The following is a 57,671-nucleotide window of genomic DNA, read 5'->3' as shown; positions in this document are numbered from 1 at the left end:
GACCGCGCTGCGCTGCACGCCCCGGTTGATGAAGCTCGCGGCGAAGGTCGTGAAGTCGTCGTCGGCCGCGAGCTTGCGGCCACGTACGCTGCCGTCGCCCAGCTCGGTGCCGATCAGCGACATCACCAGGGAGACGATGGAGCGGCGCAGGTCGTCCGCGCGGATGCCGGCGGTCGGGCTGAACAGGAACGCCGTGGGCAGGATGCCGGTGCGCAGCCGGATCGGGGTCATGCCCGGGTAGCGGACGCCGAGCCCGAGCTCCTGGTCGAGATCGCCGATCTCGTGGCCCTCCGACGGCGCGTTCTGCGTGTCGACGAGGCGGAACAGGTCGACCAGCGCCCGGGCCGCGTTGAGCTCCGCCTCGCGCCCGCCGCCGGTCGCGGCGGAGAACGACGACGGCATGACGACCAGCGGGTAGATCTTCACGCCGTCGAAGCGGCGCAGCTGGAAGGCGTGGTTGATGAGGTGCAGATAGTCGAGGAAGATCCCGGCGCCGGTGCCGCCGGCCACCGAGAAGGCGACGAACACGTCACAGCCGTTGACCTTGCCGCCGCCGAGCTCGCTCAGCTCGCCGCCCGCCTTGGCGATCGCGTCGATCGACTGGAGCAGCGGCTCGAGCACCGGGGCGAGGCCGTGCCGGAGCGTGGCGAACAGGGCGGCCCGGCCCACGGTGGGCAGCTGTCCGGCGCCGGCGTGCAGCGGGGTGACCTTCGGCTCGTCGACGCGCGGCGGCAGCCAGTCGGCGACCTCGTCGCGCAGGACCGCCCGGAGCATCTTGGTCACTTCCGGGGAGGCGTCGAAGTTCGGCAGCAGGTTGTGGGTGGCCCGGGAGGTACGGGCGTACGCCGCCCGCAGGGACGGGTCCACGTTGAACTGCGGCAGCCGCTGCAGATCGCTCTCGCTGTAGTCCGCGTACACGAACTGCAGGCAGTCGGGCAGCTGGAACGGGGCGTGGCCGCTGTGCCGGCTGAGTGCCATGCCGTCCGGGCCGCACAGTTCGGCACGCAGTCTGCGTTCCAGCTCGGCACCGACCAGGCCTCCGGTGCCGCCCAGGCCGACGAAGAGCATCGGCTGGAAGATCTTCATGGGTTCCTCCCCGCTTCACGGCCGGCGCGGCCGCAGGTGTGTGCTGGGTACGTCCGTGGTGCCGCGCGGCGGGAGGGCCGCGCGGCGGTGGGATGCGGTGCGGTGGGATGCGGTGTTGTGTGCCGCGCGCGGGCGGGCCGGGTGGTGATGTGTCCGGCCCGCCCTCGCGCGTCACAGGAACTCGTCGTAGGCGCCGCCCGGACTCGGGTTCCGCGGGCCGGTGCCACCCGCGAAGGCGTCCTGCGGCGGCCGGGGGCCCGAGCCGGGGGCACCGCCGAGGGCGAGGGCGATCGTGTCGGTCAGCTGGACCTGGCCGCGGGTGGTCAGCGGGAACCGGCTGCCGCCCTTGCGCACCACCGCTCCGCCTTCGCGGCTGCGCCGGACGGCGTACGGGCCGTGCGCGCGCTTCTCGATCCGCGGGCTGCGATGAGCCTCGGCGACGGCGAACTCGTACCACTGCTTGTTGTTGCCGTGCCCGGCCTTGTGCTCGTTGAGGACGGTGCCGTCCTCGGAGACCAGCTGCAGCACCAGCCCGAACGGGTCCCGCCGGCGCCTGCGCAGCCGTAGCCACGCGACGACGGCCGCGGCGCCCAGCGCGAGCGCGACGGCGCCGGACACGAACGCCCACCAGTACTTCTCCCAGATCCCGGGCTCCGGTGTGACGCGCACCGAGATCGGCTCACGGGTGAGCACCCGGTCGTCGTCGGTGGTGTCGACGACGGTGAAGGTGCCGGAGAGGTCGAGGCCGTCGCCGAGGCGGTCGCCGAAGGAGCTCGCGGGGGAGACCCCGACCGTGACCTTCCGGGTGCCCTGCTCACCGGGCTTGAGGGTGATCTCGTCCGGCTCGACGGAGAGCAGCCCGTCCTTCACGTCGGTGACGGACAGCCGCAGGGTGTGCGGGGTGTCGGTGGTGTTGCTGACGTCCAGGGTGCCGGTGACCGTGCCGCCGGGGTGGGTGCTGCCGGCGGGCAGTTCCAGCGGTGCCTTGACGGGCAGGTCGCCGGGCGCGACCACGCTCTCCTCGTCGCGGGTGTCGGCGCGCAGCCCCGAGGCGGTCAGCGTGGCGCTCGCCTTCAGCGCCCCGTCGGCGTCCTGCGGGACCGTCACGGTGCCGGTGAAGGAGCCGTCACTGGCCTTGGGGTCGGCGCCCTTGCCGCCGTCGGTGAGGTCGATCGCCAGCGGGGAGAAGCCGTCACCGCTCAGTTCACCGCGGACGCGCAGCCCTTCGTAGTCGCGCGGGTCCTTGATCTCGTAGCCCTCGCGCGTCTGCAGCCGCATGGTCACCGTGACCTTCTCGCCGGCCTGCGGCGAGGGCGGGTCCATGGTGATGGCGCCGCGCAGTTCGCCCTGCCACAGCACGCTGACGGCGACGGGCAGCGAACGGTGGCCCTCCGGGGCCTCCGCCTTCACCTTCCAGACGCCGGGCAGCGGATCGACGATCTTCAGTGCCTCGACGGTGCCACTGCCGCCCGCCAGCTCGAACCGGGACTTCTTGTACGTCCCGGAGGTGTTGGTGACCTTGTCGCCCGCCGGGTCGATGTAGCTGATCTTCACCTCGGGGTCGCCCTTGTCGACGACGATGCTCCCGACGGTGGCGAGCGGGGAGATGCCGATCTCCTGCGTGGACGGCGGCCGTTGGGGGTCGGGGCCCGGCTCGTGGCGCAGACAGTGGGCGGCGGCGAAGATCTTCTCCAGCGTGGTGCCGACGTCCTTCGCCCCGGAGACCTTGTGAGCCTTGGGAGTCGCGGAGGGCAGTGCGACGCAGCCCTTCTGGTAGCCGCCGGCGGCGATCTGGTCGAGCTGCTTCTTGTCCGGGTCGGGACCGAAGCCCAACGGCCAGATCTGCACGTTCTGGGCGGCGGCGTCCTTCAGCGCCTCCTTCAGCTGCCGTTCGCCCTCGGCCTCACGGTGTGCCGGATCCCCGTACTTGGGGCTGTCCTTTACGTCCATCTTCCCGTCGGTCAGCAGGAACAGCACCCGGGGCGTGGAGGCGTCCGAGCCGTCCGTCAGGTCGTGCACGCCCTGGCGGATGGCGCTGGGGAGGTCGGTGCCGGTGCCCTCGCTCTTCTTGCGGCTGCGCAGCTTGTCCACGCACTTGCCGATCGTCTCGCGGCCCGCCGCGTCCAGTGTGGTGCGCGGGCACACGGGGTCCACCGCGCGCTGGTCGGCGGTCTCGGCGGCGGCGAAGCCGAAGACCGTGACCTGCGAGGACGAGGACACGTCGCCCAGTGCGATCCGCTGGGCGGCGGCCTTCTCGGCCTTCATGTCCTCGGGCGCGAGGCTGGCCGACTCGTCCACGGCCACCGCGTAGTCGACCGCCGGGAACGCCGGCTCGGAGTCCGCCGCCGGCACCGGATCCTGACCGGCCGGTGCCAACAGCGACACGAACACCGCGGTGCCGCTGAGCACCGAGACCGCGGCGTGGCGCACCCGGGCCCTTCCTGTCTGCCGTCTTCCCGTGACTCTTCCCACGGCCGTCCCCTTGGTCTTCGAATTCGTGCGCGAGGTTGGTGCTTGAGGTTCTGGTTCGTCTTGCTGAGGTGCTGGGTGCTTGGTGCCTGTGCGTCGTGCTGGCTGGGTGCTTGGTGCGTCGTGTCGAGGTGCTCGGTTCGTCGTGCGACGTGTACGTGGTGACGCGTCTGTGTCGTGCCTGGTGCGCGAAGGTGCCGGGTGCGGTGGTGCGTTGGCGTGTGCGCGGTGGTACGCCGGTGTCGCGTGCGCCGTCGGGGATCAGCCGGCTGTCAGCCCCCAGACCACGGCCAGCGCCGCGGAGGGGGCGAGCGAGCCCACGCCCCAGCGGATGGCCCGGTACTTGGCGGACAGGATCGAGCTGACGTCCACGGCCTGGACGAGCAGCCACCGGGCGGGATCCCGCCCCGCCTCGACAACCCGGGCGGTCAGCCCCGCGAGGTCGTGGGGAGCCACCAGATCGCCGAAGTACGTCACCCCGTCCCCGGCGCGGACCGTGCCGGTGCGCGGCATCAGCGCGGCGACCAGCGCGCCACCGCGACGCCCCAGAGCACCCCGGCGAGGACCAGCGTCACGTCGGCGACCCCGTCCCAGCCGGGCGTGCCACGCCACCCGGCCAGGAACGCGGGCAGCGCGAGCGTCCCCGAGAGCAGGACGGCCGCCTTGGAGTCGGCCCGGCCGAGGTCCTCCCGGACGGTGGCCAGCAGCCGCTCGGCGATGCGCTCCCCCGCCCGGTCGTGGCAGTGCCGACCCCCGTCCGGCACAGGCCCGACCGGGTCGGGGGAGGTCCGTGCCGCACCGTCGGCGGTCATCGGTCCTCTTCCGCCCAGGACCATCCGTCGTCCGCGGCACGTCTGCGGCGGCGCGGCCGTTCCCGGTCGAGGTCGTCGTCCGGGTGGTACGGCTCGGGCCGGTAGGTGCGGGGACGGTCGTCGCGGGCACGCGGGTCGTCGTAGTCGGGGTCCGGGCCCGGGGGGAGCTCCGGCCGCGAGAGCCGACGCCGGGCCCGGCTGCCGGGATCGCCGTAGTCGCCGTGGTCGCCGTCGTCGTCCCGGTGGTACGGCTCGGACCGGTAGGTGCGGGGGCGGTCGTCGCGGGTGCGTGGGTCGTCGTGGTCGTGGTCCGGCCCCGAGGGGTACGGCTCCGTCCGGTAGGTGCGGGGGCGGTCGTCGCGGGTGCGTGGGTCGTCGTGGTCGTGGTCCGGGCCCGAGGGGTACGGCTCCGTCCGGTAGGTCTGTCGGCGTGTGCGGGAGCGCGGTTCGCCGTCCTCGGGGTCCGCTCCCGGGTAGGGCTCCGGGCGGTAGGTGCGCTGCCGGGAGGCGGCGCGCGGGTCGTCGTACTCGGTGTCGTCGCGCGGGTAGGAGGGTTCGGGCCGGTGGGCCCGGCCCCGGGTGGGGGCGCGCCGGTCGTCGTGGTCGCGGTCGTCGTCCGCCGGGTAGGGGTCCGGACGGTGGCCGCGGCGCCGGGTGCGGGTGCCCGGGTCGTCGTAGTCGGTCCGGTCTCCTGGGTACGGCTCGTGACGGTCGGGGTCGTCTCCGGCGTACGGCTCGCGCCGGCCGGGCCCCGCTCGGTCGGGCTCGGGGCGGTGGGAGCGGCGTCGGGGCGGTTCGTCCGACACCCAGTCCGGGGTGAACGGCCCCTCCGGGGACGGCTCCAGCTGCCGGGGCTCCCGGCGGGGCGGGAGCGATCCGATGGGGCCCTGGATGGGGCGGCGCCCCTTCGGGTTGAGGAGGTTCAGGATCTGTGTCTGGACGTCGACGGTCGAGAGCTCGCCGCTGATCGCCATGGCGTAGAGCCGGTCGACCCGCTCCCTCTCGTCCTCCCTCCCCTCCTGGCGGATCTTCTCCAGGAAGTCCTTGGCCCCCTCGGGGTCGGCCGCCAGTATGAAGCTGAGCTGCTCCAGGTCCCCGCCCTGCAACATGCGCCGGTACTCCGCCTGACGCTGCCGGGTCACCTCGGCCTCGGCCGCCACGTCCCGCTTCTTCTTGGCGTACGCGATGGCGTCGTCGTCCACGCCCAGGCGGACGTAGAGCCGTACCCGCAGGCCGAGTTCGGTCCCCAGGTCGCTCCAGCGACCGCCGGCGCACTCGCGTGTGATGACCCGGTTGGCCTGTTCGGCGTCGGTCACCCGATAGGACAGGGTGACCTCGCGCAGCCGCTCCAGGATCGGTGCGGTGAGCCGCTTGGCGACGTCCTTCACGGCCTGGACGGCGACCATGTGCGGATCGGTCACCTCCCACTCGATGTCCACCTCGGCCTTGAAGAAGGCGGTGCCGCCGGCGGCCGGGAGCTCGATGCGCAGGGGCGTCACGAGGGTGCCGACCGCGATCTCGCAGACGGTGTACGGCCGTGCCAGCATCGGCTTGTCGACGTGCCGGACGCCGAAGGCGGTGACCACGCTGTAGCCGCCGTTCCGGTAGAACACCACCGAGGTCTTCTGAGCGCTCACCGGGGGCAGCCCGCCCGTCGGCGCGTACTCCCGCAGGAACGGACCCTTGGGGCCGGTGTCGGCGGTGGCCCGTTTCGCCTGGAGCCGCTGCTTCGCCTGCGCCCTCGCGTCTTCGTTGTCAGCCATGCCTCTCCTCCTGGCGGGTCCGCTCCGACGCGGGGACGGCGAGGAACCACAGGTCGCGCGCCTTGGGTTCCGGGAGCGGCTTCTCGGGGTCGTTCATCATCCGGCGCAGCAGCCAGTCCAGCCGCCGCCGGTCGTTCTCGTCGGTCGCCAGCGCGGGCAGCAGTGCCGCCAGCCCCGGCCGGGTCCACTCGCTGCCGTCCTTGCGCACGGCCGACCGCAGCAGCTCCTCCAGCGCGTCCATCGCGACGTCCTTCGACCGCGCCGTGTTCAGCGCGGTCCACATCAAGTCGGCCATCGGCTCGACGAGTTCGGGCCGGATCGCGGCGAGGGCGAGCGACAGCGGCCAGTCACCGCGGTCCGACCACGCGGAGCCGCAGTCGTCCAGCAGGGAGTCGGGGTCCATCAGCAGCTCGTCCACCGTCGTCAGGGCGAGCCGCACGGTGGCCGCCAGACCCAGGTCCTGGTACGGCTCGCGCTTGTGGTGCGTCCACTCCGTCATCCGCGCCAGCACCTCGGCGGCGTCCGGCAGCACCAGCAGCCGTACGACGTTGTGGGAGGCGACCGAGACCAGTTCCCCCTCGTCCCGGACCCCGATCCGGGCCAGGGCGTCGAGGGTGGCGTCCATCGTGGCCGCGGCGTTGCCGTAGCCCAGCGCCCACGCCGCCGCCCAGCGCTGCGACGGGGTGCCCCGCTTGACCCAGTCACCGATCAGCCTGTGCACCGCCTTGCGGTGCGAGGCGTGAGAGGCCGCCTGGTCCAGCGTGGTGGCCGCGAAGATCAGCCGGCGGTTCGAGGTGGACTCGGCGAGCGGCCGCACCAGCTCGGTGTAGCCGTGGTCGAAGTCCCGTACGCACAGCTCACCGGCGGCGACCGCGGCGCGCATCCACACCTGGGAGCGCGGATCGTCCGCCAGCAGCCGCAGCCAGCGCACCACCGGCGCCCGGACCGGGAAGTGCCGGTCCCACAGCTCGGTCAGCACCGCCGACGGCAGGGCGGAACCCCGGTACCAGATCAGCCGCGCCGGGACGTCGTGCCCGGCCACCTCGACCTTGCCGTCGGTGAGTTCGGCGCGGGAGAGCGCCAGATCGGCCTTCGGGTCGTCGCAGAACAGCGGGCGGGCCGGGGTGTGGTCCGGGTCGGACTGGACCGACAGTTCCCAGGTCAGCAGGTGGGCGGCGGAGGCCACGGCGCTGTGCGAGGCGCCGCCCAGCACGGCGAGCGCGATCCGGAACGCCACCGGGTGGAACAGCGTCGCCGTCCCCGACCGTGCCGCGCCGCGGTCCGGCCGCTCCGCCTCGGCCGGGGGCGCGGTCAGCGCCCGGTCCACACCGGCGAACCACTCCTGGGCCTGCTCGGCGGCGATGCTGCGGCAGCCGGACAGCAACTCCTCGTAGGAGACGTCCCCCAGCACATGCCCGGCCAGCAGCGACGCCAGCAACTCGGCCTCGGCGGGGCGCAGATCCTTCAGTCCGACGGCGTCGTCGACCTCCGCCCGGGCCGCGAGATCCTCCGCGCGGGCCAGCAGGTCGTCCAGGGGGGTGTCGACTCCCGGGGCCTCGGCGGCCCGCTCCTCCAGCCGCTCGCGCAGCCGGGTGGCGAGCAGTTCGTCGGTGGGCGCGGGCGGGCAGAGCATGCCGTACCGCCCGGCCAGCAGCGGGTTCGCGGCCGACCCGACGGCGACGACGACCACCGCGAAGGCCTCGCGGCGGGCCAGCGCCGCGGCGAGCTCGTCGAGGTCCATCTCGTCCGGGGGCAGGGCACCGGGCCGGGTGAGGGACAGCTCCAGCAGATGCCCCGTGCCGCGCCAGGCGTCCCCGCCCTCGCTGTCCAGCGTCTCGGCCAACTGCCGTATCCCGCCGTCCGAGTCCACCCGCCGGACGCGGGCGACGGGCTCGGTGTCCGTGTCGTCCGCCGTGGAGGCCGTGACCTCGTCGAGGAGTGAGAGCGCGGTACTCGTACGGCCGGTGCCGGGCGCGGCACCGAGCACGAGCAGTCGCCGGGCGCGCAGCGCGTTGCGCAGCCGTACGTACCCCTCCGGCTCCACATGCACGCGGCGGAGCCTGCGCAGCTCCTCCTCGGGCACGGGGCCGCTGCGCATACCGGCGCCGGGCCGCTGGGAGCCGAGCAGCAGGTTGAAGTTGTCGCCGATGTGGGCGCTCTGGAGCCGTGAGTGGGCGAAGCTGATCAGGTCCCGGCGGACGTCGAACAGCTGTCGGGTGGCCCGGCGGGTCCGCGCGGCGGCGGCGAGATCGGTGGGCCCCTCCTCGCCCTGGTCGTCGGCGAGGGGGTCGCGGGTGCGCTCCTTGAACCGCCCGGCGGCGCGCTCCCGTTCCTTCTCCCGCTCCTTCTCCTTCTCCGCCTCCTCGTCCTCCGCGGACTTCTCGTCGTCGGACCGGCCGTCGTCCTGGGACCGGCCGTCCCGGTCCTGCTTCCTGTCGCTGCCGCCCCGCTTGTCGTCGCCGGCCTTCCTGTCGTCCCCGGCCTTCTTGCCGTCGTCGGACGACCGTCCCGCGCCGGGCTGCTCGGGGGCGTCGTCGGCCGCGCCGCCCGCCTGCTCGTCGTCGCTCACCCGCCTCAGCCCTTCTGCTGCTCGGTGCCGGGGTTGTCGGTACCGCGGTTGCTGGTGCCGTGGTTGGTGGTGCCGCCGCCCATCTGCACGTTTCCGTGGAAGACGGAGCCGTCGTTATGGAACAGGTCGCGGCTGACGTTTTGATGAATGCTGACGCCGCCGGGCCGATGGCCGGACATGTCCACGACCTCGAACTCGTCCTCGTCGGTGTCGTCGGTGCCGTCGAGCTCGTCGCCGACGGCGGGCAGGGGAGCGGCGGCAGGGGACGGCGCCGGCGCCGGCGCACCCGGCACCGCCGATGCCGGTGCGGCACCCGCGGGGATCTCCGGCGCGGGCCGCCCGGGCAGGTGGAACCAGGCGGTGACCTCGCCCTCCTTGAGCCGCAGCCGGGCCGGCGCGTAGCGCGCGGGCTCGATGAACTTGCCGCCGGCGCCGACCACGTCCTCGTACAGGGACTGGGAGGTCACCAGCACGAGGTCGGCCTTCTCGGCGTCGAGGAGCTGCCGGGCGACGGGGGAGTCGGCCAGCCGGCAGGCGAGGTCGACGGCGCGTCCGCTGATGCCCCGGTCGTCGTGCCGGACCGGGCCGACGTGCATGCCGATGCGCAGCCCGAGGGGGACCGCCAGGTCACGGTTCTCGTCCCGCAGCTTCTCGTGCACCTCGACCATCCACAGGCCGAGCAGCCGGCTCACCGCGATCCGGCCCGCGACCGAGAGCAGCACGCCGTCGCCGCGGTCCTCCATGTGTACGGCGTCACGGGCCACCTTGGCGTGGGTGAAGGCCGTCTCCAGCACCCGGTAGATCCGGGCGCGCATGCGCGGCTTGTCGACGTCGTCGTACTCGCCGGAACGTCTGGCGTCGACGCTGATCACCAACTCGTAGTGCGCCTCGGTGAGTTCCAGAGCGTCGTGGTTCACCCGTGCCCCCTGCGTGTTCTGTTCGCTTGCCGAAGAGGTGGTTCGTGCTGCTCGAAGAGGTGGTTGTCGTGCCCGAAGAGCTGGTCCGCGAAGGTGGCCCCGGCAGTGTCCGTGGCGGTCCTCGGGAGGGGTCCCGTCCGTTCCCTCAGAGTCGGGCCCGGGACGGGAGGCGTCTGTAGCCGTTTACACACGGCCGGGCGTGGGTTTGCTCCTGGGGCTACTCCTCATGACCGTCCGCGAGGAGGGCGAGCAACGCGGGGTCGAGGATCTCCACCATCCGGTTGCCGGTGCGCACGATGTTCTGGGTGCGCAGCAGCCGCAGGGCCTTGGCGACGGCTTCGCGGGTGGCCCCGATCGTGGCGGCCAGTTCGTCCTGGGCCAGGTGGACGACGGGACCGGAGGCGGCGGGGCCGTTCGAGGGGCCCGCCGCGGAGGGGGCGTAGGGGCCGGAGGGCTCGGCTCCCGACAGTTCGGTGAGCCGGCCGGCCAGGCGCTGCAGCACGGTGAGCGAGGCGAGCGCGGACCGCTCCTGGTCGGCGCTGCGCAGCCGGGAAGTGAGCTGACGTATCACCAGACCGCTGACGCGGGGGTGCAGGGCGAGAAAACGACGAAACGCATCCCCGGATATGACCTGGGCCTCTATGGGACCGAGGGCGCGCACGGTGGCGCTGCGGGGATGCGGATCCAGCGCGGCCATCTCACCGAGCAGTTCGCCCGGGCCGCGCAGGCCGAGTATCAGCCGGGTGGCCCCACGATCCGTCGCCACGGACACGGTCACCCACCCCCGAATGATGATCACGACGTGACTGGACCGGTCGCCCTCTGTGAGGAGATGGGCGTCGGCCGGGTAGCTCTTCCGGTTGCCGAGGGCCATGACGCTCTCGTGCTCCTGGGGAGTCAGCGTGTGCGCGAACGCCCGCTCATTTCCGAGCAGCCCCATGGCCGGCCCCCCGCCGCATTCCGGACGCCTGGATTTTCGATGGAGGTCGATGGTGGCAGGGCGAAGTTCCAGGCCGAGCGGATTGCGCCATACCAGGGGTACTGGCCGGTAGTTGCGGAATGCCAGGTTGGTCGCCCTGTCGCCGCGCACCCCCACCGCACCCCGGCCACCGGCCCCCACCACGGGCCGTGCCCGCCCCACCCGCGCCCGAAGGACGACCGTGAGGTCAGAACCGGCACTCGAACAAGGGGCCGTATGGACGCCGGAATTCGGTCAGACGATGGGGAGTTGGCGAAAACTCGGGTTTGGGCTGTGACCTCGGTGAGGAAGGGGTGGCGGCGACGTGAGAGGACGGTGCGTCCGGCGGGAGCGGTGGGGCGGGGCGAATGCGGGACCTTCAGGGCTGCCCTGCGGCGATCGCGATCGATCCGGTTGGCTTCGGTTCGCAATGTGATCTACGGCTGTGTCGTCCGGTTGAAGACCGCACTGCGGCAGGCGGACACGGCGGCCACGGGCGTACGGCTGGACCGGACCAGGGCGGCTACACGCTGCGGACGCCCGCCGAGCGGGTCGACCTGTACCGGTTCCGCGACCTGGTCGGCCGGGCCCGCGCACAGGAGACCGTAAGAGAGGCCGACGGAGACGGCCGTGCCGCCGAACTTCTTGAGCAGGCAGTGGAGTTGTGGCGCGGCGATCCCCTGACGGGCGCGGGGGCGCAGGCGACGCGGGACAGGCTGGCGAGCGAGCTGGTCGTGATCCTGCTGCAGTACCACGAGGTGCAGTTGCGCAGGGGCCGCCACGCGCAGATCCACCCCCGGTTGCGCCGACTGCACCCTGGGCCTAGGAACCCACGCCACAGCTGGCACCCTCACGGACGTCGGCGTGCCGCCGAAGGCCGGTCAGTGACCGTAGGGCGGCTCGAAGCACCCCGTCTCGGGGTACGGGCCGTTGGTCCGCACCTCGAAGTTGGACTTCTGCACGAACGCCGAGACGCAGGCGTCGGCATGGACGCGCAGGGCGACCAGCGCGCCCTCGGGTGTGACGTAACCGTCGCCCTCGTAGCGCGAGAACATCTCCCGGACGGTGAGCGTCCCGCCGAGCCGCTTGCCGTCCTGCGTGACGCGTTCCTCCTCGTAGCCGAGCCGAAGCAGGGCCGCGCGCACCTCCGAGGGGTCCCACTTGTGCTGCTTCCACAGCCGTTCGAGCACCGGCCTGATGCGCGCGGCCTCCCGCTCGGCGTCCCTCGCATGCGCGGGGGACATGTCGCCGGACTGCCGGTAGGCGTTGTTCTCGTTGTAGTGCGGGGCGCCATCACCGGCTCCCGGCTCCACGTACGGGGAGGCCCCGGCAGCGCTGGGGCTGTCACTCGCGCCGGCATCTGCGCCGGCCCTGGCATCCGGGCCGGCACTGGCCGAAGCGCTCGGCGTGGCTCCGGCCACCGAACCCGGCGCGCTCACCTCACCGCAGGCGGTGAGGGTCAGGCCGACGACCAGGACGAGGGCGGCGCCGACAACAGACCTGTGGCGTACGGAGGTTGAGGGGGACATGGGGCGAGTCTCTCATCCGTCCTTCGGCTTGTCGGGGTAGATCAGCCCGACGCCGAGGTGGATCGCCCCGTAACAGCTCAGCAGGAGGGAGAAGCGGGCAAGCCTCGCACCGCCCTCCCAGTCGGCCGTGGGCCCGAAGAACAACCAGGTCGCGAGAGCTATCGCCGCGATCACCATCGTCAGGCCCGTCAGCCGACGCACCCCGTACCCCATTTCCCTGTATCCAACGATCTCCGCACCAACCGCCGTTCACCCTGCGGGTTCAGAAACGGCTGACCATCCCCGGGACGCCCTGTGCCGTCGGAAGCGGCAGCGGGTCGCCGCTGCGCTCGCCCGCCGTCGGCGGGGCCTGGCAGGTCACGTCCGTGGCCGGCAGCCTGCCGGTGGTCAGGTAGGCCGTGGCCGTCTTGTCCGCGCAGGACTTGGAGCCGTAGATGCCGTGTCCGACGCCGCCGAGGACGGTGACCATCTTCGAGCCCTTCATGACCCGGTGCAGGCCCTGGCCGCTGGTCAACGGCGTCTGGGGGTCCCACTCGTTCTGCAGGATCAGCGCGCCGACCTTGTTGTCGACCTTCGTGGCGGGCTCGCCGCCGTTCTTCTTCCAGAACGCGCACGGCTTGATGTTGGACGCGAAGTCGCCGTACAGCGGGTACCTGCCCTTGTCCCGGATCGCGTCGGCGCGGTACTGCTCGGGATCGCGCGGCCAGTTGCGGGTGTCGGCGCAGACGACGGTCCAGAAGGCGGCGTCGCCGTTGTCCTCGGGCGGCGCGACGCGGCCGAACGACGGCGGAACGGGCGTGGGCGTCTTCGCCGGCCCGTCACCGGAACGGGACCTGCCCTCGGCGGCCCGCTTCAGCTGGACGACCCACTCGGCGGCGTCGCGCACGCTGAAGAAGATGCCACGGCCGTTGGAGCGGATGTCATCACCGGTCAGCTTGGCCCCGTCGAGGTCGATCGGCTTGCGCTCGGCCCGGGCGACCAGGTCGTAGAAGGTCTTGCGGACCGCGTCAGGGGTCTGCCCCAGCTTGTACGTGGCGTTGCGCTCGGCGGCCCACTCGGTCCACCTGGTGAAGGCGGGCTCGCCGCCCTCCGCCCAGACCTGGATCATGCCGCGCCAGACCCGGGCCGGGTCGACGGCGCTGTCCAGCACGAAGCGGTCGGTGCGCTGGGGGAACATCTGCGTGTAGACGGCGCCGAGGTAGGTGCCGTACGAGTAGCCCAGGTAGGAGATCTTCCTCTCGCCGAGCACGGCACGGACGACGTCCATGTCCCGGGCGGTGTTGCGGGTGGTGATGTGGCGCAGCTTGTCGCCCTGCTTGGCGTAGCACTTGTCGGCGACGGTCCGGGCCCACTTCACGTCCTTGGCGAACGTCTCGGGCTTGTACGGCCGTTCCCAGTTCTGTTCCCCGGCCGTCATGCCGCAGCCGACGGGAGAGCTCTGGCCGACGCCTCGCGGGTCGAAGCCCACGAGGTCGTACTTCCGCTTCACGGACTTCGGCAGTTCGCCCGCCAGAAACTGCGGCAGGTCGACGCCCGTACCGCCCGGACCGCCCGGGTTGAGCAGGAGCACTCCGCGGCGCTCGCTCGGGACGCTCGTCCTGTACCTCGATATCGCCAGGTCGATCTTCTTGCCGTCCGGGCGGCTGTAGTTGAGCGGCACCTTGATCGTGGCGCACTGGAAGGCCGCCGGCGTCTCTCTGTCACAGCGGTGCCAGGACGGCCTCTGCTGAAGGTACTGGCTCAGGGGATTCTCCGCGGCGGAGGACGAGGCCGGTGCGAGCGCGGGAACCAGGGTGGCGAGGACGCCGGCCGTCAGGAAGGGGGCTATTCGACACTTGCGCACGTGGGGGAGGTCCTTGAGGTCGGTGCGTACGGGACGCACCAACCCTTTCGTGCACAGGAGTTGAGCGAATCCACCGGAGAGACAAGATCTGTTCCGACCGCGGATGGACGGACGGGCGTGCCGATGGTCCCGGAGTCGGACAACCACGACCGGCTCTTCGCCGTCTTACTCGAACCCGGCTCTTTACCACGCCGAACCATGGGCCGGTTGTGCGTACGGCCCTTGGTTCGTTAATTCCCGGAGAACTCTTCTACAACCTTCCGTCTCATGCGTCTGTCTGGCTATCGCAGGGATGTCCCAGGGGTTGGTGAAGAGGAGCTCAGAACGTGACCGTGCGTTCCTTTGCGCGGCGGATGCGACCGCGAGTCGAGCGGAAGGCCGCCGAACGGGTGTGGCAGCTGCGGACCATGCGGCGGCGCCGCAGGGCAGCGGTCACGGACCCGGTGCTCCGCCCGGTCGCGGTGCGGGGCCAGCAGCTCTACGGACGGGTCGTGACCCGGTTCAGCGCCGCCGAGGCGGCCGCCGCCAACCTCGGCCTGGTCGTGGCCGCCCTGGAGCAGGAGGGCATCCCCTACTTCCTGGTTCCGGCCGCGCGTACGCGCCACACGGTCGGCGTGAACGCCGTCGACCGGGAGCGTTTCCTCACCGCCCTGGAGACGCAGAACGAGGGCAAGGCGGTGTTCATCGGCAGACCGCTGCCCGGTGGACAGCTCAAGAACCCCGCCCTCTTCATGGACGGTGTCCTGCCGACCGCCCTGCGCACGGCCCCTGTTCTGCGCGTCGGCGAGAACCACCTCGGCCCCTCGGGCCAGCTGCTCGCCGGGCCGGAGCTCGCCTGCGACGTCGAGTTCTGGGAGGACGGGGCCCAGCTCCTCGCCTCCCACGACGGGCCCCGGCGACTGGCCAAGGTGCAGCCGCAGGCCTCCGAGGACATCTTCGCCGAGTCCCTCGTCGCGCCCCGCAACAACGGCATCACGGACGTACTTCCGGCGGCCGAGCAGAAGCCTGCCACGGTACGGATCGGCGACCGGGAGCTGCCGACCTTCGCCCCGCTCACCCTGCCCACCGTGAACGACGTGACCTTCCCCGTCGACGTCGTCTACACCTGGGTGGACGGCGAGCAGCCGGAGATGCGGGCCAAGCGGGCCCGGTACCAGGGGCAGGGCATCGCCGAGATCCTGGACAAGGAGACCAACGCCTCCCGCTACACCAGCCATGACGAGCTGAAGTACTCGCTGCGCTCGCTCGCGATGTACGCCGACTTCGTCCGGCACATCTACATCGTGACCGACGGCCAGAAGCCGCACTGGCTCGACGACAGCGCACCCGGCATCACGGTCGTCGACCACCGCGACATCTTCCCGTCCGACGTCCTGCCCGTCTTCAACTCGCACGCGATCGAGACCCGGCTGCACCACATCCCCGGCCTGTCGGACCACTACCTCTACTTCAACGACGACGTGTTCGTGGGCCGCCGGGTCACCCCGGAGCACTTCTTCCACGGCAGCGGCCTGATGAAGATCCCGGTGTCCCCGCTGAAGATAGGCGTCGGCAAGCCGCACGCCGAGGAGACGGCCACCAACTCCGCCAGCAAGAACGTCCGCCGCCTGCTGCTGGAGAAGTTCGGCCGGATGACGACGAACAACTTCATGCACACCCCGCTGCCGCAGCAGCGCGAGACGTTGCGGGCGCTGGAGGAGCTCTTCCCCGAGGACGTACGCCGCACCACGGCGTCCCGCTTCCGCTCGCCGCAGGACATCGCCATGACGGCGCCGCTGCTCTACCAGTACGCGCTGATGACCGGCCGAGGCGTGCCAGGGAAGTACAGCTTCCGCTACGTCAACATCAGCCGCCCGGACGCCGAGGCCCGCCTGCGCGATCTGCGCCGCAACCGCCGCTTCGACTTCTTCTGCCTCAACGACGTCGACGTACCACCCGAGGAGCGCGAGCAGGTCGGCGTCCGCATGAACGAGTTCCTGGAGGACTACTTCCCCTTCCCGAGCCCCTTCGAGAAGCAGAAGTAACGGGCTGGGGGGCATGGACATGGGGGGCATGGACATGTGGGGCAGGAGCAACCGTCACCGCTTCGGACTGCCGGGGGGCGTCGGGACGACGGCCCGGGACGTTCTGGTGTACCTGAGGCACCTCCTGCCGCGCCTGCGGCTCTGGCTGACGGCCCGCCTCTGGGCGCTGCGCGCGACCCGGTCCCGCCGGCGCCTGCGGACCACCGTCCCCGCCCTGCGCCGGATCACCTTCGGACCGGTGCGTCTCTACGGCCGTACGGTCGCCGCCTACACCGCCACCGACGCCGCCGAAGCCGATCTCGAGCGGGTGTGCACCCTGCTGGAGGGGCTCGGCGTCCCGTACTTCCTGGTCCCCACCGACCACGGCCACGGTGTGCCGCGGACTGCGCCACGGAAGGTCGTCGGCGTCGAGGAGACGTACCGCGACGCGGTCCTGGCCCGCGCCGCCCAGCGCTTCGCCGGCACCGTCGGCTACGTCGGCGCCGTGGGCCCGGACGGCGCCGTGACCACCGCGGCACTGTGGGCCGACGGAAAGCTGCCACGGGCGCTGCGACAGGCCACCGTACTGCGCACCGGCGTGGTGCGCCTCGGCCCGGAAGGGCAGGTCCTCACCGGCCTGGAGACAGGCTGCGACATCGAGTTCTGGCGCCACGGCCGGGACCAGGGCACCGCCCCGGACCCCGCATGGCTCACCGTGCCCGGCAGCCGCCTGTCACCGGACGTCTTCGGCCCGGCCCTCGTCGCCCCGCGCCACAACCCCGTGTCGGAAGTGCTCCCGGTGACGGCCCGGCAGCCGGCCGCGGTCGCGGGCCGCCGCCGCAGCGTGCCGACGTTCGCCCCGTTCGCCGAGCCGGGCATCGACGAGGTCCGCTTCCCCGTGGACGCCGTATACACCTGGGTCGACGGCGACGACCCGGCGATGGCCGTCAAGCGCCGCACCTATCAGGTGCTGTCCGACAACGTCATCGCCCCGCGCGAGACCGGCGCGTCCCGCTACACCAGCCACGACGAACTGAAGTACGCCCTGCGCTCCCTGGAGATGTACGCCGGTTTCGTCCGGCACGTCTACCTGGTGACCGACTCCCAGCTCCCCGGCTGGCTGGACCCCGACGCGGAGGGCCTGACGGTGGTGGACCACCGGGACATCCTCCCGCCCGACGCCCTCCCCGTCTTCAACTCCCACGCGATAGAGAGCCGCCTGCACCACATCCCGGGCCTGTCGGAGCACTACCTCTACTTCAACGACGACGTCTTCATCAACCGCCCGGTACAGGCCGAGCACTTCTTCCACGGCAACGGCATAGCCCGCATCCCCCTGTCCCCCCTGAAACTCGGAGTCGGCGCCCCGCACCCCCTCGAACCGGCCCCGAACTCCGCCGGCAAGAACGCCCGCGAGGTGATCAGCCGCTTCCACGGCAGACAGATCACGCACAAGTCACTGCACACCCCGCACCCCCAACTCCTGTCGGTCATGCGGGAGATGGAAGCCCTTGAGATCGAGGAGCTGAAGCGGACCACCTACTCCCGCTTCCGCTCCACATCCGACGTCGCCCCGGCCTCCACACTCCACCACCACTGGGCGATCGCCACCGGCCGAGCCGTCCCGTCACCCGACTACCGCTTCCGCTACGTCCAACTCGGCACCCCGGACATGCACCGCCGCCTGTCCCGCCTGGCCTCCGGCGACGACGTCGACTTCTTCTGCCTCAACGACGTGGACACGTCTCCCGAGGCCAGACCGGCGGCCGAGGCCGCGATCCGGGCCTTCCTGGAACGCAAGTACCCGTTCCCGAGCCGCTTCGAGGGCGCGGCCAGGGACACCTCGCGGCCGGTGACGCGGCTTACCGCGAAGGTACCGGCGCAGCCTGCCGGCCATGAGCGGAGCAGAGGGTGACAGATTGCATCCGCAACTGGCATGCTCACGGTCGCGATCACAGTCGACATCGGGGGAACGATGGCTGCAGGCGCCGGAGGCTTCTCGGCAGACACCACGTCCATGGACGGCAGTTCGCATCTCCTGAACGAGCTGGCCGGACTGCTGTACGCAGGGCGCATGGACGCGGAGAACGCCACGCAGTGCCGCGTACCACGCGCGCATCCCGAAGTAGCCGAAGCCGTTGAGGACTTCGCGCGGTTCGCACAGGACCAGTACGGCGACCTGGTGACGCTGCTGTCGGCTCTGTCGACCAAGCTGCAGTCGACGGGAAACGCTTACGTCAAGGCCGACGCCGACGCCCGGCGCGCGATGGACGACCTGCTCGACAAGGGGCGTTACGTCGCGCCCGAGGACCGGTGAGCGCCATGGCCTACCGCGCGGACGTGGAGTTCCTCGACACGTCGAACCCCCAGCTGATCGAACGCACCGCAGCCGAGTACGGCCGCCTGCACACCCTCCTGGCCTCGTGCGACGACGACTTCCGCAAGGCCGGGAAGGTCGAGTGGGAGAGCGAACACCGGGAGCGCTACACCAGGCGGCTGAAGGAAGCACTCGACCTGGCGGAGCACCTCTCAGCGGCCTTCAGCCGCGTACGCAAGGCGCTGGACGCCTATGCCACCGCTGTGGAGAAGGCGAGAACCCACTTCAAGAGCGGGCAGACCACGGAAGACCGCCTGGCCGAGGTGATGTCCCGTGAAGCCGACGCGATCACGCCCGCAGCACGTGCCGCGGAACCACTGCGTCGCTGGGAAGACCTACGAGCCACGACCGGCTTCCTCGACTGGGCGGCAGAACTCACCGTCGACGTGGACGCGATCCGCGAAGAGGCCGAGCACTACTACAACGCCACCAAGAACCACTACGGCGACGCCAGGCGTGTGGAGTCCGCGGCCCGAGAGGAGTGCGTGCACGAGATACGGGCAGCCCTGCGCTCCCTGCCGGACTTCCGCGGCGGACACGCCGAATACCCCACCCTGCTGACAGCCACGGTGGACGCGTTGCGCCGAGAGGTGAGCGACGCGACCAGGAACCCGCTCACGCAGCTCGCGGGCACCGGCATGAAGACCGACGCGCTCTCCGGGGTACCGAACGACACCCCGGTCTCACCGTCGCTGCAGCGCATACGGGACCGACTCGCCCACCTGCCGACCGCACAGGACCACTACCTCTACCTGCCCTCCAACAACGATGCCGGCCGCCGCACGTACATCTCGGGCAACAAGACGCTGATCAAGGATGCCGCGCACGTCTCCGGACTGCCCCCGGAGATGCTGGCGGGCATCGCATGGCGGGAAGTCGAAGGCGACCCTTCCTGGATCGACGACGCGGCCTACGGCGTCCGCCGCCACCTGCCCGGCCTGGGAGAGGCGGACCAGACCTCCATGGGCCCGCTCGCCATCCAGATACGCCGCTCCGCCGAAGTCCTCGGCTACGACCCGCAGAACCTCACCGACGCCCAGCGCGAAGAGGTCGTCAACGCGACCAAGGATCCGGGCCAGAACATCTACATCGCAGCGGAGTACCTCGCCCAACTGAAGGCCGAGAGCGAGTTCGCCGACGTTCCGCCGGAGCAGATGACCAGAGAACAGATGCAGGAGCTTGCGGCACGCTACAACGGCGGCCCGTACTACCGGAGCGATGACGCCCAGGCCTACGGCCGCGTATTCGCCCAGAACGTCGACGAGGCGAAGCGGGCGCTGGAATCATGACGCCACCACAGGCACCACAGGCAACCCAGGGATCAAAGATCAGGGGCGTGGCATCCGCAGCCCTCCTCGTCATCGGCTGCCTGCCGGCGGCAGCCGCAACAGGCATCGCCTACCTGTCGAACCCACTCGGCCCCTGGGACCACCAGGCTTTCGACCACATCCGCCTTTTCGCCGAGCTCGGCCTCACCACCGCCCTGCTCACCGCCCCGGTCGCCGCCCTGGCCGTCACCCGCCGCTGGCTACGCCCATGGTGGATCGTGCCGTGCGCACTGATCACGACGGCTGCTTGGGCCCGCCTGACGGTGCTCTTTCCAGCGCACTGACCTGGGCCCTACACCAAGGGGTGGGTTGCCCCACTGTGCTGGGGGGGCGATGACGCCCGGGCGGGACCGTTCACCTGTGTCCACGGGTGGTCCGCAACCAGGTGGGCAGCCTCCGGGCAGCTGTCGCCCCCTCCGCTAAGCGGCCTTGGGTCGCGTCGCGCGCCTGCCCGACTCGGGTCCCTGTGCGTCCTCGAGCAGGAAGATCTCGTCTTCCCCGAAGTCCGGGGCCTGGAAGGGATTGGTCGTCGGAGGCGGCGATGCCGCGGTGGAAGCGCGGGGTTGCTCTTCCAGAGCGGAGAACAGCGATGTCGGGTTGATGAGAGAGGTCTGCCTTTCGTTACAGGTCCCTGAAGGGGCCTGGCGTGCCATGACCGGGCACAGCGGTCCTACAGCTTGGTCATCTTGGCGTAGGGGCTCAAGATCCGCTTCTGCGCCGAGCCGAAGTCCACGAGCGCCGCGATTCCGTCCTCGATGCCGATCACTCGGCCGAGGCCGTACATGTCGTGGGTGACCTGGTCGCCCACGGCGAAGTGCTTGGGGGTCGGTATGACCGGGGCCTTGAAGGGGCTGGTGGGCAAGTGACGCTTCGGTGCAGCAGGCTTTGTCATTGCCCAACAGTATGCGCCCACGCGTATCCCGTCCGCTGTGTTCGTGCACACACGCACAACGCCTGGCGGTTTGTTCACAGCCTGTGCGACCACGACGAAGGCCCCGACCGGCGAACGGTCGGGGCCTCGTCTGCCCTGCTGGGCGGCTGCGGAGGATACGAGATTCGAACTCGTGAGGGGTTGCCCCCAACACGCTTTCCAAGCGTGCGCCCTAGGCCTCTAGGCGAATCCTCCGCCGGAAACATTACATGACCGAGAGGAGTGCTCGCGAACTCGTTCCCGCCCCCTGCCATCGGGTACTGTTTGGGCAGCCCCTCACGCGGCGCTATCTGACTGAACTCCCCCAGGGCCGGAAGGCAGCAAGGGTAGGTCGGCTCTGGCGGGTGCGTGGGGGGCGCTTGCGTTCCGGGGGCGGGGTCCGTTGTCAGTGGGCGCCTATAACCTCGTAGGCGTGTCGTCTCTCGCGCTGTACCGCCGCTATCGCCCGGAGTCGTTCGCCGAGGTCATCGGGCAGGAGCATGTCACCGACCCGCTGCAGCAGGCGCTGCGGAACAACCGGGTCAATCACGCGTACCTGTTCAGCGGGCCGCGTGGGTGCGGGAAGACCACCAGCGCGCGGATTCTCGCCAGGTGCCTGAACTGCGAGCAGGGGCCCACGCCCACCCCGTGCGGGGAGTGCCAGTCCTGCCAGGACCTCGCGCGCAACGGCCCCGGATCCATCGACGTGATCGAGATCGACGCCGCGTCGCACGGCGGTGTGGACGACGCCCGTGAGCTGCGGGAGAAGGCCTTCTTCGGGCCTGCCTCCAGCCGCTACAAGATCTACATCATCGACGAGGCCCACATGGTCACGTCGGCCGGCTTCAACGCGCTGCTGAAGGTCGTCGAGGAGCCGCCCGAGCATCTGAAGTTCATCTTCGCCACGACCGAGCCCGAGAAGGTCATCGGGACCATCCGGTCGCGGACCCACCACTACCCCTTCCGCCTCGTCCCGCCGGGCACCCTGCGGGACTACCTCGCCGACGTGTGCGGCAGGGAGAACATCCCCGTCGAGGAGGGCGTACTGCCCCTCGTCGTGCGTGCGGGCCAGGGCTCCGTGCGTGACTCCATGTCCGTCATGGACCAGCTGCTCGCCGGCGCGCGGGAGGAGGGTGTGACGTATGCCATGGCCACCTCCCTCCTCGGGTACACCGACGGCTCGCTGCTCGACTCCGTCGTGGAGGCCTTCGCCACCGGTGACGGGGCCGCCGCCTTCGAGGTCGTGGACCGTGTCATCGAAGGGGGCAACGATCCCCGCCGCTTCGTCGCCGACCTGCTGGAGCGGCTGCGGGACCTGGTGATCCTGGCCGCCGTGCCGGATGCCACCGAGAAGGGGCTCATCGACGCCCCCGCCGATGTCCTGGAGCGCATGCAGGCCCAGGCAGGCACCTTCGGCGCCGCAGAGTTGAGCCGTGCCGCCGACCTCGTCAACGAGGGGCTGACCGAGATGCGAGGGGCCACCTCGCCGCGGCTCCAGCTCGAGCTGATCTGCGCGCGCGTGCTGCTGCCCGCGGCGTACGGGGACGAGCGTTCCGTGATGGCCCGGCTCGACCGGCTGGAGCGGGGCGTCAACTTCTCCGCGGGCGCCGGCATGCCTGCGATGGGCTACGTCCCGGGGCCCGACGTCCATGGTGGAGCGCCCGCAGCGCCCGTCCCGCCGGGTGGTGGCCCTGCCGCGGCCCGGGCGGCCGTGCGGGCCTCCGGCGCCCCTTCGACCGGGGCCGGTGCGCCGACCGCGGGCGTGGGCGGCGGTACGGGCGGTGGCGGTACGGCCGCTGCGGCTCCGGCGGGGCCGGGCGCACGCATGAGCCAGCCCTCCTCAACGCCCTCCGCTCCGGGCGGTTCACCGCAGAGCGACCGGCAGCAGCCGCCACCTCAGACTGCGCCCGCACCCACGCCCACTTCCGCACCCGCACCCGCATCCACGCCCACCCCGGCACCCACGCCCGCTCCCGCCGCCGCGAGCCCCTCGGCGCCCCCGGCCTCGACCCCGGGCGCCTGGCCCACCGCCGCGTCCGCAGGCGGCGGCCGACGCCCCGGCGGCTGGCCCACGGCCACCCCGGCAGGCGGCGGCGCACAGCCCCCGGCCGGGCCCAGCAACACCCCCGCACCGCAGCCCTCAGTGCCTGCTTCCGCACCCGCCCCCACCGCAGGAGCCGCACCCGCCTACGCACCCCCGAGCGGCGGCCTCGACCCCCGCATGCTCTGGCCGAACATCCTGGAGGCGGTCAAGAACCGTCGCCGCTTCACCTGGATCCTGCTCAGCCAGAACGCCCAGGTGGCCGGCTTCGACGGCACCACCCTCCAGCTCGGCTTCGTGAACGCCGGCGCGCGCGACAACTTCGCGAGCAGCGGCAGCGAGGACGTCCTGCGGCAGGCGCTGGCCGAGCAGTTCAACGTCCAGTGGAAGATCGAGGCGATCGTCGACCCGTCGGGCGGGGGCTCGGCTCCCCCGCCGACCAGCGGCTCCTCCGGCTTCGGCGGTGGCTACGGCGGCGGCTACGGCGGCGGTACGACGGCCCAGCGCCCGGCCCCTCCCCAGCCGGCTCCCACGGCACCCACCTCACCCCCGTCGGCCTCACCGGGCCCGGCCCCGACCGCTGCCCCCACACCGGCCCCCCAGCCTTCCTCCGCCCCGGAGCCACCGCCCCCGGTCGCCCCCGAGGACGACATCCCCGAGGACGACGACCCCGACCTCAACGAATCGGCCCTCTCCGGCCACGACCTGATCGTGCGGGAGCTGGGGGCGACGGTCGTGGAGGAGTTCATGAACGAGTAGCCGGAACTGACCGACGCCGGCCAGGTGATCTCAGCCCGTCCGGCGTTCGAGGACGAGGCCCCTCAAGGGCCGGAGCGGGGGTCCGGGGGCGGCAGCCCCCAGTCGACGGCAACGACAACGCCGGGGCCGCTTTGGAGGAACGTACAGGTCACCCACCCCCCGGCTCTGAGCACCTCGCACAAAAACCCCGTTAGGCTGACCCCCGTGAAGGTCCTCGTCATCGGTAGCGGCGCCCGCGAACACGCCCTGTGCCGTTCCCTGTCCCTCGACCCCGACGTCACCGCGCTGCACTGCGCCCCCGGCAACGCCGGCATCGCCGAGGTCGCCGAGCTGCACCAGGTCGACGCCCTGGACGGCAAGGCCGTATCCGCGCTGGCCGAGCAGCTCGGCGCCGACCTCGTGGTCGTAGGGCCGGAGGCACCGCTCGTCGCCGGAGTCGCCGACGCCGTGCGCGAGGCGGGCATCCCGGTCTTCGGGCCCTCCAAGGATGCCGCGCAACTCGAGGGCTCCAAGGCTTTCGCGAAGGACGTCATGGCGGCGGCCGGTGTCCCGACGGCCCGCTCCTACGTCTGCACGACCCCCGAAGAGGTCGACGAGGCCCTCGACGCCTTCGGCGCCCCGTACGTCGTCAAGGACGACGGTCTCGCCGCCGGCAAGGGCGTCGTCGTGACCGCCGATCTGGAGGCGGCCAGGGCGCACGCCAACTCCTGCGAGCGCGTCGTCATCGAGGAGTACCTGGACGGCCCCGAGGTCTCCCTGTTCGCCATCACCGACGGCGAGACGGTCGTCCCGCTCCAGCCCGCCCAGGACTTCAAGCGGGCGCTGGACGGGGACGAGGGCCCGAACACCGGCGGCATGGGCGCGTACTCGCCGCTCCCGTGGGCCGATCCGAAGCTGGTCGAGGAGGTCATGCAGACGGTCCTGCAGCCGACCGTCGACGAGCTGCGCCGCCGCGGCACCCCCTTCTCCGGCCTTCTCTACGCCGGTCTGGCGATCACCTCCCGCGGTGTACGGGTCATCGAGTTCAACGCCCGCTTCGGCGACCCGGAGACCCAGGTCGTCCTGGCCCGCCTGAAGACCCCGCTGGCCGGCGTCCTGCTGGCCGCCGCCAAGGGCGACCTCGCCGACCTGCCGCCCCTGCGCTGGAGCGAGGACGCCGCGGTCACCGTGGTGGTCGCCTCGCACAACTACCCCGGCACCCCGCGCACCGGCGACCCGATCACCGGCCTCGACGAGGTGGCCGCCGAGGACGCCCCGCACACCTACGTCCTGCACGCCGGCACCAAGCACGACGGCGACGCGATCGTCAGCGCCGGCGGCCGCGTCCTGTCCGTCACGGCGACCGGCAAGGACCTCACCAAGGCCCGCGACCGCGCGTACAAGGCCGTGTCCCGTATCCACCTCGACGGCTCCCAGCACCGCACGGACATCGCGGCGAAGGCGGCGGCAGGCGCGTAAGCACCGCTGGCGGCCGCCTCGACAAACCTCCAACGGCCGCCCCGATAAACCCCACAGGCCCCGAATCCGTCTCAGGATTCGGGGCCTGTTCCCTGCCGGGGCCAGAACCGGCCTTCTGGCCGGGATCAGGGGCCTGATCCTCGCTGTCCGTCATCCACCTTTCCCCAAAGCCATTCCATCGAGTGACCGATGCCCCATCCGGCTGACGTGGGTCGACGCCCCAACTAGGGTGCGGCGCAAGCGTTCCGGCACTTGGCCCACCGGCATTGCGATGTCAGTTGTGGGTGCCACAGTGGGGGAGTGAGCAAAGCCAGGACAGTCCGGACAGCCAGGGCAGCGCGGAGGGGGTGAGGTCCGGCGTGACCGGTATGGGTGTGGAGGCGGGTGCGCAGGCCGCGCGCGCCCGGGCCCTCGCCGTGCTGCGCATCCGCAGCCGCGCGCTCGCCGTGGCCCTGCTGCCCGCGGCGGTCGCCGTGGTGCTGCTCGTCGGCGCCTCCACCGACCACCTCGTCGGCCCGGGCTGGCATGCCGCCCGCTGGGTCGTGACGCCCGTCGCGGTCCTCGTCCTGCTCGCCGCCGCCGTGATCGCCCTGGTCGTCGCCCGCTCCCGCCCGGCCGTCAGCCCGACGGTCCCGATAAGCGAGGAGCAGGCCCCGGACCTGTACCGGATGGTGCGCGACCTCGCCGACCGCCTCGACGTCCCCGCCCCGTCCGCGATAGCGCTGACCCCGGACTGCGACAGCTGGCTGGAGGACCGCACCCATCCGTCCCACGGCCCACCGCCGGCCGAGGACGGCGACGAGGACGGCGTCAACGGGCTGCGCGGCGGAGGCCTGCGCGCCGCCCACCGCCGTACGCCCGCCGCCCCCGTCCTCGTCATCGGCTCCCCGTTCCTGTGGTGGATGCGGGTCGGCGAGCTGCGCGCGGTCCTCGCCCCGGTCGTCGCCGGTACGGGACCTTCGGCGCACCCCGACATAGCCCAGGCCCGGCGCTTCGTCCGGGGCCTGGACGCCGCCGTGGCCGTCGCCTCGACGCGCGGCCGCTGCCCGGGCTCCCGGGCGGTGTGCGCGGGCCTCGGCTGGGTGGCGCGCGTGCTGCTGCGCAGCTGCCGGGACCATGCCGCCGAGATGGAGCGGGGCGTGGCCGCCGCGGCCGCCGAGCGTGCACAGGCTGTGGATTACGGGCTGCGGATCGTCGCCCAGGAACAGGTCGGGCTGGCGTACGCGGGCTGGGACCGGCTGCTCACCCGCGTCGCGCTGCCGGCCTGGCGGATGGGCCGCTGGCCGTCCCGGCTCGACGCGGGTGTCGTCGCGGCGCTCACCGAGCTGTCCCGCCGGGACCGCCTGGCCGAGGGCTTCGCCTCCCGGCTGGGCGAGCGCCCCGCGTGCGACCTGCTCGAAGAGCCCGGCGCGGTCGACGAGGCCGCCTCGCTCCTGGCCGCCCGCCTCTTCCACGGCGGCCCCGCCGAGCCCGGCCCGGCCTGGTCGCCGGTGGACTGGCAGGCGTACCCGGAGGAGGTCGTCGACCGCAAATGGCGTACCGACGCGGCCCGCCTCCACCGCGTCCTCGACGCCCTCGGCGTCCGCCGCACGTCGGGCGGCACACCTGCGGAGGCGGACGGCCCGACCCTGGCCCGCGTCATGGACCACCTCGCGTCCCCGCCGGCTCCGACGGCCGCCGGCCCCGACGACGCACCCGCCCGGCCTCCCAAGGCGCCCAAGGCCCCCTACGCATCCATGGCCGAGGAGGTCCCCGAGGACGGGGACCAGGAAACCGAACGCAGCTCCGCCCTCGCCGTCGGCCTGACCGCCGAACTGGCCCGCGAGGAAGCCGCGACCCCCGCGCCGCAGCAGGCGTCCCCCGCCCCCGGCACCACCCTCCTGGACACCGGCGCGCTCCCCCTGTTCCCGCTCCAGCCGCCCCGCACCGCCCGTGAGCTGCTCACCGACCACGTGACGGCGATGGTGTGCTGCGCCGCCATGGACACCGCCGGGGCCGCCCCCGGCCTGGACTGGCTCGACGGCCCCACCCTCCTCGTCAACGGCGAGAGAGCGGCCGACCTGACCCCCAGAGTCCTCAGCCTCATCGAGGAGGGCGACCCGGCGCCCCTGCGCGCCTGGCTGGTGGAGTCGGGGATACGTCCGGAGAAGCCGGTACGCCTGGTCTGAGCCGTATCCGGTCGGAACCCCCGGTTCCACTTTCGGTCAATGTGCAACGAATAGTGACAGCATGCGTGCGGAATGTGATGTGCTGGGATCGATAACGCATATGGCAAGGGCTTACGACATACGACAGCCGTACAAAAGCCCGCGCCACGAACGCTCGACGCACCACCACGGGGGCACGAGGGAGGGGTACGGCCATGGGCTCGGAGCAGATCCGCCGCTGGGAGTCGGGGGCACTCGCGCACGCCGTGACGGACCCCTTCGGACAGGGCCCCGTCCCCTGGCTGCGCGGCAATGTGACCTACTTCGACGACACCGGCCAGGTCGTCCCCTGGTACGTCGACGGCCAGGCCCACCCCCCGACGGCGGGCACCCCCAGGGTCCCCGGCCCGCGCACCGCCGGAGGCCCCCGCTCCGCCGACGACGTCCACCGCCAGATCAAGGGCTTCACCTCGACCGGCGCGGTCGCCCCCGGCGAGGCCGTCGACTTCCACATCACCGTCGACCCGCCCCAGGAGTTCGGCGTCGACATCTACCGCATCGGCCACTACGGCGGTGACGGCGCCGCCAAGATCACCACCAGCCCCCGCCTCTCCGGCATCGTGCAGCCCCCGCCGCTCACCGCCGACCGCACGGTCTCCTGCCACCACTGGTGGCTGTCCTGGCGCCTGCAGGTCCCCTCGTTCTGGAGCATCGGCGCATACGTGGCCGTCCTCACCACCGCCGACGGCTACCGCTCCCACATCCCCTTCACCGTCCGCGACAACCACCCCGCCGACCTGCTCCTGCTCCTCCCCGACGTCACCTGGCAGGCCTACAACCTCTACCCCGAGGACGGCCGCACCGGCGCCAGCCTCTACCACGCCTGGGACGAGGAAGGCCGCCTGCTCGGCGAGGCCGATGCCGCCACGACCGTCTCCTTCGACCGCCCCTACGCGGGCGCGGGCCTGCCCCTGCACGTCGGCCACGCCTACGACTTCATCCGCTGGGCCGAGCGCTACGGCTACGACATCGCCTACGCCGACGCCCGCGACCTGCACGGCGGCCACGTCGACCCCACCCGCTACCGCGGCCTGGTCTTCCCCGGCCACGACGAGTACTGGTCGGCGAACATGCGCCGCACCGTCGAGCTCGCCCGCGAGAACGGCACGTCCCTGGTCTTCCTCTCGGCCAACTCCATGTACTGGCAGGTGGAGTTGGGCCCCTCCCCGTCCGGCGTCCCCGACCGCCTGCTCACCTGCCGCAAGCGCAAGGGCCCCGGCCGGCCCGTGCTCTGGCGGGAGATCGACCGCCCCGAGCAGGAGCTGATCGGCATCCAGTACGCGGGCCAGGTCCCCGAACCGCACCCCCTGATCGTCCGCAACGCCGACCACTGGCTGTGGGAGGCGACCGGCGCCCACGAGGGCGACGAGATCGCGGGCCTGGTCGCGGGCGAGGCCGACCGCTACTTCCCGCGCGCCCCGCTGCCCGAGCACGAGGAGCGCATCCTGCTCGCCCACTCCCCGTACACCGACCGCGAGGGCGTCCTGCGCCACCAGGAGACGTCCCTCTACCGCGCCCCTTCCGGCGCCCTGGTCTTCGCGTCCGGAACGTTCGCCTGGTCCCCGGCGCTGGACCGCCCGGGCCACGTCGACGCCCGAGTCCAGCGCGCCACAGCCAACCTCCTCGACCGCATCTGCAAACGTGACTGAGCCCTGCTGAAACCACCCCCGTCCAGGACCGATCTCCGCCATACGGGAGAATCGAGCCACTTGGACAGAACCACGGGGAGGAACCGTGTCCGGATTCGTAGAAAAGCCCGAGCCGATCCAGGTTCCGGGCTTGGTACACCTGCACACCGGCAAGGTGCGCGACCTGTACCAGAACGAGGCGGGCGACCTCGTGATGGTCGCCAGCGACCGCATGTCCGCCTACGACTGGGTGCTCCCCACCGAGATCCCGGACAAGGGCCGCATCCTCACCCAGCTCTCCCTGTGGTGGTTCGACCAGCTCGCCGACCTGGTCCCCAACCACGTGCTGAGCACCGACGTACCGGCCGGCGCCCCCGCCGACTGGGCGGGCCGCACCCTCGTGTGCAAGTCGCTGAAGATGGTCCCGGTGGAGGCCGTGGCCCGTGGCTATCTCACCGGCTCCGGCCTGGTCGAGTACAACGAGTCCCGCACCGTCTGCGGCCTCGCCCTCCCCGAGGGCCTGGTCGACGGCTCGGAGCTGCCCGCCCCGATCTTCACCCCGGCCACCAAGGCGGCCGTCGGCGAGCACGACGAGAACGTCTCCTACGAGGAGGTCGCCCGCCAGGTCGGCGCCGACACCGCGGCCCGGCTGCGCCAGGCGACCCTCGCCGTCTACTCCCGGGGCCGGGACATCGCGCGCGACCGCGGCATCATCCTCGCGGACACCAAGTTCGAGTTCGGCTTCGAGGGGGACACGCTGGTCATCGCCGACGAGGTCCTCACCCCCGACTCCTCCCGTTTCTGGCCGGCCGACCAGTGGCAGCCGGGCCGCGCGCAGCCGTCGTACGACAAGCAGTTCGTCCGTGACTGGCTGACCTCGCCGGAGTCCGGCTGGGACAGGAAGAGCGAGCAGCCCCCGCCGCCGCTGCCGCAGCAGGTCGTGGACGCGACCCGGGCGAAGTACGTGGAGGCGTACGAGCGCCTGACCGGGATGAGCTGGAGCTGACGGTGCCAAGGCGAAGGCCCCGGCGCTGACCGGGGCCCGCCCGGGCGCACGGGGCCTTCCCGGCCGTACGACAAAGGCCGCCCCACGACAAAGGCCCCGGTCCGATGACCGGGGCCTTGATCTGGAGCGGACGACGAGGCTCGAACTCGCGACCTCAACCTTGGCAAGGTTGCGCTCTACCAACTGAGCTACGTCCGCGTTGCGCCGTGGCGCGAGAGCAACTATACCCAACCTCGCTCGCGCGCGAGACGCACCGCCGCGTGACGGTTCTCCGCCCCGAGCTTTGAGACGGCGGACGACAGATAGTTCCGCACGGTCCCCTGCGACAGCGCCGCCCGCTCCGCGATCTCCGCGACGGGCGCCCCGTCGGCGGCGAGTTCCAGCACCTCGGCCTCCCGCGCGGTCAGCGGAGAGTCCCCGGCGGCGATCGCGTCGGCGGCCAACTCGGGGTCGACGTAGCGGTTTCCGGCATGCACGGTACGGATGATCTCCGCGAGCCGCTGCGCGCTGACGGTCTTCGGGACGAACCCGCGCACACCCGCCGCAAGGGCCCGCTTCAGATGCCCGGGCCGCCCGTGGCTGGTCACGATCAGCACCTGGCACCCGGGCAGTTCGGCGCGCAGAGATGTGGCGACCTTCACACCGTCCGCCCCGGGCATCTGAAGATCCAGTACGGCGACATCGGGTTGGTGCGCCCGGGCCATGGCCAGCGCTTCCGGCCCGGTGGCCGCCTCGGCGACGATCACGAGGTCGTCCTCCAGCGACAGCAGCGTGGCGAGCGCTCCCCGGATCAGATGCTCGTCGTCGGCGAGCAGCAGCCGTACGGGCCCGGTCCCGCGGTCGGCCTCCTGGCCGGTCACGCGGTCGGCCATACGGCGACCTCCCGCACGTCCGCCGCGGCCCCCGCCAACGGCACATGCGCCACCAGCCGGAACACCCCCTCCTCGACGAGTCCCACCTCCAAGGTGCCGTCCACCGCCGCCAGCCGCTCCCGCAGCCCGGCCAGCCCGGAGCCCCCACCCCCGTCGGGGGCTCCGGCAGCCCCGTCGTTCTCCACCGTCAGCACCACGTGCCCCTCCGACACCCGCACTCCCACCGCGCACCGCCCGGCATCCCCGTGCCGCAGCACGTTGGTGGTCGCCTCCCGCACCACCCACGCCAAAGCCGACTGCACCTCGGCGGGCAGTCCGGCCGCCTCCCCGGTCACCTCGCACTCGATCCCGGCCGCGGCCAACACACCCTGGGCTCCGGCGAGTTCGACCCCCAGGTCGGCCTCGCGGTATCCCCGTACGACATCCCGCACCTCGCGCTGCGACTCCTGTGCGATCCGCTGCACCTCGATCATCTGCTCCACGGCCTCGGGCCGCCCGCGCCGCGCCAGCTGCACGGCGAGCTCGCTCTTCAAGGCGATCACGGCCAGGTTCCGCCCCATCACGTCGTGCAGATCCCGCCCGAACCGCAGCCGCTCCTCGGCGACGGCGAGCCGGGCACGGGTCTCGCGGGCCTCGTCGAGTTCGTAGACGGCTCTGAGCAGCCAGGCGGAGAAGACGCCGATGAAGGCGAGGAGACCGCAGCCGAGCAGCACGATCAGGGCGATGACCAGCGCGGCGAGAGCGGACCGGCTCAGCGCGAGCACGACGAGCGCCGAACCCGCCGCGAATCCCGCCACGACGGCGTACACGCGCCTGCGGCCCCGCACCCCCAGCGCGATGTTGGCCACCCCGAAGAACATGACGACGCTGAAGACGCTGCCCGCCGCGGAGTCGACGCCGTCACCCTTCGGTCCGTACTCGACGACAGCGAGTGCCGTGGTGGACACCGCCGCGGTGACGGCGCCGAGGGTACCCAGCAGTCGTACGGGCTGCTCACGCCGACCGCAGATCCAGTCCACTGTCCGTGAAACGACCAGGGCGCAGACCATCGCGTGCGCGCACACCATGAGCATCAGCCAGCCGCCCAGCTCCGGCCCCGCCTCGCCGGTGACCGGCAGCGCGACCGTCGCGACCTCCATCACCGCGAAGAAGTGGAACGACCACCTCGTGTACGTCTCGACCTTCGCCGGAGTGCTCTTGCCCCGCCACCACGTGCCCGGCCCGCGCATGTCCCCCTGCCCCCTGTACGTCAGCGCCGCGGCTCCCACCGGAACCACCGCCGTACAGCAAACACGCCCAGCGCCGTCCAGGCCAGCGCGGTCGCCGCGGCGCCCAGCGCCTCGTACGCCGACAGGTCACCGGTCCAGCCGCCGCGCACGAGCGTGATCACCGGGGTCAGCGGAAGCAGTTCGCACACCGACACCACCCGGTCCGGCAGGACCTCCAGCGGGACGGCCATGCCGGAGCCGAGCATCGAGACGAACATCACGGGCAGCGTGGTGACCTGGGCGCTCTCGGTGGTGCGGGTGAACGCCGAGGTGACCGCCGCGAGCGAGGCGCACAGCAGGAGGCCCAGCAGCAGGGCGGGTACGGCGAGATACGGGGCGCGGGGCGCGGGGACGTCGAGGAGGACGGTGCAGCCGACCGCCAGGACGAGGGACTGCGCGAGGCCCGTGGCGGCGGCCGGCAGCGCCGACCCGGCCAGGATCTCGGTGTCCCGCAGCTCCCCGGTGCGCAGCCGCTTGAGCACGAGCTCCTCGCGCCGGGCGGTGAAGACGCCGACGAGCGCGCCGTACACCGCGAAGAGCAGCGAGAACCCGATCGCGGCGGGCAGGACGACGGTTCCGACGGTGAGGCCGGACTTCTCGAGGTCCATGTCCTTGGTCGCGGACCACACGCTGAACGGCAGCACGAGCGGCACGAACAGGGCGGCGACGAGTGTTCCCCTGCTGCGCCCGAGCAGGGTCAGTTCGGCGCGGGCCAGCGCCGTCATCCGGCCCGCCGGGGTGGTGACCGTACCGCTCATGCCGCGTACTCCTTCGACTTCTCCGCCGCGCCGGACGCTTCCCGCGCGATACCGAGGAACGCCTCCTCCAGCGAGGCCGACCGCACATCCAGCCCCCGCAGCTGCACACCGGCCCCCTCGGCCCACACCAGCAGCCGGGTCGCCGCCCGCTGCAGCTCGTGGGTCCGCAGCCGGACGAGCCGCCCCTCGACCTGGTGCCCGGTCACGCCGAGCTCGCCGAGCGGTGGCAGGTCTCCAAGGAAGTAGCCCTCGGGCAGCTCGAAGGAGATCCGCGAGGGCTGGGCCGCGGTCACCTCGGCCGGTGTCCCGGTGGCGGCGATCCGCCCGTCGTGCAGGATCGCGAGCCGGTCGGCGAGGTCCTCGGCCTCTTCCAGGTAGTGCGTGGTCAGCAGCACGGTCGTACCGGCGTCGCGCAGCCCCCGCACCAATTCCCAGGTGTCCCGGCGCCCTTCGGCGTCCAGTCCGGTCGTCGGCTCGTCCAGGAACAGCACCTCGGGATCGCCGAGCAGCGCTAGCCCCAGGTCCAGCCGCCGCCGCTCACCCCCGGACAGCTGCTTCACGCGTACGCCGGCCTTCCCCGCGAGCCCGACGAGTTCCAGCACTTCCCCCTCGGGCCGGGCCCCGCTCACGCACCCCGCCCACATCCGCGCGGTCTCGGCGACGGTCAGCTCGGACGGAAAGCCGCCCTCCTGCAGCATCACCCCGGTCCGGGGCCGTACGGCGGCCCGCTCGGCGTAGGGATCGTGGCCGAGCACCCGCACCTGCCCTCCGGCCGGCTGGGCGAGCCCCTCCAGCAGTTCGACGGTGGACGTCTTGCCCGCGCCGTTGGTGCCGAGCAGCGCGAAGACCTCGCCGCGGTCCACGGAGAACGTGATGCCGCGCACCGCCTCGAACCCGCCCCCGTACACACGCCGCAGGTCGGTGACCTCAATCACGTGTTCGTGTTCGTCGATGTTCATGACATCAGCGTCCCGGCAGCGCGGGCCCGGCAGCAGTGCGCGCTGTCACCACTCCGCATGACAAATGTCAGGCGGACGCTCGCCGGAACATGAAAAGACCCCGATCCCTAAGGACCGGGGTCTCATTCCCGAGCGGACGACGAGGCTCGAACTCGCGACCTCAACCTTGGCAAGGTTGCGCTCTACCAACTGAGCTACGTCCGCATTGCCCCCGACCGGCTCTCACCGACCGGTGCGAGCACCAGCCTACCTGATCCACATCAGTGGTTCGGACGGTGGTGCAGAGCGGGTGACAGGAATTGCACACTGCGCCTTCCCCCTGGAAGGGGGATGTTCTGCTACTGAACTACACCCGCAAGCTCCCCGAGCTGGGCTTTTCTGCCCCGCCCGGCGGCGTGTCCCAGACATTAGCTGATCGGCAGGGGGGTAGCGCAAGTCGGTTGCCGCCAGGGCCCGCTGACGGGCCCTGAGCCGCAGCGTCGGCCGGCGTCACTGCGCCGCGCTGAACGCCTCGTAGACCTTCTTGGGGATCCGGCCGCGGGCCGGGACCTCCATCTTGTTGGCCTGCGCCCAGGCCCGCACGGCCGCCGGGTCCGGGGCGACCTCGGTCTGCTTGTACGCCTTGCCTGACTTCGACCGCTTGCGACCGGCCTCCACGTACGGCGCGAGCGCCTTACGCAGTTTCTTGGCATTGGCTTCATTCAGGTCGATCTCGTACGACTTGCCGTCGAGTCCGAAGGCGATCGTTTCCGCCGCTTCCGAGCCGTCGATGTCGTCAAAGAGAGTGACCACGACCTTCTGCGCCACGAATATCGGTCCCTTCGTACGGCACGGTGACAATTCATTTGTACAGTGCCCGACAATGCGATGTGAAGCTCGACTAAATCCTTCCGCGTGTCTGAGCGCAATAGCTTTCGGGTGTCGATCCGGGATCTTTTCCGGAACTTTTCGCCGACTGACGGCCTTCGGTCGGGTCGTGATGGCCGTCACGTAGTTTCCTACAAGTCGACGCGCGTAGAAATTTTGTGCAGGTAGTCTGAAACCACCTGCAGGAACCTGCTCAGCACCACACCACCGGGAGTGCACGTGGCACGCGTCGTAGTCGACGTCATGCTCAAGCCGGAGATCCTCGACCCCCAGGGCCAGGCGGTGCAGCGCGCACTGCCGCGGCTGGGTTTCGACGGCATCTCGGACGTACGTCAGGGAAAGCGTTTCGAACTGGAAGTTGACGGCCCGGTCGACGAGGCCGCGCTCGCCCGCATCCATGATCTTGCGGAATCCTTCCTCGCCAACACCGTGATCGAGGACTTCACCGTCCGCGTCGAGGAAGTCGCGGAGGCCGTGAAGTGACCGCTCGTATTGGCGTCGTCACTTTCCCGGGCTCTCTCGACGACCGGGACACGCAGCGTGCGATCCGGCTGGCGGGCGCCGAACCCGTCGCCCTGTGGCACAAGGACAAGGACCTCAAGCAGGTCGACGCGGTCGTGCTGTGCGGTGGTTTCTCCTACGGCGACTATCTGCGCGCCGGGGCCATCGCCCGCTTCTCGCCGGTGATGGACACGGTCATCGAGCAGGCGAAGGCCGGCCTGCCGGTCCTCGGTATCTGCAACGGCTTCCAGATCCTCACCGAGGCCCACCTGCTGCCCGGCGGCATGCTCGGCAACGACCACCTGCACTTCATCTGCCGCGACCAGAAGCTGCGGGTGGAGAACGCGGACACCGCCTGGACCACCGACTACACGGCCGGCCAGGAGATCCACATCCCGCTGAAGAACATGGACGGCCGCTACGTGGCCGACCAGTACACGCTGGACAAGCTGGAGGCCGAGGGGCGGGTCGCCTTCCGCTACCTCGACTTCAACCCCAACGGCTCGCTCAACGACATCGCGGGCATCACCAACGAGGCCGGCAACGTCGTGGGCCTGATGCCGCACCCGGAGCACGCCGTCGAGCCGCTCATCGGCACCGGCCGCACCGACGGCCTCCCCTTCTTCACCTCGATCCTCAAGAAGCTGGTCAACGCATGAGCCGGACGCCTCTGGACACGGTCGAGCACGCGGCCGCGACCCCCGACGTCGAGCTGCCCTGGGCCGAACTCGGCCTGAAGAAGGACGAGTACGAGCGCGTGGTCGAGATCCTCGGCCGCCGGCCCACCGGTGCCGAGCTCGCCATGTACTCGGTCATGTGGTCCGAGCACTGCTCGTACAAGTCCTCCAAGGTCCACCTCCGCCAGTTCGGCGAGAAGGCCCCGCAGTCGGACGCCCTTCTCGTCGGCATCGGTGAGAACGCCGGTGTCGTCGACGTCGGCCAGGGCTACGCGGTCACCTTCAAGGTCGAGTCGCACAACCACCCGTCGTACGTCGAGCCCTACCAGGGTGCGGCGACCGGTGTCGGCGGCATCGTCCGCGACATCATCGCGATGGGCGCACGCCCGGTCGCCGTGGTCGACCCCCTGCGCTTCGGCGCCGCCGACCACCCCGACACCAAGCGCGTCCTCCCGGGCGTCGTGGCCGGCATCGGCGGCTACGGCAACTGCCTGGGCCTGCCCAACATCGGCGGCGAGGTCGTCTTCGACGCCTGCTACCAGGGCAACCCGCTGGTCAACGCCGGTGCCATCGGCGTCATGCGGCACGAGGACATCCACCTCGCGAAGGCGTCCGGCGCGGGCAACAAGGTCATCCTGTACGGGGCCCGGACCGGCGGCGACGGCATCGGCGGCGCCTCGATCCTCGCCTCCGAGACCTTCGACGACGCCAAGCCGTCCAAGCGCCCCGCCGTCCAGGTCGGCGACCCCTTCCAGGAGAAGCTCCTCATCGAGTGCACCCTGGAGGCGTTCAAGGAGAAGCTGGTCGTCGGCATCCAGGACCTCGGCGCCGCCGGTCTGTCCTGCGCCACCTCCGAGCTCGCCTCCAACGGCTCCGGCGGCATGCGCGTCACCCTGGACGACGTACCGCTGCGTGACTCGACCCTCTCGCCCGAGGAAATCCTCATGAGCGAGTCGCAGGAACGCATGTGTGCGGTCGTGGAGCCGGAGAAGGTCGACCGCTTCCTGGAGATCTGCGAGAAGTGGGACGTCATCGCCACCGTCATCGGTGAGGTGACCGACGGCGACCGCCTGGAGATCTACTGGCACGGCGGCAAGATCGTCGACGTCGACCCGCGCACGGTGGCCCACGAGGGCCCGGTCTACGAGCGGCCGTACGCCCGCCCGTCCTGGCAGGACGAGCTGCAGGCCGACGACGCGAACAAGCTGCCGCGGCCGGAGACGAGCGAGGAGCTGAAGGACCAGGTCCTGAAGCTGGTCGGCTCCCCGAACCAGGCCTCCAAGAAGTGGATCACCTCGCAGTACGACCACTTCGTGCAGGGCAACACGGTCCTCGCCCAGCCCGAGGACTCCGGCATGATCCGCATCGACGAGGAGACCGGCCTCGGCGTCGCCATCGCGACGGACGGCAACGGCCGGTACGCCAAGCTGGACCCGTACGCGGGCGCCCAGCTGGCCCTCGCCGAGGCCTACCGCAATGTCGCCACGACCGGCGCCAAGCCGCTGGCGGTCTCCGACTGCCTGAACTTCGGCTCGCCCGAGGACCCGGCGGTGATGTGGCAGTTCGCGGAGGCGGTGCGCGGACTGGCGGACGCCTGCCAGCAGTTGGGCACGCCGGTCACGGGCGGCAACGTCTCGCTCTACAACCAGACCGGCGAGGCGGCCATCCACCCGACCCCGGTCGTCGCGGTCCTCGGCGTCATCGACGACGTCGCCCGCCGCACGCCGGTCGCCTTCCAGGAGGAGGGCCAGCTGCTGTACCTCCTCGGCGACACGCGTGAGGAGTTCAGCGGCTCGGCCTGGTCGCAGGTCGTGCACGACCACCTCGGCGGCCTGCCGCCCAAGGTCGACCTGGAGCGCGAGCGCCTGCTCGCCGAGATCCTGATCTCCGCCTCCCGCGACGGCATGATCGACTCCGCGCACGACCTGTCCGACGGCGGCCTGATCCAGGCGGTCGTCGAGTCGGCCCTGCTCGGCGGCAAGGGCGCCCGCCTGATCGTCCCGGACGGTCTGGACGCCTTCACCTTCCTCTTCTCCGAGTCCGCGGGCCGCGCGATCGTCGCCGTACCGCGCTCCGAGGAGGTCCGCTTCAACGACATGTGCGGCGCCCGTGGCCTGCCGGCCACCCGCATCGGTGTCGTCGACGGCACTGTGTCTGATTCAAATGCAGTGGTGGAGCTCCAGGGCGAGTTCGCCCTCACCCTGGAGGAGCTGCGCACGGCGCACGAGGAGACCATCCCGGCGCTGTTGAAGTAGGCAGTCGGCGGAAGTGGACAGTCGGTCCACGGCTCCGAAGCCCCCGTCCGGTCACCGGGCGGGGGCTTCGTTCGTCGTCGCCCCTGGTCGTCGTCCCCGGTTGTCGCCCCCCGGTCGTCGGTGCCGCCGACTAACCTCGCGCTCATGTCCCCGGCCAAGAAGCGCGCCCGCACCTACGACCCCGTCAAGATCCGCACCGCGGTCCTCACCCAGTTCGGCACCGTACGACAGGCCGTACGCACCCTCACCGACGAGCAACTCGCCCTCCCCACCCGCCTGGAGGGATGGACCGTACGGGACCTGGCCGCGCACGTGACCATGGCCGTGGAGACCGTCAGCCGCAACCTCGACCGCGACGAGCCCGCCAAGCCTGAGCTCACCCTGCTGGACTGGCCCTTCGCCACCGCCGCCCGCGCCGGTGACATCGCGGACGGCACCCGCGACCTCGCCGCCGCCCACCCCGACCTCGACGCCCTGTACGCCCGCACCCAGGAACGCCTCACCCAGAAGCTCGCGGACGCCCCCGGCGACCGCCTCCTCGCCGCCCGCACCGGCGCCATGACCCTCGCCGACTACCTGGTCACCCGTACCGTCGAACTCGTCGTCCACACCGACGACCTGAACGCCGCCGTCCCCGGCCTCGACATCCCGTACGACCGCCAGGCCCTCGCCGCCTGCACCCGCCTCCTCGCCGACACCCTCGCCGCCAAGGCGCCCGGCGGCTCCACCGAGGTGCGGATCCCGCCGTACGCCGTCGTGCAGTGCGTCGAGGGGCCGAAGCACACCCGGGGCACGCCGCCGAACGTCGTCGAGACCGACCCGCTGACCTGGATCCGGCTCGCGACGGGGCGGGTGACGTGGCGGGACGCCGTCGCGCAGGCCCAGGTGAGCGCGAGCGGCGAGCGGGCGGACCTGGGCGGGTTGCTGCCGCTCATGGGGTGAGGCGCCGGGAGGGACACGACAACGGGGGTGGGACACGACAAGCGGAACCGAGCGGAACCGGTCCCGTGTCCCTTCCGTCCCACCGGCATGAACACACTCGGCGCACTCGCCATGGACAAGCAGCGACTGGCCGCCCTCGCCGCGCTGACCCTCCTCCCGCTCGGCGTGGCCTGCGGCAGCGAGGACGCGGGCAGTGACGCGGTCGGGGCCGGGGCGGCGGCGTCCGTCACCGGCGTCCACTGGGCCGTCGACGACATCACCGTCGACGGAAAGAAGAGCGACGCCCCGAACGGGGCCTGGCTGCGCATCGCCGACGGCGGCGAGGTCAAGGGCAGCCTCGGCTGCAACGCCTTCGGCGCCGACGCGGCCTTCGCCGACAGCCACGTCACCTTCGACCAGATGCAGGCGACCGAGATGGCCTGCGAGGGAGTCCCCCCGGCCTTCGAGGAGACCCTCGCCCGCACCCTCTCCGACGGCGACCTGACCAGCGAGGTCGACGGCGACAAGCTGACGCTCACCACCGCGGACGGCGACCGCGTCGCCCTCACCAAGCAGGACGCCGCCCCGCTCAAGGGCACGAAGTGGACGATCACCAGCCCGGACACCGACGGCAAGGCCCATCTCACCTTCGACGAGAAGACCGGACAGGTCAGCGGCAGCCTCGGCTGCAACAAGGTGCGGGCCACGGCGACGGTCCGCGACGGCCGTATCACGCTCGGCACGGCGTCCACCACCCGAATGATGTGCGACACCTCACTCATGAAGGACGAGAAGACCCTGCTGGGCCTCTTCGACGGCACGGTGAAGTACGAACTGAATCACCGCAATCTCACTCTGACCAGCGAAAACGGCGAGCGCGTCAGCGCGGCCGCCGCCGAGTGATCCTTTACGGGCGCGTATCCCCAATTCGGACCAGTGGTCGATCTCGCCTACACTCGGTGGCGTGCCACGTGGTGACGGTCGACTCAATCACGATCTACTTCCCGGCGAGAAAGGCCCCCAGGACGCGTGTGGCGTCTTCGGTGTCTGGGCTCCGGGTGAAGAGGTCGCAAAGCTCACGTACTTCGGGCTCTACGCCCTCCAGCATCGGGGCCAGGAATCCGCGGGAATCGCGGTCAGCAACGGCTCCCAGATCCTCGTCTTCAAGGACATGGGCCTCGTCTCCCAGGTCTTCGACGAGACCTCGCTCGGTTCGCTCCAGGGTCACATCGCGGTCGGACACGCCCGCTACTCGACCACCGGCGCCTCCGTGTGGGAGAACGCCCAGCCGACGTTCCGCGCCACCGCGCACGGCTCCATCGCGCTCGGCCACAACGGCAACCTGGTCAACACGGCCCAGCTCGCCGAGATGGTCGCGGATCTGCCCAAGCAGGAGGGCGGCCGCACGCCGCGCGTCGCGGCCACCAACGACACCGACCTGCTGACCGCGCTGCTCGCGGCCCAGGTCGACGAGGACGGCAAGCCGCTGACCATCGAGGAGGCCGCCCACCAGGTCCTCCCGCAGGTCAAGGGCGCCTTCAGCCTCGTCTTCATGGACGAGCACACCCTCTACGCCGCCCGCGACCCGCAGGGCATCCGCCCGCTGGTCCTCGGCCGCCTGGAGCGCGGCTGGGTCGCCGCGTCCGAGTCCGCCGCCCTCGACATCGTCGGCGCCAGCTACGTCCGCGAGATCGAGCCGGGCGAGTTCGTCGCCATCGACGAGAACGGCCTGCGCACCTCCCGATTCGCGGAAGCGAAGCCCAAGGGCTGTGTCTTCGAGTACGTGTACCTGGCCCGCCCCGACACCGACATCGCCGGCCGGAACGTCTACCTGTCCCGCGTGGAGATGGGCCGCAAGCTCGCGAAGGAAGCCCCGGTCGAGGCCGACCTGGTCATAGCGACCCCGGAGTCCGGCACCCCGGCCGCGATCGGCTACGCGGAGGCGTCCGGCATCCCCTTCGGCGCCGGCCTGGTGAAGAACGCGTACGTCGGCCGTACGTTCATCCAGCCCTCGCAGACCATCCGCCAGCTCGGCATCCGACTGAAGCTGAACCCGCTGAAGGAAGTCATCAAGGGCAAGCGCCTGGTCGTCGTCGACGACTCGATCGTGCGCGGCAACACCCAGCGCGCCCTGGTCCGCATGCTCCGCGAGGCGGGCGCCGCCGAGGTCCACATCCGGATCTCCTCGCCCCCCGTGAAGTGGCCGTGCTTCTTCGGCATCGACTTCGCCACCCGCGCCGAGCTCATCGCCAACGGCATGACGATCGACGAGATCGGCACCTCGCTCGGTGCCGACTCCCTGGCGTACATCTCCATCGACGGCATGATCGAGGCGACCACCATCGCCAAGCCGAACCTGTGCCGCGCCTGCTTCGACGGCGAGTACCCGATGGAGCTCCCGGACCCCGAGCTGCTCGGCAAGCAGCTCCTGGAGACCGAGCTGGCCGCCGGTCCGGCCGCCACGGCCGCCGCCGACGCGATCCGTCGCCCGTAGTCGGCCCGCTATACCTGCCGTACGACACGAAGGTTCTCTACTGCCATGTCTGAGACAACTGGTGCCAGCTACGCAGCCGCGGGCGTCGACATCGAAGCGGGCGACCGCGCGGTCGAGCTGATGAAGGAGTGGGTGAAGAAGACCCAGCGCCCCGAGGTCCTCGGCGGCCTCGGCGGTTTCGCCGGCCTCTTCGACGCCTCCGCCCTCAAGCGCTACGAGCGCCCGCTGCTCGCCTCCGCCACCGACGGTGTCGGCACCAAGGTCGACGTCGCCCGCCAGATGGGCGTCTACGACACCATCGGCCACGACCTGGTCGCCATGGTCATGGACGACATCGTGGTGTGCGGTGCCGAGCCGCTGTTCATGACCGACTACATCTGCGTCGGCAAGGTTCACCCCGAGCGGGTCGCCGCCATCGTCAAGGGCATCGCCGAGGGCTGTGTGCTGGCCGGCTGCGCCCTGGTGGGCGGAGAGACGGCCGAGCACCCCGGTCTGCTGGGCGAGGACGACTTCGATGTCGCCGGTGCCGGTACGGGCGTCGTGGAGGCCGACCGGCTGCTGGGCGCGGATCGCATCCGTACGGGTGACGCGGTGATCGCCATGGCGGCGTCCGGCCTTCACTCGAACGGGTACTCGCTGGTCCGGCACGTCCTGCTGAACCAGGCCGGTCTCGCCCTGGACGCACGGATCGACGAGCTGGGCCGCACCCTCGGCGAGGAGCTGCTGGAGCCCACCAAGATCTACTCGCTGGACTGTCTGGCCCTCACCCGCACCGCGGACGTACACGCGTTCAGCCACGTCACGGGCGGCGGCCTCGCGGCCAACCTGGCCCGGGTCGTGCCGGACAGCCTGCACGCGATCGTCGACCGCTCCACCTGGACCCCGGCCCCGATCTTCGACCTCGTCGGCAAGACCGGCTCCGTCGAGCGCCTGGAGCTGGAGAAGACCCTGAACATGGGCGTCGGCATGATCGCGATCGTGCCGCAGGAGTCCGCGGACGTGGCCCTGGCGACGCTGGCCGACCGAGGCGTGGACGCCTGGGTCGCGGGCGAGATCACGGACAGGGGTGAGCACACCACTGGTGCCGCCCTCGTCGGTGACTACGCCAACTGATCCCCGCAGGCAGCACAGAACCCGGTCGGTGACCGACGGTCACCGACCGGGTGAGTGCTCAGTGCAAAGTCAAGCGCCGCGACGCTGTTGCGAGGAGTCCCCGTCTTCGTCGTCGTCGTCCTCGTAGAGGTCGGCGTACTTCGAGTACAGGTCGTCGTCGTCCTGCTCATCGTCCTCGAAGCGGTCGCCGTTCGGCGACTGGTTCGACGTCGATGCGCCCAGCTCTTCAGCCAGGCGTGAGAGGTCCGTCCCACCGCTGTTGTACTTCAGCTGGCGGGCGACCTTCGTCTGCTTGGCCTTGGCCCGGCCGCGCCCCATGGCTCGACCCCCTCAACGACGGGGCTCGACGGCCCCAGAGTCTGACACGCGTTCATGATCCGGAACGGACTCTCCGTGGAGAGGCCGGTCCGTAGGGCTTCCACGGTACCTGAGCCCGCGCCCATACGGTACGTCGCCCGCAGCACAGGCGTGTGCCCAGGACCTTCGAGGTGCCCTGTCCTCGCTGGTCAACCGCGATTTTAACCACTTATTGGCGGTCGACCCGCCGGTAAGAGTGAGAGTTCTCTCCAACTGCCCACCGGCGGGTACCGGCCAATCCGTGTTAGGGACACCGGCGCGGCGGATCAGCGCGCCCCGCGCGCCTCCGCCATCCGCTGCTCGGCGATCCGGTCGGCCGCGGCGGCCGGCGGAATCCCGTCTGCCTTCGCACGTGCGAATATGGCCAGCGTGGTGTCGTAGATCTTCGCGGCCTTCGCCTTGCACCGGTCGAAGTCGAAGCCGTGCAGCTCGTCGGCGACCTGGATGACACCGCCGGCGTTGACCACGTAGTCGGGCGCGTAGAGGATCCCGCGGTCCGCGAGGTCCTTCTCGACGCCCGGGTGCTCGAGCTGGTTGTTGGCGGCGCCGCAGACGATCTTCGCCGTCAGCGCGGGCACGGTGTCGTCGTTCAGGGCCCCGCCGAGCGCGCAGGGCGCGTAGATGTCGAGGCCCTCCACACGGATCAGGGTCGCGGTGTCGGCGACGGCCGTCACGCCCGTCGGATGGGCCGCGAGGATCCGGCCCACGGCCTCCTCGCGGACGTCCGTGACGACGACCTCGGCGCCCTCCGCGCGCAGGTGCTCCACCAGGTGGTGGCCGACCTTGCCGACGCCGGCGATGCCGATCTTTCGGCCGCGCAGTGACGGGTCGCCCCACAGGTGCTGGGCGGAGGCGCGCATGCCCTGGTAGACGCCGAAGGCGGTGAGCACGGAGGAGTCGCCCGCGCCGCCGTTCTCCGGGGAGCGTCCGGTCGTCCAGCGGCACTCGCGCGCCACGACGTCCATGTCGGCGACGTACGTACCCACGTCGCAGGCGGTGACGTACCGCCCGCCGAGCGAGGCCACGAACCGGCCGTAGGCCAGCAGCAGCTCCTCGGTCTTGATGCGGTCCGGGTCGCCGATGATCACGGCCTTGCCGCCGCCGTGGTCGAGCCCGGCCATGGCGTTCTTGTACGACATCCCACGCGCGAGGTTCAGCGCGTCGGCGACGGCCTCTTCCTCGGTCGCGTACGGGTAGAAGCGCGTACCGCCGAGGGCGGGGCCCAGGGCGGTGGAGTGGATGGCGATGACGGCCTTCAGGCCGCTGGCGCGGTCCTGACAGAGCACGACCTGCTCATGACCCCCCTGGTCCGAGTGGAACAGGGTGTGCAGGACGCCGTGTGTTACGTCGGTCACTGTGGTGACTCCTGAGTACGTTGCGGCGGTTGGAGCGAGCTCCCGTACGGGTGGCGGGTGCTGTGAGCATGAGATTAGACCCGGAAGCGCCTCTCCAACCCGCAGTGCTCAGGATCACCTACTCCCGGAGTACAGCCGTGCGACGATTTGCATAGTTTTCCCGCCACTTTGTGAGCGGGTTTCGCAGGTTTTCCTGGCAGACGGCGGGGGAGGGAGCAGGCGTGCCCAAGGTGTCCTCGGTGATCGTCCCGTACGCGACCTATCTGCGCGTGTACGAGCCGCTGGCCGCCTTCCCGGAGCCGGAGCGCAGCCACTGGGCGCGCTACGCCCGCCGCCCCGACCGCCCCTCGTACCAGGACGAACTGCGCCGCTCCCTGGCCGACTTGCTGCCCACCCCGCCGATCCCGGTCCCCGTGCACGAGAGCAGCGACGCCTTCGTGCTGGAGGCCGACGGGGTGCTGTGCGTGTGCCCGTGGCGGACCCGGCTGCGGGGCTGGCAGGCGCTCGGGGAGCTCGCCGAGGAGCTGCCGAAGCCGGTGCTGGAGGCGGTGCTGCCGGAGGTCGTACGGCACCAGGCGGCCCAGGACTACGAGCGCTGGCTGGCCCGCAACCCGGACGCCCGGCCCTGGATCCGCACCTCGACCTGGCAGGTGCCGCTGCACTGGTTCGTGCTGGTGTCGGACGAGGAGCGGCGCTTCGAGAAGGGCTCGGGCGAGATCCCGCCGATGCTGCGCTACCGGACGCCGATGGTGCAGGCGCGGCGGCGGGTGGCGCGGGCCCTGCGGACGCTGAAGGAAGCCATCGACGAAGGGCCGCTCATCGACGGCCTGGTGGACGTCGGGCGCTGGCTGGAGGAGTTCCATCCGCGCTCCCTGGTCGAGCTGGACTACGGCGGCCTGGTGCACACCCTGCCGACCGGCGAGCTGGAGGACGACCACTCGGCGGCCGATGTGGCCGACGGCATCGAGGCGCTGCGGCTCGGCGACGGGGCGGCCGCGGGGGCGGCCTACGCACGGCTCGTGGAGCGGTGGCGGGCGGTGCGGGACCGCCGGTCGGCGAACTGAGCGTCCGGACTGAGCGTCCGGACTGAGCGGTCCAATGTGATCTGGCGCACTCTGTGATGTAACGAACTGGCGTTTGACGGGCCGCCCGTTTTGGGGTTTCGTGCTCGCTCTGAGGTTCCTGATGTGCCGTCAACAAGGGACGTAGGTCCCGATCCGGGCGTATGCATCAAGGATGCGCCAACGCGCGTAAGGGTGACGGACGGCACGTACGCGACTCTTGCGCCCCTAACCCCTCCTCGTGCCAAAATAGGACAAGGAGTCCGGGGAGGGCTCTAGCTCGACATTGCACGCTTTGGGGGGTCTTGAGACTCCTGCACGCCACTGTGACTGATCGTCACAGTGGCGTGACTGTCCGCTATGGCATGGTCCATCGGCTTCCGTCGCTGATGAACACCTGGGAGGGCAATTCCATCGGTTTGGCCGACGCGGCTGGACAGATGGTGTAGTTGTAGTGCCGAGGACAAGCCGTTCGTCCTATAACCGACTCGACTCGCGTCCGCCATTTCGGGCAACGCGGGTCAAGGTGCAGAATTTAGAGGAAAGAACCGAGAAGGTTCGGTTCTCCCGAGGAGGCCGCTCATGACCGCTCGCACCCCTGATGCCGAGCCGCTGCTGACCCCGGCTGAGGTCGCCACCATGTTCCGTGTGGACCCGAAGACGGTCACGCGGTGGGCGAAGGCCGGGAAGCTTACTTCCATCCGTACGCTCGGCGGACACCGCCGTTACCGCGAGGCTGAGGTCCGCGCTCTGCTCGCGGGCATCCCGCAGCAGCGCAGCGAGGCCTGAACAACTGCATAACCGGGCAAACCGGCAGTTCCCCCAACTTGCCGCAGCGCCCGAACTCTAGCTCCAAGCGACGCGGGTTCTGCCCCAACAGAGCCCACGCCCAAGCCGATCAGAGCTCTTCAGGCACGTAACAAGGGTGCGTCGTCGATCGCGCTGGACTCCGCCGGGTCCAGCGCGATCTTTTTTGTGTGCGGAGCGTGTGCCGGCCGGGGTCCCGTGGGCAGCCTTGTCGGACTCTGGGGAGGGCTGTCGGATCTCCTGTGGAGTCGCCCATGGGCGGCCCTTGGGCGGTCTTTGAGTGGCCCCTGGGCGGCCCTTGGATGGCCCATGGGTCGTCACTGAGCGTGTGCCGGGCGATCGCTGGAAGCTGGTGCAATTGCACATATTAAATTGACCAGTTGTAGGCAGGGTGTAAGTACCGCGCTTCCGGAAACTCATGCGGTGACACCCGTCACACAGCCCGGTGCTTGTTGCCTCCGGCCTATGTGCGCTAAAGGGAGACGCACGTTCCAGCGCCCCATCGGCGCACGGGAGTTGACGTTCGCGAGGGGGTCAGGCAGTGGAAGCGGTTTCGTCCTCGGTGACCTCGACAGGAGCCGTCCGAGGGGTGCTCGGCGCGGAGTCCAGCGCCAGGCGCAGCAGGTGGCGGCAGATCGGGCAGTGGCGGGTGAGGTGCCGCCGATAGGACGAGGCGGCCGACAGGTGCGCGCGGAGCAGCGCCCGCGTCTCGTGCCTTGCCGATGCCGCCATACGCCACCTCCAGGGGCACACGGGGAAGGTGCCCTGATTTCTGGGTACCGAGCGAATGTGACTCCGTCAAGGTGGCGGGGGGGCTCCGCCGGTTGCGCCGCGTTGTGAGCGCCGGGACCCGCCGTGGCCGAAGCATGCACCGGGACATGCAGAAGGCCCGCCCCCTTGCGGGGAACGGGCCTTCTGTCTTGCTGCGGTCCTGACGGGATTTGAACCCGCGGCCTCCACCTTGACAGGGTGGCGAGCACTCCAAACTGCTCCACAGGACCAGGTTTCGCTGCGCCATTCGTGCGTTGCGCTGCGAGAAGAGACTCTACAGGAGGGTGAGCCCCCTGGTCGAACTCACCCTGCGTGCGCATCCCGTTACGGCGCCAGCGCGTCGATCGCCTTCACGATCCGCTTGTCGGAGATCGGGTACGCCGTGCCGAGCGCGTGGGCGAAGTAGCTGACGCGGAGCTCCTCCAGCATCCAGCGGACGTCCAGGACCTGCTGCGGGACCGGGCGGCCCTGCGGCATCTGCTCCAGGAGCCAGGCGTACTCGTCCTGCATCTCGTGGACCTTCTCCATGCGCGTCGTGTCGCGCTGGACGTTCGTCGGCATCTGCTGGAGCCGGCGGTCCACCGCGATCAGGTAGCGCATCAGATCGGGCAGCCGACGCAGGCCCGCCTCCGTCACGAAACCGGGCCTCACAAGGGCGTCCAGCTGCTTACGGACGTCCGTGAGGTTCGCGAGCAGGGCAGGGCTGCGTACGGCCTTCAGACGGCGTTCAGCGGCCTGCCAGGCGGCGAGGACCTGCTGCACCTGGCCCACCGTACGGACCGTCGTGTCGACGATCTCGGCACGCACCTTGTCATACAGCTTCCGGTACGACTCCTCGTCCCACGCGGGGCCCCCGAAGTCACCGATCAGCCTGTCCGCCGCCGCCGTCGCGCAGTCCTCGAACAGGGCCTGGATCGAGCCGTGCGGGTTGGCGGACAGGGCGAGCTTCTGGGCGTTCGTCAGGCGATCGCTCGCGAACTTCGCCGGGTTGACCGGGATGTTGCGCAGGATCAGGCGGCGCGTGCCCTTCCACATCGCCTGGGCCTGCTCCGCCTCCGTGTCGAAGAGACGCACCGAGACCGTGTCACCGTCGTCCACCAGCGCCGGGTACGCCTTGACCGGCTGACCGGCCCGGCGGGTCTCGAAGACGCGGGTGAGGGTGCCGATGGTCCAGTCGGTCAGGCCCTTGCGCTCCAGGGACTCCCCGCCCTCGCGGGACGCGGTGGCCGCCGCGGCCTGGGAGAGGGCCTTGCGCGCCTTCGGCTTCAGACGCAGCTTCAGGGCCTCCAGGTCCTTGTCCTCGGCCAGCTTGCGGCGCCGCTCGTCGACGATGCGGAAGGTGATGCGCAGGTGGTCGGGGACCTTCGACCAGTCGAAGTCGTCCGCCTCGAAGGGCACACCGACCATGCGCTTGAGCTCGCGGGCCATCGTCGCCGTCAGCGGCTCCTGCAAAGGCACCGCCGTGTCCAGGAACCGCTTCGCGAAGTTCGGCGCCGGCACGTAGTTGCGGCGGATCGGCTTCGGGAGGGAACGGATCAGCTCCGTCACCAACTCCTCCCGCAGACCCGGGATCTGCCAGTCGAAGCCCTCGTCCGTGACCTGGTTGAGGACCTGGAGCGGGATGTGCACCGTCACACCGTCCGCGTCCGCGCCCGGCTCGAACTGGTACGTGACACGGAACTTCAGCTGCCCCTGCCGCCACGAGTCCGGGTAGTCGGCCTTCGTGACCGCCTCCGCCGACTCCCGGATGAGCATCTCGCGCTCGAAGTCCAGGAAGTCCGGCTGCTCATGCCGCTTGCGCTTCCACCACGAGTCGAAGTGGGCGCCCGAGACGACGTGGTCGGGCACCTTCTGGTCGTAGAAGTCGAACAGCGTCTCGTCGTCGACGACGATGTCCCGGCGCCGCGCCCGATGCTCCAACTCCTCGACCTCGCTGAGGAGTCTGCGGTTGTCGGCGAAGAACTTGTGGTGCGTGCGCCAGTCGCCCTCGACGAGGGCGTTGCGGATGAACAGCTCGCGACTGACCTCCGGGTCGACACGGCCGTAGTTCACCTTGCGCTGCGCGATGATCGGGACGCCGTACAGCGTGACCTTCTCGTACGCCATCACCGCCGCCTGGTCCTTCTCCCAGTGCGGTTCGGAGTACGTCCGCTTCAGCAGGTGTTCCGCGAGCGGTTCCACCCACTCCGGCTCGATCCTGGCGTTGACGCGGGCCCACAGGCGGCTCGTCTCCACCAGCTCCGCCGACATCACGAAGCGCGGGGGCTTCTTGAAGAGGGCCGAGCCCGGGAAGATCGCGAACTTGGCGTTGCGGGCGCCCAGGTACTCGTTACGGCCGCCGTCCTTGCGGGCACCGGGACCGGAGTCCTTGGACTCCTTCACGTCCTTCATGCCGATGTGGGACAGAAGTCCGGCGAGGAGGGAGACGTGGATGCGGTCGGCCGGGGCGTCCTCCTCGTTGAGGTGGATGCCCATCTGCTTCGCGACCGTGCGCAGCTGGGTGTAGATGTCCTGCCATTCGCGAATGCGCAGGAAATTCAGGTACTCCTGCTTGCACATCCGCCGGAAGGAGCTCGATCCCCGCTCCTTCTGCTGCTCGCGGATGTAGCGCCACAGGTTGAGGTACGCGAGGAAGTCGCTGGTCTCGTCCTTGAAGCGGGCGTGCTGCTGGTCGGCCTGGGCCTGCTTGTCGGCGGGACGCTCGCGCGGGTCCTGGATGGAAAGCGCGGCCGCTATGACCATGACCTCGCGCACACAGCCGTTCCTGTCCGCCTCCAGGACCATGCGGGCCAGACGCGGGTCGACGGGGAGCTGGGCGAGCTTGCGGCCGGTGTCCGTCAGCCGCTTGCGTACGTCCTTCTGCGTCGGGTCCAGCGCGCCGAGCTCCTGCAGGAGCTGCACACCGTCGCGGATATTGCGGTGGTCCGGCGGGTCGATGAACGGGAACTTCTCGATGTCGCCGAGGCCGGCCGCGGTCATCTGCAGGATGACCGAGGCGAGGTTCGTACGGAGGATCTCCGCGTCCGTGAACTCCGGGCGGGCGAGGAAGTCGTCCTCGCTGTACAGCCGGATGCAGATACCGTCGCTGGTCCGTCCGCAGCGGCCCTTGCGCTGGTTGGCGCTGGCCTGGGAGATCGCCTCGATCGGCAGCCGCTGCACCTTCGTGCGATGGCTGTACCGGCTGATCCGGGCGAAGCCGGGGTCGATGACGTACTTGATGCCCGGGACCGTGAGGGACGTCTCGGCGACGTTCGTAGCCAGAACGATCCTGCGCCCGGTGTGGGGCTGGAAGACGCGGTGCTGCTCGGCGTGGGAGAGACGGGCGTAGAGGGGGAGGACCTCGGTGAAGCGATAGTTCTTCTTCACCAGCGCGTCGGCCGTGTCCCTGATCTCCCGCTCCCCCGAGAGGAAGACGAGGATGTCGCCCTTGCCCTCGGCCTGGAGCTCCTCGACGGCATCGCAGATCGCGGTGATCTGGTCGCGGTCGGCGTCCTCGGAATCCTCCTCCAGGAGCGGCCGGTACCGCACCTCCACCGGATACGTCCGCCCGCTGACCTCGATGATCGGCGCGTCGTCGAAGTGCCGGGAGAACCGCTCGGGGTCGATGGTCGCCGAGGTGATGACGACCTTCAGGTCCGGCCGCTTGGGCAGCAGCTGCGCCAGATACCCCAGCAGGAAGTCGATGTTGAGGGACCGCTCGTGGGCCTCGTCGATGATGATCGTGTCGTAGGCGCGCAGCTCGCGGTCCGTCTGGATCTCGGCCAGCAGGATGCCGTCCGTCATGAGCTTGATGAAGGTGGCGTCCGGGTTCACCTGGTCGGTGAAACGGACCTTCCAGCCGACGGACTCGCCGAGCGGCGTGTCCAGCTCCTCCGCCACCCGCTCCGCCACCGTACGGGCGGCGATACGGCGCGGCTGGGTGTGCCCGATCATGCCGCGGACGCCACGCCCGAGCTCGAGGCAGATCTTCGGGATCTGGGTCGTCTTCCCGGACCCCGTCTCACCGGCGACGATCACGACCTGGTGATCGCGGATGGCGGCCGCGATGTCGTCCTTCTTCTGACTGACGGGCAGCTGCTCGGGGTACGTCACCGCAGGCACACGGGCGCGCCGCGTGGCGATACGCTCCTCGCCCCTCGCGACCTCCGCCTCGATCTCGGCCAGCACGGCGGCTCGCGCCTCCGGCTTACGGATCTTGCGCGCACCTTCGAGCCGCCGACCGAGCCGGTGCGCATCGCGCAGCGAGAGCTCGGTCAGGCGGGGGGCGAGGGCGCCGAGGGCCGGGGTACCGGGGGCAGGGTGCGTAGACATACGCGATCCAGGATCTCATCCCGACGAAATCCGAGGCGAACGCTTTTGCTTCCCCGCTCCCCACCTCGCTCCCGGGTAGCAGATTCACACCCGCCGACCCACACCCCTCAGCCCCAACCCGAGCGTTCGAGTCCAGGTCACCAGTACGAGTAATCACCGGAAAGAGTGATCGACTGTCGATCCCCAGATCGAACCCTCGACGTGATCTAGATTCCTGCCCGTGAAGCTCGTGATCCGCGTGAAACTCGTGCCGACGCCCCAGCAGGCATCAGCACTGCAGGCCACCCTGCGGGCCTGCAACGAAGCCGCCAACCACGCATCCCGACACGCCTTCACCACCGGCACCAAGCGCAACCGCGAACTACGCGCACAGACCTACACCCGGATCAAAGAACGCTGGCGCCTGGGGGCCCAGGCCGCCCAGCACGTCATCAAGAAGACCTGCGACGCGTACACAGCACTCGCGGGCAACCTCAGAGCGGGAAACCTCGGTCGTCCCGGCTCCAAACGCCACACCCGCGCCACCACCAAACCGATCACCTTCCGCCCCGACGCCGCACAGCCCTACGACGACCGCATGCTCTCCTGGCAGACAGAGCAGCGAACCGTGTCCATCTGGACCGTCGAAGGACGCATGAAACACATCCCCTACATCGGGCAGGAGGAACAACTCCTCCTCCTTGCCCACCGACGCCAGGGCGAGTCCGACCTGATCCAGCAGAACGGCCACTGGTACCTGCTGGCCACTATCGACGTACCAGAACCCCCCGAAAACTCCTCACCACAAGGATTCATCGGCGTCGACCTCGGCATCGAGAACATCGCCACCACCTCCACCGGCAAGCGGCACAGCGGCCGACAGATCAACCGCACCCGCGAAAACGACCGCCGACTACGACGCGACCTCGACAAGAAGAACACCCGCTCGGCCAAACGACGAGCCAAACGCCATGCCGGCAAACAGGCACGGCGCACCCGCGACATCAACCACAAGATCAGCAAGCACATCGTGGCGGAGGCACAACGCACCGGCCGTGGAATCGCCCTCGAAGACCTGAGCGGCATCCGCGAACGGGCACGGCTGAAGAAGCCCCAACGCGTCACGATCAGCTCCTGGGCCTTCCACCAGCTCGGCTCCTTCATCGCCTACAAGGCACGCAGGGCCGGGGTCCCCGTGGTCTACGTCACTGCGGCGTTCACCAGCCAGGAATGCTCCCAGTGCCATCACATCGACAAGCGCAACCGGCCCCACCAGGCCGTGTTCGCCTGCAGGTCCTGCGGCTTCGTTGAGCACGCCGACCTGAATGCGTCCCACGTCATCGGCCAACGCGGCTGGTGGGTGTGGGTCTGCGGGGCCGAGTCACAGGTCCCTGTCCTCACGCTCGTGGCCTGAGGACTGGATGCGCCGGTTTCCGCCGAAGCCATCGGTGGGCCGAGCTGCAAGCCGGGGAGGTATCTGCCCGGTAGCGGACGCGGACGCTCGTACAGCGAGATATGCGACACACAAAAGGGCCCCGATCTGAAGATCGGGGCCTCAATTGTGGCTGGGGCCGGGGTCGAACCGGCGACCTATCGCTTTTCAGGCGATCGCTCGTACCAACTGAGCTACCCAGCCGTCAAGGCTTTTTGCAAAGCCTTTGCGGTCCTGACGGGATTTGAACCCGCGGCCTCCACCTTGACAGGGTGGCGAGCACTCCAAACTGCTCCACAGGACCAAGCGATGTGTACGACAGTGTCGCACACCGTACTGCGTGCCCCCAACGGGATTCGAACCCGTGCTACCGCCTTGAAAGGGCGGCGTCCTAGGCCGCTAGACGATGAGGGCTATCGGCCCGCCTGGGCGCTTCTCAGCGCGTCGGGGACGTGAGAAGCATATGGGATGGCGGGAGGTATCGCCAAAACGGTTTACGGGGAGGGGGTGGGTGAGGGGACCGTGGGGCTTGGTGAGTCGGTCGCGCCCGGTTGGTTCTCCTCCACCAGGTGGCGGCGTACCTCCGCCGTCGTCAGGCCCAGGCCGCCCAGTTCGATCTCGTCCCAGGCCTGGAGGCGGCGGGTGTCGCGGTCGAAGTAGAGGATCGAGGTCTGGATGGGGTCGGGGTGTTTGCCTTCCACCGCGCGCAGGCCGCTGCCGCCGGTGGAGCCCTCGATGCGCAGGCGGGTGCCGTAGGGGAGGAGCTCCGTCTCCTGGTGGTGGATGTGGCCGGCCAGGACCAGCGGGACCTCGCCGTCCGTCTGGCGGGCCGCCACCGGTTCGTGGGCGACGGCCACGTCGACGGGGGTGCCGGCGTCCTTCTGGTCGCGCAGGGACGTGGCCAGGCGGGCGCCCGCGAGTTCGTTCGCGGCGTCGCCGCCGGGGATCTGGGTGCGGTCGGGGGTGAACTGGGGGTCGCCGATGCCGGCGAAGCGCAGGCCCGAGATCGTTTTCGCCTTGCCGTCGTCCAGGACGTGGACGTTCTTGAGGCCTTCCAGGTAGCGCTGGGTGACGCGGGAGTCGTGGTTGCCGCGGACCCAGACGTAGGGGGCGCCGAGGTCCTCGATCGGGTCCAGGAAGCCGTTCTCGGCGGCCGTGCCGTGGTCCATGGTGTCGCCGGAGTCCACGATCACGTCGACCTTGTACTGGTCGACCAGCGAGGCGATGATCTTCCAGCTCGCCGGATTGAGGTGGATGTCGGAGACGTGCAGGACGCGGATCGTCGACGGGTCGGGCGCGTAGGCGGGGAGTGTGGAGGTGGCGTCGTAGAGCTTGGTCACGTTGGTGACCAGGCGGGCCAACTCCTTCTGGTAGACGTCGAATTCGGTGACGATGCTGCGTGCGTTGCCGACCAGGGACGGGGCGGAGGAGAGCAGGCCTGAGAACTTCGGTTCCAGGACCGATTCGGGGTTCCAGGTGGCGAATGCCGTGCCGCCCGAGGCTGCCAGGAGGGTGAGGGCGAGGCCGCCGGCGGCGAGGGCGCGGCGGGGGCGGCGGTAGACGGCGAGGCCGAGGGCGGTGGCGCCGGAGACGACGGCGACGCAGGAGCGCAGGGCGAGGTCGCGGGTGCCGTGGGCGACGTCGTGGGCGACCTCGTCCTGGAGGCCGGAGAGGCGTTCGGGGTGGTCGACGAGGGCCTGGGAGCGGGCGGGGTCGAGCTGGTCGACGTTGACGTCGAGGCGGACCGGGGCGATGTGGCTGTCCAGTTGGAGGGCGCCGAGGGGGGAGACGTTGATCTTCGTGCCGCCGGTGAGGGAGGGGCGCAGGGTCATCGTCGTGTTCATGGGGCCGACGGGGACGCGTACGTTGCCGACGATCAGCAGGCCGAGCCAGGCGCCGAGGAGTACGACGGTGATCAGGCCGAGGGCGCGGCCCCAGGGGTGGGGCTGCGCGACGAGTTCTGGTGTGGGGAGCGGGCGGCGGGTGGCGATGGGGGTCCCCCCGCGCGAGGTTGTTCGAGCGTGGGGGAGGCGGGCGAGGGCGCGCGGGGCCCTGGGGAGGTGACCGATGACTTTCAGGACTGCGGCGGGGACGCGGGCCATTGGTCCCGTATGCCCAAGTGCGGCGGCGGATATGCGGGGCTGTTGGCGGCTCCTGTGCGGGGCTGTCGTACCCGACAATGGGCGTGTGCTGGAGATGACGCGCGAGGAGTTCGAGGAACTGGTCGCCGAGGCGCTGGACCGTATCCCGCCGGAGCTGACGCGGCTGATGGACAACGTCGCGGTGTTCGTGGAGGACGAACCGCCCGCGGATGATCCCGAGCTGCTCGGGTTGTACGAGGGGACGCCGCTGACCGATCGCGGTGAGTGGTACGCCGGGGTGTTGCCGGACCGGATCACGATCTACCGGGGGCCGACGCTGCGGATGTGCGAGTCGCGGGAGGAGGTCGTCGAGGAGACCGAGGTGACGGTGGTGCATGAGATCGCGCATCACTTCGGGATCGACGATGCGCGGCTGCATGCGCTCGGGTACGGGTGAGTGGGGCTTCGTGGGCCTGTGAACCTGTGAATGCGGGGCGCGTGTCCTCTTGTGGGCGGCGGGAGTTGGGCAGGTTGACTTCTTCGCCCGCCCTTGGAGGTGGCTCCCGTGCGCCGCTTGTACGTACCCGTCCGTCTGGCCGCCACGGTCATGGCCGTCGCTGCTGCCGCCGGCTGCATGAGCGTGGGCGACGACGGCTCAGGTGGGGGTGCGAAGCCGTCGCATTCCGCGGGGCAGCGGGGCGGTGAGGCGCCCGATGGTGGGTCGGCCGTGTCGGGGGGTGGGTCGGGGGTCGGGGCTCGTGCGGAGGACGGCAGGCGGGACGGGAAGGGGAAGGGCGGCAGGGGCGGGAAGGAGAAGGGTGCCGAGGAGTCCGCGTCTGCTTCGGCTTCGCCGTCGGCGGACGTGAGTGCGTCCGCTTCCGCGGGGGGCAAGCCGGCGCGGCCGGGGGCGACGGAGAAGCCGGGGCCCACCCGTACGGCCGAGCCGACGCCTACCCGGACGCCGGATCCGGTGCCGACGCCGACGGAGCAGCCGACGTCCGCCTCGCCGACGCCCACGCAGGCGGAGCCGTCGTCGTCGGCGCATGAGCAGACGGGGCCGCAGCTGGGGCAGCGGGAGCCGGCGCCGGCCGCGGGGGCGCCGGCGTGAGGGAGGGCCGGTGGGGATGCCGGGGCGGTGGTACGTGACGTTGCCTACACCGGCGGCACTCGGTTTGCCTTGGGGGGCCGGGGGTGCGTATGGTGGTAGATCGTTTGATCCCATTTGCCCGGCGCCACTGCAGAGCGCGCCGTGTGGCGCGTACTCTCCCTTGCCGTGGCGGACCGCATTGAGGCGGTCGTATTGCGAATCACGGAGTTGACGGGCGCGTGCCGACGAGACTCCGGAAGGTTTCGCATACGCATGTCCATTTCCAGTACTGATCACGTCGTCGTGCCCGAGAACGAGGCCGCGGTGGACGTTCCCGAGGTCACCTTCGCGGACCTCGGTCTCCCCGAGGGCGTCGTGCGCAAGCTCGCGCAGAACGGCGTGACCACCCCCTTCCCGATCCAGGCCGCGACCATCCCGGACGCCCTGGCCGGCAAGGACATCCTGGGCCGCGGCCGTACCGGCTCGGGCAAGACCCTGTCGTTCGGTCTGCCGGCGCTGGCCCGCCTCTCCGGCGGCCGCACCGAGAAGCACAAGCCGCGTGCCGTCATCCTCACCCCGACCCGTGAGCTCGCGATGCAGGTCGCGGACGCGCTGCAGCCGTACGGCGACCAGCTCGGCCTGAAGATGAAGGTCGTGTGTGGCGGTACGTCGATGGGGAACCAGATCTACGCCCTGGAGCGGGGTGTGGATGTCCTGGTCGCCACTCCGGGTCGCCTCCGCGACATCATCAACCGTGGCGCCTGCTCCCTGGAGGACGTCGAGGTCGCCGTTCTCGACGAGGCCGACCAGATGTCCGACCTGGGCTTCCTGCCCGAGGTCACCGAGCTGCTGGACCAGGTGCCGGCGGGCGGTCAGCGGATGCTGTTCTCCGCGACGATGGAGAACGAGATCAAGACCCTCGTCGACCGGTACCTGAAGGACCCGGTCAGCCACGAGGTCGACGCCGCGCAGGGTGCCGTGACGACCATGTCGCACCACATCCTGATCGTGAAGCCCAAGGACAAGGCGCCGGTCACCGCCGCGATCGCCTCCCGCAAGGGCCGCACCATCATCTTCGTCCGCACCCAGCTGGGCGCGGACCGTGTCGCCGAGCAGCTGCGGGACGCCGGTGTGAAGGCCGACGCGCTGCACGGCGGTATGACGCAGGGCGCGCGGACGCGGACGCTGGCCGACTTCAAGGACGGGTACGTCAACGTGCTCGTCGCGACCGATGTCGCCGCGCGCGGTATTCACGTGGACGGCATCGACCTCGTGCTGAACGTCGACCCGGCGGGTGACCACAAGGACTACCTGCACCGGGCCGGCCGTACGGCGCGTGCGGGGCGTACGGGCACGGTCGTGTCCCTCTCGCTGCCGCACCAGCGCCGCCAGATCTTCCGGCTGATGGAGGACGCGGGCGTCGACGCCTCGCGTCACATCATCCAGGGCGGTGCCGCCTTCGACCCGGAGGTCGCCGAGATCACCGGCGCCCGTTCGATGACCGAGGTGCAGGCCGAGTCGGCGGGCAACGCCGCTCAGCAGGCCGAGCGTGAGGTGGCCCACCTCACCAAGCAGCTGGAGCGGGCGCAGCGGCGTGCCGCCGAGCTGCGTGAGGAGGCCGACCGGCTCGTCGCCCGCGTGGCGCGCGAGCGGGGCGAGGACCCCGAGGCCGCGGTGGCCGAGGCGCAGGCGGCCGTGGTGGCCGAGGCCGTCGAGGTTTCCGTGCCCGAGCAGCCGGGGGCGCAGGACGTCGACAAGGCGGAGGCTCCGGCGTACGAGCGTCGTGAGCGTCGGGACAACGACCGTGGTTTCGAGCGTCGTGACAACGACCGTGGTGGCTTCCGCCGGGACGACCGTCGCGATGACCGTGGTGGGCGTTCCTTCGAGCGTCGGGACAACGACCGCGGTGGGTTCAACCGTGACCGTGGCGACCGTGGTTTCGAGCGTCGTGACAACGACCGTGGCGGCTTCCGCCGGGACGACCGCCGCGATGACCGTGGTGGGCGTTCCTTCGAGCGTCGGGACAACGACCGCGGTGGGTTCAACCGTGACCGTGGCGACCGTGGTTTCGAGCGTCGTGAC

Annotated in this window: 45 protein-coding genes, 8 tRNA genes, 1 other RNA gene and 1 pseudogene (1 of these 55 running past the window's edge); 25 read left to right on the top strand and 30 right to left on the bottom strand. The window is 70.6% G+C overall.

All coding sequences use genetic code 11. The features are described from left to right. From ACZ7L6_RS29925 to ACZ7L6_RS29890, 8 genes are all read right to left on the bottom strand, one after another. Window positions 1-1,086: the start of a tubulin-like doman-containing protein gene (locus tag ACZ7L6_RS29925; RefSeq protein ID WP_471929201.1), read on the bottom strand. 2,679 nt of this gene lie to the left of the window's left edge; only the first 1,086 of its 3,765 coding nucleotides appear in the window; it begins with the start codon at window positions 1,084-1,086; its stop codon lies off the left edge, out of view. Between the two features lie 171 nt (window positions 1,087-1,257). Beyond that, window positions 1,258-3,516: a VWA domain-containing protein gene (locus ACZ7L6_RS29920; protein ID WP_471929200.1), complete on the bottom strand. Its 2,259-nt coding sequence runs from the start codon at window positions 3,514-3,516 to the stop codon at window positions 1,258-1,260. A gap of 300 nt (window positions 3,517-3,816) precedes the next feature. Next, window positions 3,817-4,068, bottom strand: coding sequence for a Pycsar system effector family protein (locus tag ACZ7L6_RS29915; protein WP_471929199.1), 252 nt, complete (start codon window positions 4,066-4,068; stop codon window positions 3,817-3,819). Beyond that, window positions 4,068-4,367 carry a Pycsar system effector family protein gene (locus ACZ7L6_RS29910; RefSeq protein WP_471929198.1) on the bottom strand — a complete coding sequence of 100 codons (300 nt, stop codon included), beginning with the start codon at window positions 4,365-4,367 and terminating at the stop codon, window positions 4,068-4,070. The genes ACZ7L6_RS29915 and ACZ7L6_RS29910 overlap by 1 nt, the downstream gene beginning before the upstream one ends. Next, complete coding sequence (locus tag ACZ7L6_RS29905) at window positions 4,364-6,130, bottom strand: hypothetical protein (protein WP_471929197.1); 1,767 nt, start codon at window positions 6,128-6,130, stop codon at window positions 4,364-4,366. The genes ACZ7L6_RS29910 and ACZ7L6_RS29905 overlap by 4 nt, the downstream gene beginning before the upstream one ends. Next, the gene (locus tag ACZ7L6_RS29900) at window positions 6,123-8,699 is read right to left on the bottom strand and encodes a hypothetical protein (RefSeq protein ID WP_471929195.1); all 2,577 of its coding nucleotides are present in this window, start codon (window positions 8,697-8,699) and stop codon (window positions 6,123-6,125) included. The genes ACZ7L6_RS29905 and ACZ7L6_RS29900 overlap by 8 nt, the downstream gene beginning before the upstream one ends. Window positions 8,700-8,704: 5 nt before the next feature. Beyond that, entirely contained in the window at window positions 8,705-9,616 is a 912-nt protein-coding gene (locus ACZ7L6_RS29895; protein WP_471929193.1) for a nucleotidyl cyclase domain-containing protein, read from the bottom strand. A 217-nt stretch (window positions 9,617-9,833) separates the two neighbouring features. Beyond that, window positions 9,834-10,556 carry a Crp/Fnr family transcriptional regulator gene (locus ACZ7L6_RS29890; RefSeq protein WP_471929191.1) on the bottom strand — a complete coding sequence of 241 codons (723 nt, stop codon included), beginning with the start codon at window positions 10,554-10,556 and terminating at the stop codon, window positions 9,834-9,836. Window positions 10,557-10,942: 386 nt separating this feature from the next. Here ACZ7L6_RS29890 and ACZ7L6_RS29885 point away from each other — a divergent pair. Next, window positions 10,943-11,326: pseudogene (locus ACZ7L6_RS29885) on the top strand (AfsR/SARP family transcriptional regulator); the annotation flags it as partial. Window positions 11,327-11,455: 129 nt separating this feature from the next. On the opposite strand, the gene ACZ7L6_RS29880 reads toward ACZ7L6_RS29885, so the two are convergent. The 3 genes from ACZ7L6_RS29880 to ACZ7L6_RS29870 all read right to left on the bottom strand — a co-directional run bounded on the left by ACZ7L6_RS29880 (window position 11,456) and on the right by ACZ7L6_RS29870 (window position 13,946). Continuing rightward, the gene (locus tag ACZ7L6_RS29880) at window positions 11,456-12,103 is read right to left on the bottom strand and encodes a hypothetical protein (protein WP_471929189.1); all 648 of its coding nucleotides are present in this window, start codon (window positions 12,101-12,103) and stop codon (window positions 11,456-11,458) included. 12 nt (window positions 12,104-12,115) lie between these two features. Then, entirely contained in the window at window positions 12,116-12,304 is a 189-nt protein-coding gene (locus ACZ7L6_RS29875) for a hypothetical protein (protein ID WP_471929187.1), read from the bottom strand. A gap of 61 nt (window positions 12,305-12,365) precedes the next feature. Continuing rightward, the gene (locus tag ACZ7L6_RS29870) at window positions 12,366-13,946 is read right to left on the bottom strand and encodes an alpha/beta hydrolase (protein WP_471929185.1); all 1,581 of its coding nucleotides are present in this window, start codon (window positions 13,944-13,946) and stop codon (window positions 12,366-12,368) included. 326 nt (window positions 13,947-14,272) lie between these two features. Here ACZ7L6_RS29870 and ACZ7L6_RS29865 point away from each other — a divergent pair, with 326 nt between their 5' ends. The 5 genes from ACZ7L6_RS29865 to ACZ7L6_RS29845 are packed head-to-tail and all read left to right on the top strand — an operon-like array spanning window position 14,273 to window position 19,938. After that, complete coding sequence (locus ACZ7L6_RS29865) at window positions 14,273-15,970, top strand: stealth family protein (protein WP_471929183.1); 1,698 nt, start codon at window positions 14,273-14,275, stop codon at window positions 15,968-15,970. Between the two features lie 19 nt (window positions 15,971-15,989). Continuing rightward, window positions 15,990-17,864 (top strand): stealth family protein, encoded by a 1,875-nt coding sequence (locus ACZ7L6_RS29860; protein WP_471929181.1) that lies wholly within the window; start codon window positions 15,990-15,992, stop codon window positions 17,862-17,864. Between the two features lie 60 nt (window positions 17,865-17,924). Continuing rightward, a complete protein-coding gene (locus tag ACZ7L6_RS29855) occupies window positions 17,925-18,266 on the top strand; it encodes a hypothetical protein (RefSeq protein WP_471929179.1) in 342 nt (113 codons plus the stop codon). Window positions 18,267-18,271: 5 nt separating this feature from the next. Further along, window positions 18,272-19,615, top strand: coding sequence for a lysozyme family protein (locus ACZ7L6_RS29850; RefSeq protein WP_471929427.1), 1,344 nt, complete (start codon window positions 18,272-18,274; stop codon window positions 19,613-19,615). A 47-nt stretch (window positions 19,616-19,662) separates the two neighbouring features. Beyond that, window positions 19,663-19,938 carry a hypothetical protein gene (locus ACZ7L6_RS29845; RefSeq protein ID WP_471929177.1) on the top strand — a complete coding sequence of 92 codons (276 nt, stop codon included), beginning with the start codon at window positions 19,663-19,665 and terminating at the stop codon, window positions 19,936-19,938. 386 nt (window positions 19,939-20,324) lie between these two features. On the opposite strand, the gene ACZ7L6_RS29840 is transcribed toward ACZ7L6_RS29845, so the two are convergent. Next, window positions 20,325-20,546, bottom strand: a complete 222-nt coding sequence (locus tag ACZ7L6_RS29840) for a hypothetical protein (protein WP_471929175.1) — start codon at window positions 20,544-20,546, stop codon at window positions 20,325-20,327. Window positions 20,547-20,695: 149 nt separating this feature from the next. After that, a tRNA-Ser gene (locus ACZ7L6_RS29835) sits at window positions 20,696-20,780 on the bottom strand. 72 nt (window positions 20,781-20,852) lie between these two features. Between ACZ7L6_RS29835 and ffs the strand changes: the two genes are divergently transcribed. From ffs to ACZ7L6_RS29805, 6 genes are all read left to right on the top strand, one after another. Continuing rightward, window positions 20,853-20,951, top strand: an RNA gene (gene ffs / locus ACZ7L6_RS29830) — signal recognition particle sRNA small type. Window positions 20,952-20,997: 46 nt separating this feature from the next. Further along, on the top strand, window positions 20,998-23,364 hold the full coding sequence (locus tag ACZ7L6_RS29825) for a DNA polymerase III subunit gamma and tau (protein ID WP_471929173.1): 2,367 nt from the start codon (window positions 20,998-21,000) through the stop codon (window positions 23,362-23,364). 204 nt (window positions 23,365-23,568) lie between these two features. Continuing rightward, window positions 23,569-24,822: a phosphoribosylamine--glycine ligase gene (purD, locus tag ACZ7L6_RS29820; protein WP_471929171.1), complete on the top strand. Its 1,254-nt coding sequence runs from the start codon at window positions 23,569-23,571 to the stop codon at window positions 24,820-24,822. A gap of 368 nt (window positions 24,823-25,190) precedes the next feature. Further along, a complete protein-coding gene (locus ACZ7L6_RS29815) occupies window positions 25,191-26,990 on the top strand; it encodes a hypothetical protein (RefSeq protein WP_471929425.1) in 1,800 nt (599 codons plus the stop codon). Window positions 26,991-27,184: 194 nt separating this feature from the next. Beyond that, on the top strand, window positions 27,185-28,678 hold the full coding sequence (locus ACZ7L6_RS29810) for a N,N-dimethylformamidase beta subunit family domain-containing protein (protein ID WP_471929169.1): 1,494 nt from the start codon (window positions 27,185-27,187) through the stop codon (window positions 28,676-28,678). 85 nt (window positions 28,679-28,763) lie between these two features. Further along, on the top strand, window positions 28,764-29,663 hold the full coding sequence (locus ACZ7L6_RS29805; protein WP_471929167.1) for a phosphoribosylaminoimidazolesuccinocarboxamide synthase: 900 nt from the start codon (window positions 28,764-28,766) through the stop codon (window positions 29,661-29,663). A 122-nt stretch (window positions 29,664-29,785) separates the two neighbouring features. Here the strand turns inward: ACZ7L6_RS29805 and ACZ7L6_RS29800 are convergent. The 8 genes from ACZ7L6_RS29800 to ACZ7L6_RS29765 form a co-directional block, all read right to left on the bottom strand. Next, window positions 29,786-29,861, bottom strand: a tRNA-Gly gene (locus tag ACZ7L6_RS29800). Between the two features lie 23 nt (window positions 29,862-29,884). After that, complete coding sequence (locus tag ACZ7L6_RS29795) at window positions 29,885-30,535, bottom strand: response regulator (protein WP_471929165.1); 651 nt, start codon at window positions 30,533-30,535, stop codon at window positions 29,885-29,887. Further along, complete coding sequence (locus ACZ7L6_RS29790; protein ID WP_471929163.1) at window positions 30,520-31,764, bottom strand: sensor histidine kinase; 1,245 nt, start codon at window positions 31,762-31,764, stop codon at window positions 30,520-30,522. Before ACZ7L6_RS29790 ends, ACZ7L6_RS29795 begins: the two co-directional genes overlap by 16 nt. A gap of 20 nt (window positions 31,765-31,784) precedes the next feature. Next, entirely contained in the window at window positions 31,785-32,561 is a 777-nt protein-coding gene (locus ACZ7L6_RS29785) for an ABC transporter permease (protein ID WP_471929161.1), read from the bottom strand. Next, window positions 32,558-33,520, bottom strand: coding sequence for an ABC transporter ATP-binding protein (locus ACZ7L6_RS29780; RefSeq protein ID WP_471929159.1), 963 nt, complete (start codon window positions 33,518-33,520; stop codon window positions 32,558-32,560). Before ACZ7L6_RS29780 ends, ACZ7L6_RS29785 begins: the two co-directional genes overlap by 4 nt. Before the next feature lie 131 nt (window positions 33,521-33,651). Further along, window positions 33,652-33,724: transfer RNA gene (locus ACZ7L6_RS29775), tRNA-Gly, on the bottom strand. Window positions 33,725-33,804: 80 nt separating this feature from the next. Next, a tRNA-Gly gene (locus tag ACZ7L6_RS29770) sits at window positions 33,805-33,876 on the bottom strand. A gap of 133 nt (window positions 33,877-34,009) precedes the next feature. After that, the gene (locus tag ACZ7L6_RS29765; RefSeq protein ID WP_398811952.1) at window positions 34,010-34,327 is read right to left on the bottom strand and encodes a histone-like nucleoid-structuring protein Lsr2; all 318 of its coding nucleotides are present in this window, start codon (window positions 34,325-34,327) and stop codon (window positions 34,010-34,012) included. A gap of 279 nt (window positions 34,328-34,606) precedes the next feature. On the opposite strand from ACZ7L6_RS29765, the gene purS reads away from it, so the two are divergent. The 7 genes from purS to purM all read left to right on the top strand — a co-directional run bounded on the left by purS (window position 34,607) and on the right by purM (window position 42,348). Then, entirely contained in the window at window positions 34,607-34,870 is a 264-nt protein-coding gene (purS, locus tag ACZ7L6_RS29760) for a phosphoribosylformylglycinamidine synthase subunit PurS (RefSeq protein WP_030251612.1), read from the top strand. Further along, window positions 34,867-35,547, top strand: coding sequence for a phosphoribosylformylglycinamidine synthase subunit PurQ (purQ, locus tag ACZ7L6_RS29755; RefSeq protein WP_398811948.1), 681 nt, complete (start codon window positions 34,867-34,869; stop codon window positions 35,545-35,547). Before purS ends, purQ begins: the two co-directional genes overlap by 4 nt. Beyond that, window positions 35,544-37,820 carry a phosphoribosylformylglycinamidine synthase subunit PurL gene (purL, locus tag ACZ7L6_RS29750; protein ID WP_471929156.1) on the top strand — a complete coding sequence of 759 codons (2,277 nt, stop codon included), beginning with the start codon at window positions 35,544-35,546 and terminating at the stop codon, window positions 37,818-37,820. Before purQ ends, purL begins: the two co-directional genes overlap by 4 nt. A gap of 144 nt (window positions 37,821-37,964) precedes the next feature. Further along, a complete protein-coding gene (locus tag ACZ7L6_RS29745) occupies window positions 37,965-38,762 on the top strand; it encodes a maleylpyruvate isomerase family mycothiol-dependent enzyme (RefSeq protein WP_471929154.1) in 798 nt (265 codons plus the stop codon). 87 nt (window positions 38,763-38,849) lie between these two features. Beyond that, window positions 38,850-39,644: an META domain-containing protein gene (locus tag ACZ7L6_RS29740; RefSeq protein WP_471929152.1), complete on the top strand. Its 795-nt coding sequence runs from the start codon at window positions 38,850-38,852 to the stop codon at window positions 39,642-39,644. Window positions 39,645-39,705: 61 nt separating this feature from the next. After that, complete coding sequence (gene purF / locus ACZ7L6_RS29735) at window positions 39,706-41,235, top strand: amidophosphoribosyltransferase (protein ID WP_471929150.1); 1,530 nt, start codon at window positions 39,706-39,708, stop codon at window positions 41,233-41,235. Between the two features lie 45 nt (window positions 41,236-41,280). Then, window positions 41,281-42,348 (top strand): phosphoribosylformylglycinamidine cyclo-ligase, encoded by a 1,068-nt coding sequence (purM, locus tag ACZ7L6_RS29730; RefSeq protein ID WP_471929148.1) that lies wholly within the window; start codon window positions 41,281-41,283, stop codon window positions 42,346-42,348. Window positions 42,349-42,417: 69 nt separating this feature from the next. Here purM and ACZ7L6_RS29725 read toward each other — a convergent pair whose 3' ends face one another. Together ACZ7L6_RS29725 and ACZ7L6_RS29720 are read right to left on the bottom strand one after the other, a co-directional pair. Next, entirely contained in the window at window positions 42,418-42,666 is a 249-nt protein-coding gene (locus tag ACZ7L6_RS29725; RefSeq protein ID WP_433043169.1) for a DUF3073 domain-containing protein, read from the bottom strand. 305 nt (window positions 42,667-42,971) lie between these two features. Further along, window positions 42,972-44,060, bottom strand: a complete 1,089-nt coding sequence (locus ACZ7L6_RS29720; protein ID WP_471929146.1) for a Leu/Phe/Val dehydrogenase — start codon at window positions 44,058-44,060, stop codon at window positions 42,972-42,974. 221 nt (window positions 44,061-44,281) lie between these two features. On the opposite strand from ACZ7L6_RS29720, the gene ACZ7L6_RS29715 reads away from it, so the two are divergent. Further along, window positions 44,282-45,124 (top strand): DUF8083 family protein, encoded by an 843-nt coding sequence (locus ACZ7L6_RS29715; protein ID WP_471929144.1) that lies wholly within the window; start codon window positions 44,282-44,284, stop codon window positions 45,122-45,124. Between the two features lie 579 nt (window positions 45,125-45,703). Beyond that, a complete protein-coding gene (gene bldC, locus ACZ7L6_RS29710; protein WP_003949541.1) occupies window positions 45,704-45,910 on the top strand; it encodes a developmental transcriptional regulator BldC in 207 nt (68 codons plus the stop codon). Between the two features lie 552 nt (window positions 45,911-46,462). On the opposite strand, the gene ACZ7L6_RS29705 is transcribed toward bldC, so the two are convergent. The 3 genes from ACZ7L6_RS29705 to hrpA all read right to left on the bottom strand — a co-directional run bounded on the left by ACZ7L6_RS29705 (window position 46,463) and on the right by hrpA (window position 51,010). Next, on the bottom strand, window positions 46,463-46,660 hold the full coding sequence (locus tag ACZ7L6_RS29705) for a DUF6274 family protein (protein ID WP_471929142.1): 198 nt from the start codon (window positions 46,658-46,660) through the stop codon (window positions 46,463-46,465). A 194-nt stretch (window positions 46,661-46,854) separates the two neighbouring features. Beyond that, a tRNA-Asp gene (locus ACZ7L6_RS29700) sits at window positions 46,855-46,929 on the bottom strand. 94 nt (window positions 46,930-47,023) lie between these two features. Beyond that, window positions 47,024-51,010, bottom strand: coding sequence for an ATP-dependent RNA helicase HrpA (gene hrpA / locus ACZ7L6_RS29695; protein ID WP_471929140.1), 3,987 nt, complete (start codon window positions 51,008-51,010; stop codon window positions 47,024-47,026). A 220-nt stretch (window positions 51,011-51,230) separates the two neighbouring features. Here hrpA and ACZ7L6_RS29690 point away from each other — a divergent pair, with 220 nt between their 5' ends. Next, window positions 51,231-52,403: an RNA-guided endonuclease InsQ/TnpB family protein gene (locus ACZ7L6_RS29690; RefSeq protein WP_471929138.1), complete on the top strand. Its 1,173-nt coding sequence runs from the start codon at window positions 51,231-51,233 to the stop codon at window positions 52,401-52,403. Between the two features lie 148 nt (window positions 52,404-52,551). On the opposite strand, the gene ACZ7L6_RS29685 is transcribed toward ACZ7L6_RS29690, so the two are convergent. From ACZ7L6_RS29685 to ACZ7L6_RS29670, 4 genes are all read right to left on the bottom strand, one after another. Further along, window positions 52,552-52,625: transfer RNA gene (locus ACZ7L6_RS29685), tRNA-Phe, on the bottom strand. Between the two features lie 25 nt (window positions 52,626-52,650). After that, window positions 52,651-52,725 (bottom strand) — tRNA-Asp (locus tag ACZ7L6_RS29680). A 37-nt stretch (window positions 52,726-52,762) separates the two neighbouring features. Next, window positions 52,763-52,835, bottom strand: a tRNA-Glu gene (locus ACZ7L6_RS29675). Between the two features lie 80 nt (window positions 52,836-52,915). Then, window positions 52,916-54,523, bottom strand: coding sequence for a metallophosphoesterase family protein (locus ACZ7L6_RS29670; protein WP_471929136.1), 1,608 nt, complete (start codon window positions 54,521-54,523; stop codon window positions 52,916-52,918). An 85-nt stretch (window positions 54,524-54,608) separates the two neighbouring features. Here ACZ7L6_RS29670 and ACZ7L6_RS29665 point away from each other — a divergent pair, with 85 nt between their 5' ends. The 3 genes from ACZ7L6_RS29665 to ACZ7L6_RS29655 all read left to right on the top strand — a co-directional run. Further along, the gene (locus tag ACZ7L6_RS29665; RefSeq protein ID WP_211362888.1) at window positions 54,609-54,959 is read left to right on the top strand and encodes a metallopeptidase family protein; all 351 of its coding nucleotides are present in this window, start codon (window positions 54,609-54,611) and stop codon (window positions 54,957-54,959) included. 405 nt (window positions 54,960-55,364) lie between these two features. Beyond that, window positions 55,365-55,610 carry a hypothetical protein gene (locus ACZ7L6_RS29660; RefSeq protein ID WP_471929134.1) on the top strand — a complete coding sequence of 82 codons (246 nt, stop codon included), beginning with the start codon at window positions 55,365-55,367 and terminating at the stop codon, window positions 55,608-55,610. Window positions 55,611-55,862: 252 nt separating this feature from the next. Next, window positions 55,863-57,671 (top strand): DEAD/DEAH box helicase (locus tag ACZ7L6_RS29655; protein ID WP_471929132.1); only part of this gene is annotated, 1,809 nt, incomplete at its 3' end.

The organism is Streptomyces sp. NPDC107522, assembly GCF_055657525.1.
This window is presented reverse-complemented; position numbering and strand designations above follow the sequence as displayed.

Coding starts and splice junctions, on each gene's coding strand:
- ACZ7L6_RS29850 (WP_471929427.1), top strand. CDS start 18,272: ATGGCCTACCGCGCGGACGTGGAGTTCCTCGACACGTCGAACCCCCAG.
- ACZ7L6_RS29855 (WP_471929179.1), top strand. CDS start 17,925: ATGGCTGCAGGCGCCGGAGGCTTCTCGGCAGACACCACGTCCATGGAC.
- ACZ7L6_RS29795 (WP_471929165.1), bottom strand. CDS start 30,535: ATGGCCGACCGCGTGACCGGCCAGGAGGCCGACCGCGGGACCGGGCCC.
- ACZ7L6_RS29890 (WP_471929191.1), bottom strand. CDS start 10,556: ATGGGGCTGCTCGGAAATGAGCGGGCGTTCGCGCACACGCTGACTCCC.
- ACZ7L6_RS29740 (WP_471929152.1), top strand. CDS start 38,850: ATGAACACACTCGGCGCACTCGCCATGGACAAGCAGCGACTGGCCGCC.
- hrpA (WP_471929140.1), bottom strand. CDS start 51,010: ATGTCTACGCACCCTGCCCCCGGTACCCCGGCCCTCGGCGCCCTCGCC.
- ACZ7L6_RS29915 (WP_471929199.1), bottom strand. CDS start 4,068: ATGCCGCGCACCGGCACGGTCCGCGCCGGGGACGGGGTGACGTACTTC.
- ACZ7L6_RS29840 (WP_471929175.1), bottom strand. CDS start 20,546: ATGACAAAGCCTGCTGCACCGAAGCGTCACTTGCCCACCAGCCCCTTC.
- ACZ7L6_RS29860 (WP_471929181.1), top strand. CDS start 15,990: ATGGGGGGCATGGACATGTGGGGCAGGAGCAACCGTCACCGCTTCGGA.
- ACZ7L6_RS29910 (WP_471929198.1), bottom strand. CDS start 4,367: ATGACCGCCGACGGTGCGGCACGGACCTCCCCCGACCCGGTCGGGCCT.
- ACZ7L6_RS29785 (WP_471929161.1), bottom strand. CDS start 32,561: ATGAGCGGTACGGTCACCACCCCGGCGGGCCGGATGACGGCGCTGGCC.
- bldC (WP_003949541.1), top strand. CDS start 45,704: ATGACCGCTCGCACCCCTGATGCCGAGCCGCTGCTGACCCCGGCTGAG.
- ACZ7L6_RS29725 (WP_433043169.1), bottom strand. CDS start 42,666: ATGGGGCGCGGCCGGGCCAAGGCCAAGCAGACGAAGGTCGCCCGCCAG.
- ACZ7L6_RS29810 (WP_471929169.1), top strand. CDS start 27,185: ATGGGCTCGGAGCAGATCCGCCGCTGGGAGTCGGGGGCACTCGCGCAC.
- ACZ7L6_RS29670 (WP_471929136.1), bottom strand. CDS start 54,523: ATGGCCCGCGTCCCCGCCGCAGTCCTGAAAGTCATCGGTCACCTCCCC.
- purM (WP_471929148.1), top strand. CDS start 41,281: ATGTCTGAGACAACTGGTGCCAGCTACGCAGCCGCGGGCGTCGACATC.
- ACZ7L6_RS29705 (WP_471929142.1), bottom strand. CDS start 46,660: ATGGCGGCATCGGCAAGGCACGAGACGCGGGCGCTGCTCCGCGCGCAC.
- ACZ7L6_RS29745 (WP_471929154.1), top strand. CDS start 37,965: ATGTCCCCGGCCAAGAAGCGCGCCCGCACCTACGACCCCGTCAAGATC.
- ACZ7L6_RS29880 (WP_471929189.1), bottom strand. CDS start 12,103: ATGTCCCCCTCAACCTCCGTACGCCACAGGTCTGTTGTCGGCGCCGCC.
- purL (WP_471929156.1), top strand. CDS start 35,544: ATGAGCCGGACGCCTCTGGACACGGTCGAGCACGCGGCCGCGACCCCC.
- ACZ7L6_RS29815 (WP_471929425.1), top strand. CDS start 25,191: ATGGGTGTGGAGGCGGGTGCGCAGGCCGCGCGCGCCCGGGCCCTCGCC.
- ACZ7L6_RS29905 (WP_471929197.1), bottom strand. CDS start 6,130: ATGGCTGACAACGAAGACGCGAGGGCGCAGGCGAAGCAGCGGCTCCAG.
- ACZ7L6_RS29790 (WP_471929163.1), bottom strand. CDS start 31,764: ATGCGCGGGCCGGGCACGTGGTGGCGGGGCAAGAGCACTCCGGCGAAG.
- ACZ7L6_RS29780 (WP_471929159.1), bottom strand. CDS start 33,520: ATGAACATCGACGAACACGAACACGTGATTGAGGTCACCGACCTGCGG.